This window comes from Streptomyces sp. NPDC002868, from assembly GCF_055563295.1.
Genome location: NZ_JBVHDR010000007.1, coordinates 361268 through 417866, shown reverse-complemented (window position 1 = coordinate 417866; position 56599 = coordinate 361268). Strand labels below are relative to the sequence as shown.

The window sequence follows — 56599 nt, the reverse complement described above, 5'->3', positions numbered from 1 at the left end:
GCGGCGGCTGCGGGACCGGCGGGTGGCGCCGAGCGGCGAGGGCGCGGTCGGGTCCGGATGGCGGCAGTTGACGGCCACGCTGCGGGACATGCGCAGGCATCCGCTGACGCTGTCGTTCCTGCTGGCCTATCTGATCTACAACGACGGGGTCCAGACGGTGATCTCGCAGGCGTCGATCTACGGCTCCGAGGAGCTGGACCTCGACCAGGCGGCGTTGATCACCGCGGTGCTGCTGGTGCAGGTGCTCGCGGTGGCGGGTGCGCTGGGGATGGGACGGCTGGCCCGAACACATGGGGCCAAGCGCACGATCCTCGCCTCGCTCGCCGTATGGACGCTGATTCTGGCGGCGGGGTACTTCCTTCCGGCCGGGGAACCAGTCTGGTTCTTCGCTCTGGCGGGCGCGATCGGGCTGGTTCTGGGCGGCAGCCAGGCGCTGTCGAGGTCGTTGTTCTCACACTTGGTGCCGCGCGGCAAGGAGGCCGAATACTTCTCGGCGTACGAGATGAGCGACCGCGGCCTGAGCTGGCTGGGGCCGTTGGTGTTCGGCCTGGCGTACCAGCTGACCGGCAGTTATCGGGACGCGATCATCTCTCTGGTGGTCTTCTTCGCGCTCGGTTTCGTACTGCTGGCGCGGGTCCCGGTGCGGCGTGCGGTGGCCGCCGCGGGCAACCCCGTCCCGGAGCGGATTTAGACGTCGAAGTGAAAGGCCGGTAGTGTACGCCTTTGGCCTGCCAGGCGGACCGTTACTGCGCGCTGAAGAAGTGAATTCACTGGGTGACACTTTCTGTCAGATGTGACAAACCGGGCAATGGTGGGTACAACAAGGGGCGGCACGACGGGCGACGCATGACCCGGAACGGGAATCTTTACCGCCGACCGGACGTTGACCGGATGACGACGACAGCGACACCTGTCCTGTGGGCGACAAGCCCGGGAGGCACGATTCATGAGTGAGCGAGCTCTCCGCGGTACGCGCCTCGTGGTTACCAGCTACGAGACGGACCGCGGCATCGATCTGGCCCCGCGCCAGGCGGTGGAGTACGCATGCCAGAACGGACATCGTTTTGAGATGCCGTTCTCGGTAGAGGCGGAAATTCCGCCGGAGTGGGAGTGCAAGGCGTGCGGCGCCCAGGCACTCCTGGTGGACGGGGATGGCCCCGAGGAGAAGAAGGGCAAGCCGGCGCGAACGCACTGGGACATGCTCATGGAGCGGCGCACCCGCGAGGAACTGGAGGAGGTGCTGGCCGAGAGGCTGGCGGTCCTGCGTTCCGGCGCCATGAACATCGCTGTGCATCCGCGGGACAGCCGGAAGTCCGCCTGACCGCGTAACACCGCACCAACAGCGTCATAGAAACAAGAGCCGCGGGCCGTCTCACTTTCAGTGAGACGGCCCGCGGCTCTGTTCTGTGCGCGGATCCCGTCAGATCCCATCAGATCCCGTCAGGGGGTCAGCGGAGGTCGGGGGCCCTCGTCCTCGTAACTCCGCGGCGGCGTTCCGTCCTGCCGGATGACCTCACCCTGCACGACCTTGCCGTCCGGCCGGTGAATGCGGGCCTGCTGGAAGGCATCGCCGAGGCTGCCGGGCGCGGCAGCGCGCATACGGCGCTCCACGGACCGCTCCGCGTACCGCCCGAGCATCGAGCGGACGGGCGGCACCAGGAGCACCAGGCCCGCCGCGTCGGAGATCAGGCCGGGCAGCATGAGGAGCAGGCCGCCGAGCATCAGGAAGCCGTTGCCCTTGCTGCCGGTCCCGGGGCTGTCGACGCCCGCGGCCGGACCCTGGCCGGTCTGCTGTTGCTGCAGAGTCTCGGTGAGGCTGCGGAACGCGCGGCGGCCGGCCCGCTTGATCACCACGCCGCCGAGGACGGCGCCGCCGACGAGCAGGGCGAGCACCGTGAGTCCGCCGGCCGCGTCGGCGACGAGGGTCAGCAGCCAGATCTCGAGCACCAGCCAGGCGGCGATGCCGAGTGGGACGAAAGTGCGGGCGCGCGAGCGCCTGGGGGCCGTCGGGGGCGGTGCGCCGGTCGTCATGCCCCCAGTGTGCCTGGACGGCCGCCGGAGCGGCGTAAGCGGGTGATCAAGAAGATCGCGGAAGATCCCGGCGGCCGTCCGCGATCAGGACGACGTGCGGCCTCAGGAGGGCTTGCGGCCGAGGAGACTTTTCGCCCGGCCTCCGATTCCCCACGCGGTGACCCGCCACAGCGCTTCGACGACGATGTCCCGGCTCATCTTGGAGTCGCCCAGTTCGCGCTCGACGAAGGTGATGGGGACCTCCACGACGTGGTAACCGGCGGCGACGGCTCGCCGGGCCAGGTCGACCTGGAAGCAGTAGCCCTGGGAGGCCACCTTGGTCAGTCCGAGCCCTTCGAGGGTCTCGGCGCGGAAGGCGCGGTAGCCGCCGGTGACGTCCCGGATGGGGACGCCGAGGAGAAGGCGTGAGTAGGTGCTGCCGCCCCGCGAGAGAAACTCGCGGGACTTGGGCCAGTTGACCACGCGGCCGCCGGGGACCCAGCGCGAGCCGAGGACCAGGTCCGCGCCCTTGAGGGCGGTCAGCAGCCGGGGCAGTTCCTCGGGCTGGTGGGAGCCGTCGGCGTCCATCTCGACGAGTACGCCGTAGCCGTGCTCGATTCCCCAGGTGAAGCCCGCGAGATAGGCGGCGCCGAGCCCTTCCTTGCCCTTGCGGTGCAGAACATGCACCTGGTCGTCGCGGGCCGCGAGTTCATCGGCGAATTTGCCGGTGCCGTCGGGGCTGTTGTCGTCGGCGACAAGGACGTCCGCCCCGGGCACAGCCGCGCGCACCCGGGAGACGATCGGCTTGATGTTCTCGGCCTCGTTGTAGGTCGGGATGATCACCAAGACCCTGCCGAGCGGGCCGTACCGCCGCCCCTGGGCTTCGCCACGGGTAACCCCAGCGCCGTCGTTCACTGCTGCCCCTTAAAGTCCGTGCACACAGCCCCACCATAGCGAGCGCTCGGCGCGCGGCTACGGCGGCACGGAGCTGGGGTGTCGTACGTCCGACGGTGGCGCGGACAAGGAGCTGCGGATCGGGGCCCGGCGTCCTTCGGGCCGACCTGGGACCCGCTGGCTGCGGGTCGACCGAGAGCCGTTGTCTACTGAACGCCGGGCCCCACCCGGGTCGCACCCGCCGGCCGGCTGGAACCTTCCCTCGCCCCCGAGGCGCGGGCGCTGAACCTGGCTCCCAGTGGCAGTGCGCCGGTGCGGCACACTGCCCCATGACCCAGCGGCGTTCGACGACTGCGTGGAGGTTTGCCGGTCGGACGTCCTGTGGTGGACTCGGCCGAACCTACCCGCCGGTGGGCGCTCCATGTCAACAGTCGTCTGATCTGCGAGGTTTGCCCAAATCACCAGGTCAGCGCGGAAGATCCGCAGGTCGCGGCCGAGCGTGCTGAGTATCCGTCGGCGGCACGAAATGTCCGCACGTCACTCGTACGGCCGCTCAAAGACGGTTTGTCCGAAGACCACGGTCCGCAGGCAGACGGGGAGTTCGGCGCCGGGGCTCAGATCGGGCAGGCCCGGAGTGCCGGAACGGGGGTCGGTGGACCAGCGGGCGACGCGGTCGTCGGGGGCCTGGACGACAAGTTCCTCGGTGCGCCACAGGGCGTAGTCGGCGGGCGCGCCGGGCACCAGGACACCGGCGTCGTCGCGGCCGACGGCGCGCCAGCCGCCGCGGGTGTGGGCGGTGAAGGCGGCGCGGGCGGAGATGCGGTGCTCGGGGGTGCGGTGGAAGGCGGCGGCCCGGACGGCCCCCCAGGGGTCGAGCGGAGTCACGGGGCTGTCGGAGCCGAAGGCGAGGGGCACTCCGGCGCGCAGCAGTGCCGCGTAGGGGTTGAGGGTGCGGGCCCGTTCGACGCCGAGACGCTGCGCGTACATGCCGCTGTCGCCGCCCCAAGCCGCGTCGAAGGCGGGCTGTACGGAGGCGGTGAGGCCGAACTCGGCGAAGGCGGCGATGGTTTCGGGGGTCAGCATCTCGGCGTGTTCGACTCGGTGGCGGGCGGCGCGGACGCGGGCAAGGCCGATCGTGTCCGCCGCGGCCCTGACGCCGTCGACGACCGCGGTGAGGGCGGCGTCGCCGATGGCGTGGAAACCGGCCTGCAGTCCGGCCTCCGTGCAGGCGCTGACATGGGCGGCGACGGCCGCGGTGTCGAGGTGGGCGGCGCCGGTGTGCGGGGCGTCGTCGTAGGGGTCGTGCAGGCAGGCGGTGTGCGAGCCGAGGGAGCCGTCGACAAAGAGGTCGCCGGCCGCGCCGATCGCGCCGAGTTCGCGGATCCGCCGGGCGTCCTTCGCATCTGCGACCTGCTCGGCCCAGTAGCCGACGACCCGCGGGCCCGGCTCCGCCCCGGCCAGTGCCAGCAGAGACGTGAAGTCGTCCTCGTCGGAGATGTCGGGGCCGGCGCACTCATGGACGGTGCCGATGCCGAGAGAGGCGGCCCGCGCGAGTGCGGCGCGCTGGGCGGCCGCGCGCTGGGCGGGGGTGATCGCGCCGTGGGCGGCGGAGCGTACAGCGTGGTGGGCCGCTGCGGTCAGCGGCGCATCCGAGTGGTAGCCGGTGAGGCCGCTGACTCCGGGGACGAGGTCGAGCAGGGCGGTGGTCACCACGGCCGAATGGACGTCGATCCGCGGCAGATAGAGCGGGCGGCCTTCGGCGGCCTCGTCGAGTTCGGCCCGGGACGGCGGGCGCTGCTCGGGCCAGCGCGAGGCGTCCCAGCCGTGCCCGAGGAGGACCCTGTCGCCGGGGTGTGCGGCGCTGTGCTTGCGTACGAGACCGAGGGCCTCGGCGAGCGTGCGAGCGCCGGACAGGTCGAGGCCGGTGAGCGCGAGGCCGGTCGCCGTGGTGTGCACGTGTGCGTCCGTGAACGCCGGTGTGACCAGGGCCCCTTCGAGGTCGATCACTTCGTCGACGCCGCCCGCGAAGGCGTCGGCGGCGCCCTCGGAGCCCACCCAGGCGACATGTCCTCGTTCGACGACCATCGCGGTGGCGAAGGGGTCGGCGGGACTGTGGACTTCTCCACCGCGGAGCAGCACGGTGCGGTGTTCGCTCTGGGGGGCGGCGCTCTCGCTCATGGGACCAGCCTAGATACGCGGCGGGCGTGCCTCGTACGGGGTGGAGAGCACGACCGTCGTACGGGTGGAGACCCCGGACAGCGAGCGGATGCGGGTGAGCAGGTGCTCCAGCTCCAGCGGGGTCGAGACGCGCACCTTGAGGATGTAGTTCTCGTCGCCCGCGACGCTGTGGCAGGCCTCGATCTCGGGCACGTCGGCGAGACGCTCCGAAATGTCGTCCGGCGCGCTCGGGTCGAAGGGTTTGACCGAGATGAAGGCGGTGATCGGCAGCCCGACCGCCTCGGGATCGACGACCGCGGCATAGCCGCGGATGACGCCACGCTGTTCCAGACGGCGGACGCGCTGATGCACCGCCGAGGTGGACAGGCCAGTGGCCTTGCCCAGGTCGGTGTAGCTCATCCGCCCGTCCTTGACGAGCAATTCCACGATCTGACGATCCAGCTCCTCCATGCGGATCAACCTATTGCCCCAGGTCGCTTCCGGCACAGTCGGCTGCGGCGTGCGGGGGCACCTGCGGCGGGCATGTGACGAATGCCACAGGTTTGTGGCCCGGTCGGTCGTGACCCCACGGTTACCTGCCGGGTGCGTGGGGAATTGCTTGCTGTGGTCGAGGCCGCAAGTGCCTGGTCGGCCCACCCGAGGGGGAGATTCTCCATGCAGAGCGTCAAGAACACAGGACGTACCGAACCGGAGCCCGTCGATTCGGCCGAACCGGCTGAGATCGACGAGCTCGACGCGTACGACACCTTTGAAATGTTCCGGGTCATCTGCCCGGACTGCGCGCAGCCGATCGCGCTGCTGGCGGACGAGGACGTCCTGCCGGAGCACGCGCTGTGCCCCACCCCGTGGAATCCGTTCGGGCTCACCGTGTGCGCCGGTACGGGCCGCCCCGCCTCGCAGGCGCGTCCCGCTGACGAGACCCTCGAGGTCCAGGAGCAGGACACCGCGTTGCTGCTGACGCTCCCCCAGGGGCTCGACTGGCGGACGCAGCCCTTCTCGCACGTCGGCGGTCCGGGCTCGCGTCCGCTGCGGGTGCAGCAGATGCGGCGCCACGCGGCCTAGGCGTTCTCAAACCTGGGTCCAGTAGCTCCCCTGCACCATGGCGGCGAGACTGGCGTGGTGCAGGATCAGGGCGTCCGGGTCTTCGGGCACCTGCGCTTCACCGAAGTGGACCTGACGGTAGGCCACTCGGAGCATGACGATCGCGTGCCGCAGCGCGGCGTAGAGGGTGTGGAACTCCATGTCGCGCGGGCGGTGTCCGGTGAGCCGGGCACCGCGGTCCTCGATGCCGTCGCGGCGCAGGAAGTCGGGCAGCCCGCGCCGGCCGAAGCTGACCGTCAGGTCCTGGAAGAAGCGGTGCTAGACGGTCCAGCCGAGGTCGAGCTCGCGCGGGGCGTAGCCGGCCATCTCCCATCGACAGGGGCGCCTGATGGACGGGGTATTCGCCGAGGAGGATCGAACGGTCGTCGGACACGGCTGGCCTGGGCGGCAGGCGATTTGACGGTACGTCAGAAACTCTGCCGGAGACCGGGTCCGGGCGCCGTACTCGTGTCACCCGAGCACCCCGGATTCGCGAGCCGGGGAGCGTTGGTGGTTGCTGTCCGGTGGGCGACTTCGCGGCAAGCCCCCAGCGGCGGGTAGGTCGCGAACTTCCGCGCGATTTGCCCCGACGGTAACCCGCCACCGGCGCGGTGCGTTCCCCAGGCATGACCCTGCTGTACTCCACGACCAGTCACGGTCGGCGCCGGCTGGCGACACCGCCACCCGAAGAATCGGTTCCGCACCCGGCCGATCCGCCCATCTACCGGGAGCTGCTCCAGCTGTGGGCGAGCAAGGGCAAGACCCTGCCGGGGCGCCGCGACCCGGAGTGGAGCAGGCTCGCGGCGCCGCCGGCTTTCGGGGCGCCGCGGACTGTTTGGCGCTCGGCCGCGAAAACCACCCACCGGACGGCAACCACCAACACCCTCTGGCCCGCGGCACCCACGAACCCGGGTGACTAGGTTCAGCGGCGAAAACCACCCACCGAACAGCAACCGCCAACGCCCCCTGGCCCACGGCACCCACGAACCCGGGTGACCACGTTCAGCGGCGAAAACCACCCACCGAACAGCAACCGCCAACGCCCCCTGGCCCACGGCACCCACGAACCCGGGTGACCACGTTCAGCGTGTCTCGGGTCCGGCCAGGTGACGGGCGATGACCATGCGCTGGATCTGGTTGGTGCCCTCGACGATCTGGAGCACCTTGGCCTCGCGCATATAGCGCTCGACCGGGAAGTCCAGGGTGTAGCCGTAGCCGCCGAGCACCTGGACCGCGTCGGTGGTGACGCTCATCGCCGCGTCGGTGCAGAACAGCTTGGCCATGGCGGCCTGCCGGGAGAACGGCCGTCCCGCGTCGCGCAGCCTGGCGGCGGCGAGATAGAGCGCTCGCCCCGCCTCGATCCGGGTGGCCATGTCGGCGAGCATGAAGCGCAGCCCCTGGAAGTCGGCGATGGGCCGTCCGAACTGCCGGCGCCCGGTCGCGTACGAGACGGCCTCGTCCAGGGCCGCCTGCGCGACCCCGACCGCACAGGCGGCGATGCCGAGCCTGCCCGAGTCGAGCGCGGAGAGCGCGATCGCGAAGCCCTGCCCCTCCTCTCCGATCCGGCGGGAGTCAGGGACCCGTACGCCGTCGAAGTGAAGCTGGGCGGTGGGCGAGCCCTTCATCCCCATCTTCTTCTCGGGGGCGGCGGCGTTCAGGCCCTGTATGTCGCCCGGGACCAGGAAGGCGGTGATGCCGCGGGCACCTTCCTCGCCGGTCCGGGCCATCACGGTGTAGAAGTCGGCGATCCCGCCGTGCGTGATCCACGACTTGGTGCCGGTGATCACCCAGCTGTCTTGGTCACGCACGGCCTTGGTCCGCAGCGATGCGGCGTCCGAGCCGGAGCCGGGCTCGGACAGGCAGTAGGCGCCCAGCAGGCCGCCGCCGAGCATGGCGGGCAGATGCTCGGTCTGCTGCTCCTTGGTGCCGTAGCCGGCGAGTGCGTGGCAGGCGAGGGAGTGGACGCTGACGCCGAGGCCGACGGTGAGGCGGGCGGCGGCGAGCTCTTCGAGGACCTGGAGGTAGACCTCGTACGGCTGGTCTCCGCCGCCGTACTCGGAGTCGTACGGAAGGCCGAGCAGTCCGGACTCGGACAGAAGCGAGAAGACCTCACGCGGGAAGTGCCCGGAGTCCTCCTCCTCGGCCGCCCGGGGGGCGATCTCCCGCTGGATGATGTCGCGTACCAGGGCGATCAGGTCCCTGGATTCCTCGGTGGGCAGTTGGCGTTCCACCGGCTGCGGGGCGCGGTCGGGCATTACGGCGCTCTCCTCCCTGTCGGGCGCTGCGGCGTCGCGCGCGAAGGGTGTGGGCGCGCCGCCGGACTTACTGCCAGGCCGATGCTGCCCTTCCGGATCACGAAAGTGGCTCGACGGCGGCTGTGGCGCGTTGAGTATGCCCGATCAGCGGACTTCCGTCACGGGTGGGAATTGTCGGCTCCGCTTTCCCTTGCCTCGCGGTCGGAATTGGTCCGAACCATTGACGCACTGGTCTAGTCCTTCTAGCGTTCCCCCCAGCGCATGGCCGCGTTCATGCCAAAGAAGTCAGACGGTCGACAGCGCATGCCCCCACTCGCTCTCCCTCCCCCACGAGGAGACCTGATGCTCGGACCACACCGTCCCCGCGCCCGCCTGAGGGCGCTCATCGCCGCCGCATGTACCGCCGCACTCGGCGCGACCCTGCTCACCGGCGCCCACCTCGCGTCCGCCGGCGAGTCCGCCCCGGCCAAGAAGACCGCTGCCGCCCCGGCGGCAGCCGGGAACAAGGTGATCGGCTACTTCACCGAATGGGGCGTCTACGACCGCAATTACCACGTCAAGAACATCCAGACCTCCGGCTCCGCGAACAAGCTCACCCACATCAACTACGCCTTCGGAAACGTCACCGGCGGCAAGTGCGCGATCGGTGACGCCTTCGCCGACTACGAGAAGACGTACACCGCCGCCCAGAGCGTCGACGGTGTCGCCGACACCTGGGACCAGCCGCTGCGGGGCAGCTTCAACCAGCTGCGCAAGCTGAAGAAGCTCCACCCGAACCTCAAGATCCTCTGGTCCTTCGGCGGCTGGACCTGGTCCGGCGGCTTCGGCCAGGCCGCGGCCAACCCGGCCGCCTTCGCCCAGTCCTGCTACAACCTGGTCGAAGACCCGCGCTGGAAGGATGTCTTCGACGGCATCGACATCGACTGGGAGTACCCCAACGCCTGCGGCCTGACCTGCGACACCAGCGGGCGCGAGTCCTTCAAGAACCTGATGTCCGCGCTGCGCGCGAAGTTCGGCAGCTCCAACCTGGTGACCGCGGCGATCACCGCGGACGGCTCGTCCGGCGGCAAGATCGAGAAGGCGAACTACGCGGGCGCGGCCCAGTACGTCGACTGGTACAACCCGATGACGTACGACTTCTTCGGCGCCTGGGCGGCGCAGGGCCCCACGGCCCCGCACTCGCCGCTCACCTCCTACACCGGCATTCCGCAGCAGGGCTTCAACTCCGACGCCGCGATCAAGAAGCTGAAGGGCCTCGGCATCCCCTCGTCGAAGCTGCTGCTTGGGATCGGTTTCTACGGACGGGGCTGGACGGGCGTGACACAGAAGGCGCCCGGCGGGACGGCGACCGGGGCCGCGCCCGGCAAGTACGAGCAGGGCATCGACGACTACAAGGAGCTCAAGGGCAGGTGCCCGGCCAATGGGACCGTCGCAGGGACGGCGTACGCGCACTGCGGCACCCAGTGGTGGAGCTACGACACCCCCGCCACCATCGCGGGGAAGATGAACTACAAGAACCAGCAGGGCCTGGGCGGCACCTTCTTCTGGGAGCTCAGCGGTGACACCTCGAACGGAGAGCTGATCAAGGCCATCAACTAGCCTGCGGACACGATGAGGGCGGGCAGCCGGGTGCGGCTGCCCGCCCTCGCGTCATGCCTCGACCGGCTCGGGCACGGCCTCGGCGAGCGCGGCCGGCAGGGACTCGGCCGGCGGTTCGGGGCACTTGGGCTCGAACTCCGCGATCGTGTGGAGCGTGCCGCGCAGCATCCGTATCAGCAGCGCGCACACGGTCTCGCGCGCCGGCTCCTGGTGGCCCAGCCAGTCGAGGGTGATTCCCTCGACGCTGCTGAGCCAGCCGAGCAGCGCCAGCCGGGCCAGCATGGGGATGTCACGCGTACCGTAGGCGCCTTCGGCGATGGTCGCGATCAGCTCCTCGCGCACCGCGTCCCGTATCGACTGCACCTGGGTGTCGAAGCCGACGCCACCCGTGACGATCGTGCGGAACGCCGCCTGATGGTGCTGGGCAAAGCGCAGATAGCCGTCGACCGTGCGGTACACGCGCTCGACGCGCGGCAGCTCGGCGTCGCCCGCGGCGCGCGAGACGAGGTCGGCCATCGAGTCCTCGATGATGGCGAGGTAATAGCCGCGCTTGCTCTCGAAGTAGTAGTAGACCAGGCCCTTGGCGACTCCGGCGTGTCTGGCGATGTCGTCCATCGACAGCGCGTCGTAGGAAGTGTCGGCGAACAACTTCCGTCCGGTTGCGATGAGTTCACCGCGGCGTGCCTGGGATCGTCCGGTCGCGCCACGCTGTTGACTATTACTCAAATTGGACCCTGGTCTCCAACTGCCACAAGATCTGCGCAGTATGGCAGACCTCAGATCAGGCCGAGCTGGGTGACGAACATTGCGAGGACGACGACGAGCGTCCAGCCGAGGATGTGCTCGAGGACCTTGGAGCCGTCCTCGGGGCCGCCGGTGCGGGCGCGGGTCTCGGCGCGGTCGGCGGTGGCAGCGGTGGCAGCGGTGGCAGCGGTGGCAGCGGTGGCAGCGGTCGAAGTCATGGTGCGTCTCGTTCAGTCGGCTGGCAGGTGCGTCCCCCCGGGTGACCCACCCACAGTGCCAGCGATACCGGCCCCGGGGTAGAGACGTACGTCACTACCCCGGGGCCAGTCGGCGCGTCAGCGGATGCCGAATGCCGCCAGAGCCCGGCGCTGGGCGGCCGTCGGGCCGGCGGGCCAGTACAGGTAGCAGACGCCGCCTGTGCCGGAGACCACTTTGCCGCTCGCGTTATAGCGCTTGGTGCGGAGCCAGATCGTCTCCCACTCGGCGCGCTTGTAGACCCGGCGCACGGCCTCGTTGCTGGGCGATGCCGGATCGTTGGCGATCACATCGCCGCCCGCTGTGAAGCCGATCACCGTCATCAGATGCCCGGAGGTGCCGTAGCCCGCCCCGGTCAGCTCTCCCTTCAGGAAGGACTGGGACGTTATGGCCGGGATGCCGGCCCGGATCAAGGTCTCCAGGTCGCTGAGCGAGGACAGCCGGGTGACGACCGCGCTCATGTCCTTGTAGGTGGCCGCGTAGGCAGCGTTGAAGGGCCAGTTTCCGCAGCCTTCGTACTGGTAGTCGAAGGTGAAGCGGGCCGCGTGGCAGACCTGCGGATCGGCGAAGGCCGGGTTCACCCAGGACAGGTCGGCCGGGGTGGGCTTCCGGCCCCAGTATTCGATGATCATCTGCGATGAGGTGGGGCTGCACCACGCCTCACCGCCACTGTCGTACTCCGGGTACTGGCCGATGTGCGTGTTCTGCGAATAGCGCGGCACGGGCAGCTCGCGCACGAGCCCCGGCGTCGACGCGGGCACGGTGAAGCGGTCCGGGATGTCGGAGGCCATCGCACCGAGCCGCCAGACGGTGGGCGTCAGTTTCGTGCCGGGCTTGCGGTAGAGGGTCAGCCGCAGCTGGTACGAGTTCAGCCGCAGCCCGCTCGAAGCGTCATCGACGGAGAAGGTGTCGGTCCAGATGCTCGCCTTCCCGTCCGTCTGGTCGTCGAGGGAGGTACGCCGGATGTCGCTGTCGCCCGCCGCCCAGCGGCCCATCACGAACCAGGGTGTCCGGGTGGCGTCGGAGTAGCTGCCGCGCAGCTCGACCTGCAGCCAGGTGCCGGCCGGGGTGCGCGCGTTCCAGGAGGCGATGACCTCCGTCGCGGGCACCCGGGAGAGGTGGACGGGCGAGGTCCAGGTGCCGTACTCCCAGGTTGTGGTCGCTCCGGTGTGCGGGTCGGTGTAGTCGGTGCGGCCAGTGGGGCCCTCGAGGACCAGGCCGGGGCGGCTGCCCGCGACGGCCCGGGTCCCGGCCGAGGTGCCGAGGCGCCAGTCGGTGTACGAGGTCCAGAAGCGGTTGTCCACGGCCGGCGCGGGCGCGCGCCCCGCGGGCCCTGTGCCTCCCGCGTGCCCGGCGGACTCCGCGGGCCCGGCGGAGTCCGGCTCCGGGAGCGTCCCGCCCGGCGCGGCGGCGGCCGGCATCGCGGACGAGGACAGCGCACCCGCACCCGCCGCTGCCGCCATCGCGGCGCTCAGCACGGCTCGGCGCGAAGTAGATCTGGCCATGGGACCCCCAAGTCAGGGTGCGCGACAGTGGGGCAACTATTGCGGGTCCGGGCGGACTTCTGCCAGCGCCCGGAGACGCGTCGCGCCACCAATATTGGTCTCGTCCACTGGGCATCCCCCCGTAGGGGGAGTGACCTGCGGTGGGGCCCGCCGCCCTCATAGGCTTGCGGTATGGACGACCTCGACCGGCAGGCCCCGGCGCTGCGCACACTCCCGCCATCGTGCGGACCCGTGCGGCTGATCGGGATCGACGGCCACGCCGGATCGGGCAAGAGCAGCTTTGCCGCCCGGCTCGCGGCGGCCGTCGGCGACGATGTGCCGGTGCTCCATCTGGACGATCTCGCCACCCACGAGGAGCTCTTCGCGTGGACGGACCGGATGCTGACCCAGGTGATCGATCCCCTGGCGCACGGCCGGACGGCGCACTACGACCCGTACGACTGGAATCTGCGCCGCTTCGGTCCGCCGCGCGCGCTGGAGGCCGCTCCTGTCGTGCTGATCGAGGGCGTGGGAGCAGGGCGACGGGTGTTGCGCCCGTATCTGGCGTGGCTGCTGTGGATGGAGCGGGACGCCGAAGAGTCCTGGCAGCGGGGCCGCCGACGCGACGGAAGCGGACTTTCCGCCTTCTGGGACGGCTGGACAGTGGCGGAGACACGCCATTTCGCCGCGGACCCCTCACGCCTGTACGCCGATGCCCTGGTACGTGAGTGTCACGAGGGTTATGAGTGGCGCCCGGGACCTGCTGTGACAGCGCGTCCGAATCAAGCCATCACACAGGGTGACTGCTTTCCCCCGACATACTGAGCAGTCGGAATTCCGCCCCAAGAGTGCCTCAACTCTTCTTGACCGAGGAGGCGTACAGGTCTTACGTTCTCAATGTGCGGCTTTTCGGAGCCGCCGCAGACGCGAAGCCCCCGGTTGTTCCCCCGTGATCGGGGGCTTCGTTCTGCCCTCTCCCCCACATCACAGACGCGGCACCCCGCCCCCGCTTACCCAGGGTCACGGCCACCGGACAGCTTGCTGCGCCCTTCGTCGCAACCCCTTTGCGCAGGTACGATGCACCTCGGTGGGGTCAATTCCCGTCCACGGCAAGGTGGTTCAGTGCGTTGCCCGCCGGGCGTCCGCCCGGCACCGGGGGTCTGGCCCGCGGCGAAGCCGCTGTCGGGTGCAGTCCCCCCGGGAAACACACGACAGGTGCACTTTTGTGGGGGACCTGATGGACATCGGCACGCAGGGCGTACCGGCCCCGGCCGACCTCGCCTGGGTGCGCGGCGTGGACGCCTGCACGATGGGTGCGTATCCGCAGGCGGAGGAGGAGTTCCGGACCGCCGTGCGGCTCGATCCCGGGATGGCCGACGGCTGGCTCGGGCTCCATGCCCTGCGCGTCGACACCACGACCGCGCTGCTGCGCATGTACAGCACCCGCGAGCGCTTCGGCGACCAGCGCGCCCGCCACCGCCGCACCCTCAACTCCTGGTACTGGCTGGGCTGGTGGGTCCAGCCGGTGCTGGAGAGCCCGCGCGATCTGCTGCTCGCGCACGCCTCCCACTGGCTCGACGGCCGCCATGTGCCGGAGCTGGACCAGGCACTCGCCGGGCTGCCGCCGGTCGACGCGGACCCGCAGGTGCGCTTTCTGCACGCCTGCCGCGCGTATCTGGTCAAGGACTGGGAACAGCTCGTACGCCACACCGAGCCGCTGATCAACGATCCGTTACTGGGCATCGAGGCCGGACTGTTCGGCGGCATGGCACGCGTACGCCTGGAGATGTACGGGCAGGCCGAGCCGCTGCTCTCCGCCGCCCTGATGCGCTGTCGCAGCGAGCAGCCGCAGCGCAAGGAGCTGCGCTACTGGCTGGCGCGTGCGCACGAAGGCACCGGCCGCAGCGCCGCCGCCCTGCCGCTGTACCGGGCGGTGCACAGGATCGACCCGGCCTTCATGGACACCTCCGCACGACTCGCGGCGATCGCGGAGTACGACGGCATCGACGGGTACGACGAGTCGTCCGGGTTCGCGGCCGTGTCGCTTGCGGGCTTCGGCCAGGACGCGGTGGACGCGCAGGCCGACGGCGACGGGCCGGTCGCGGCCGAGGCACGGATCGGTGTCGATCCGCAGACCCAGCTCCCCGACTCCGTGCCGAGCGTCCCGCCCGAGGGCGTACGGCGCAAGGCGGTGGTGCCGGCCCCGCCGACGCCCCCGGCGTTTCCGGCGGGCCCCACCGATCCGGTGCTGCTCGGCGAGGCACTCGCCGAACTGGAGCGAATGGTCGGACTGGAGCCGGTCAAGCGGCAGGTCAAGGCCTTGTCCGCGCAGCTGAAGATGGCCAGGCTGCGCGCCGGCCAGGGCCTCCCCGTCCAGCCGCCGAAACGGCACTTTGTCTTCTCGGGCCCGTCCGGCACGGGCAAGACCACCGTCGCCCGCATTCTCGGCCGGGTCTTCTACGCGCTCGGGCTACTGGGTGGCGACCATCTGGTGGAGGCCCAACGGTCCGACCTGGTGGGAGAGTTCCTGGGCCAGACGGCGGTGAAGGCCAATGAACTGATCGACTCGGCGCTCGGCGGCGTGCTGTTCGTGGACGAGGCGTACAGCCTCTCCAACACCGGCTACTCCAAGGGCGACGCGTACGGCGACGAGGCGCTCCAGGTCCTCCTCAAGCGCGCCGAGGACAACCGCGACCACCTGGTGGTCATCCTGGCCGGCTACCCGGAGGGCATGGACCGGCTGCTCGCCGCCAACCCCGGGCTCTCCTCCCGCTTCACCACACGGGTCGACTTCCCCTCGTACCGCCCTCTCGAACTGACAGCGATCGGCGAAGTGCTGGCCGCCGAGAACGGCGATGTGTGGGACGACGAGGTCCGCGAGGAACTGCGCTCCATCAGCGGGCACGTGGTCGACCAGGGCTGGATCGACGAGCTCGGCAACGGCCGCTTTCTGCGCACCCTGTACGAGAAGAGCTGCGCCTACCGGGATCTGCGGCTGTCCGGATACCCGGGCACGCCCACCCGCGAGGACCTCTCCACACTGCGGCTGCCCGATCTGATGCAGGCGTACGGCGAGGTCCTGTCGGGCCGCGGTCCGGTCGACCGCGGCCCGCAGGATCCTCCTCCGCCGGGCTTCTTGACCTGACGCCGAGGCTCAGCCGGCCAGCGCGGTGTCCATTGCGGGCTGGGCCGCATGGGGCGGCCGGGGCACCGTCACCCGGTGGGACGGGTCACGGACCTCGCCGACCAGCATTTCCAGGACGTCCTCCAGTGCGACCAGTCCCAGCACCCGGCCGGACGCGTCGGCGACCTGGGCGAGGTGGGTGGCCGCGCGGCGCATCACGGTGAGAGTGTCGTCCAGCGGGAGTTCGGCCCGCAGGGTCGCCATGGGACGCCAGATGTGCTGAGGCACGGCCCGTTCGTCGTCCTCCAGATCGAGTACGTCTTTGACGTGGAGGTAGCCCATATAGGGACCCGTGCCCTCCGCGCAGACGGGAAAGCGGGAGTAGCCGGTGCGGACTGTCAGCTCCTCGATCTGTCGCGGGGTGACCGAGGGCGGGACCGTCACCAGAGTGGAGCGGGGGATCAGCACATCGATCACCGGGCGGCTGCCCAGCTCCAGCGCGTCCTCGAGCCGCTCCTGTTCGGCCGGCTCAAGGAGACCCGCCTGGCCCGAGTCCTCGACGAGGCGGTTCAGCTGTTCACTGGTGAAGACCGCCTCCACCTCGTCCTTCGGCTCGACGCGGAAGGCCCGCAGCACCAGCCGGGCACAGGCGCCGAGTCCGACCGTGACCGGGCGGCACAGCCGGGCGAAGCCCACGAGGCCGGGGCTCAGCCAGAGCGAGGTCTTCTCGGGGGCGGCCATGGCGAGATTCTTCGGGACCATCTCGCCGATGACGAGGTGCAGGAAGACGACCACGGCCAGGGCTATGACATAGCCCAGCGGATGGATCAGCCCTTCGGGCACATGGGCCGCGTGGAAGACCGGTTCCAGCAGATGCGCGACGGTCGGCTCGGCCACCGCGCCGAGTGTCAGCGAGCAGATGGTGATGCCGAACTGTGCGGCCGCCATCATCTGGGGCAGGTTCTCCAGGCCGTGCAGCACCTGCCGGGCCCGCGAGGAACCTGCCGCGGCGAGCGGTTCGATCTGGCTGCGGCGTACCGAGACGAGGGCGAACTCGGCGCCGACGAAGAATCCGTTCGCCAGCACCAGGAGCAGCGCGAACAGCAGTTGGAGGACGCTCATCGGGCGGCCTCCGTCACGGCCGGCACATCGGCGGTACGCACCAGGCGCACCCGTTCGGCGCGGTAGCGGTCCACCTGGCGCACCGAGAGCCGCCAGCCGGGCAGTTCGGCCCGGTCACCGGGGGCGGGGATGCGCCCCAGCAGATCGGCGACGAGACCGGCCACGGTCTCGTACGGGCCGTCGGGCACATCGAGGCCTATCCGGCGCAGCGTGAGGACCCGGCAGCTGCCGTCGGCCTCCCAGGCGGGGCTGCCTTCCTCAGCGGCCACGGGGGCGAGTTCGGGCCGCCCGTCGGCCTCGGCGTCGTGCTCGTCGCGGACCTCGCCGACGAGCTCCTCGATGATGTCCTCGAGGGTGACGACTCCGGCCGTGCCGCCGTACTCGTCGACCACCACCGCGATGGGCTGCTCGCTGCGCAGCCGCTCCAGGAGGTGCTGCACCGGCAGCGTCTCGGGCACCAGCAGCGGCGGTACGGCGACCCGGTCGACCCGGGTGCGCAGCCGCTCCTCGACCGGGACAGCGAGAGCGTCCTTGAGGTGCACCATCCCGACGATCTCGTCGATGCGCTCCCGGTAGACGGGGAAGCGCGAAAGGCCGGTGGCGCGGGTGAGGTTCAGGACGTCCGCCGCGGTGGCGTCGGACTGGAGGGCGCTCATCTTCACCCGTGGGGTCATCACATGCTGCGCGGTGAGGTGCCCGAGCGAGAGGGTCCGTACGAACAGATCCGCGGTGTCCTGCTCCAGCGCGCCGGCCCGCGCCGAGTGGCGGGCCAGCGAGACCAACTCGCCGGGGGTGCGGGCGGATGCCAGCTCCTCGGCCGGTTCGACGCCGAACAGACGTACGAGACGGTTGGCGACGGCGTTGAGCAGGGTGATGACGGGGCGGAAGACAGTCGAGAAAAGATGCTGCGGTCCTGCGACGAACCGCGCGACCTGCAACGGCCGGGAGACCGCCCAGTTCTTGGGAACGAGCTCGCCGATCACCATCTGGACGGCGGAGGCGAACAGCATCCCGATCACCACCGCGACCCCGGAGACGGCCCCTTCGGGCAGCCCGGTCGCGGTCAGCGGCCCGTCGAGCAGCTGGGCCAGGGCGGGTTCGGCGAGCATGCCGACGACGAGCGAGGTGATGGTGATGCCGAGCTGGGTGCCGGAGAGCTGGAAGGACAACTCCCGCAGTGCCTTGACGACACGGCGGGCGCGGCGGTCGCCCTCGGCGGCGGCGCGCTCGGCATCGGGCCGCTCCACCGTGACGAGGCCGAACTCGGCCGCCACGAAGAAGCCGTTGGCGAGGATCAGGAGGAACGCTGCGGCAAGCAGCAACAGGGGGATGATCATGCCGCCGCCTCCTGGGAGGGGGCGGCGCAGGTACTACCGGACGATCCGTCCATTGCTGGAGGGAGTCACTCCTCGGGTCGCAGGTGCCCCGCGGGCCGTTGGCGGCCGTGTGGTGCGGGGAGGGGCGAGCTTGTCGCCACCGGCCACCAGAGTAATCGTTTTCAGCCGGGGGGCTCGGGGGTGTCCCCCGGGGAAAAACAGCCGGCGAGCGGCCGGCGCGGCAGGGGTGTCGCCCCTCAGTCCTCGTCCGCGCGGATGCCCCGGCTCTCCACGAGCGCCCGCAGCGCGCGGGCGTCACTGATGGCCTGTGCCTTGGCGATGCCGGGCTGGATGCCGAGCACCGGCAGGCTGGTGCCGTCGCTGAGGTCGAGAAACACCCACGGATCACCGGGGCGCAGATTCACCCGCAGGATCTCCGCCCACTCCAGCCGCCGCGTACGGGTGAGGTTGACGACAGTGACGCCGTGCTCGTCGGCAACGACCTTGGGCCGGCTCAGCAGGGCCAGTACGCCGAAGAAGACCAGCGCGGTGAAGACGAAGCTGCTCCGCTCCCCCGCGCTCAGCTTCTCCAGCAGCAGGGCGACCCCGGTGATCACGGCGAACATCGCCGCGCCCACGGTCAGCAGGACGATCCGGGTACGGGTCGGCCTGAACGTGACGGGGAGAGCGGGGACTTGGGGCGCGGCGGCGGGCATGGTGGCGGGCATCCGTCAGAGCCTGCAGGCGTGGATGGCCGTGGTGAGGATCGCCCGCGCGCCGATGTCGTACAGATCGTCCATGATCCGCTGCGCCTCCTTGGCGGCGACCATGGAGCGGACGGCGACCCAGCCCTCGTGGTGCAGCGGGGAGATGGTCGGCGACTCGAGGCCCGGGGTGAGGGCGACGGCCTGCTCCAGGTGCTCGACCCGGCAGTCGTAGTCCATCATCACGTAGGTTCGGGCGACCAGGACGCCCTGGAGGCGGCGCAGGAACTGCTGCACCTTCGGGTCGTCGGCGGGCTCACCGGTACGCCGGATGACGACCGCCTCGGAGGTGAGGATCGGCTCGCCGATGACTTCCAGGCCGGCGTTGCGCAGGCTGGTGCCGGTCTCCACGACGTCGGCGATGACCTCGGCGACGCCGAGCTGGATCGCGGTCTCGACCGCGCCGTCGAGGTGCACGACGGAGGCGTCGATGCCGTTGTCGGCGAGGTGCTTGGCCACGATGCCCTCGTAGGAGGTGGCGATCGTCATTCCGCCGAAGCCGTCGACGCCGGTGGCCGTGCCGGGCTTGGTGGCGTAGCGGAAGGTGGAGCGGGCGAAGCCGAGCTGGAGGATCTCCTCGGCGTTGGCGCCGGAGTCCAGCAGCAGATCGCGGCCGGTGATGCCGATGTCGAGCCTGCCGGAGCTGACGTAGATCGCGATGTCGCGTGGCCGCAGATAGAAGAACTCGACGTCGTTCTCGGGGTCGACGAGGACGAGCTCCTTGGACTCCTTGCGCTGCTGGTAGCCGGCCTCATGGAGCATCGCCGACGCAGGTCCGGACAGTGAACCCTTGTTGGGGACGGCAATGCGCAGCATGAGACGGGCTTCCTTTGTTCGTACGTACGTAGTGGGGGCTGTGCTCAGAGGTGGGCGTAGACGTCGTCGAGGGAGATCCCGCGCGCGACCATCATCACCTGGACGTGGTACAGCAACTGCGAGATCTCCTCGGCGGCGGCTTCCTTGCCCTCGTACTCGGCGGCCATCCAGACCTCGGCGGCCTCCTCGACGACCTTCTTGCCGATGGCATGCACTCCCTTGTCCACCAGCTCGGCGGTGCGGGAGGTGGCAGGGTCGCCGTTCTTCGCCTTGAGCTGCAGCTCGGCGAAGAGCTCTTCGAAGGTTTTGTTCGCCATGATGGTCCCCAGGGTAAGGGGTGTGCCCGGGACACTCAGCGCCAGGGTTCGCTGACGGTGCGCAGTGTGGCGGCGGTGGCGAGTGCGGCGTTGACCGCCTCGTGTCCCTTGTCCTCGTTGGATCCGTCGAGACCGGCCCGGTCCAGTGCCTGCTCCTCGGTGTCGCAGGTCAGCACGCCGAAACCGACCGGGACGCCGGTGTCGATGGAGACCTGGGTCAGACCCTGGGTGACGCCCTGGCACACGTACTCGAAGTGCGGCGTACCGCCGCGGATGACGACGCCGAGCGCGACGATCGCGTCGTAACCGCGGCCCGCGAGCACCTTGGCGACCACCGGGAGCTCGAAGCTGCCGGGGACACGCAGCAGCGTCGGCTCGTCGATGCCCAGCTCGTGCAGTGCGCGCAGGGCGCCGCCGACGAGGCCGTCCATGACCTTCTCGTGCCACTGGGCCGCGATCACCGCCACCCGCAGGTCGCCGCAGTTGCGTACGGACAGTTCGGGTGCACCCTTGCCGCTCATGTTTCTCCCTTGCCGCTTTCTGACTTACTGGTTGCCGCAGGCCGACACGCCGGTGGCGTCGAGCCAGGGCAGGTCGTGTCCCATCCGGTCCCGCTTGGTGCGCAGATACCGGAGATTGTGCTCGCCCGCCTGGACGGGCATCGGCTCGCGGCCGTGGACCGTGAGGCCGTGCCGGACGAGCGCGGTGATCTTCTCGGGGTTGTTGGTCATCAGCCGCAGGCTGCGTACGCCGAGGTCCACGAGGATCTGCGCGCCCGCCGCGTAGTCGCGGGCGTCGGCGGGCAGGCCGAGTTCCAGGTTGGCGTCGAGGGTGTCGCGGCCGCGCTCCTGCAGTTCGTACGCGCGCAGCTTGGACAGCAGGCCGATGCCGCGGCCCTCGTGGCCGCGCAGATAGACCACCACGCCACGGCCGGCCTCGGTGATGTGCTCCATGGAGGCCTGCAACTGGGGGCCGCAGTCGCAGCGCAGCGAGTGGAAGATGTCGCCGGTCAGGCACTCGGAGTGGACGCGTACGAGGACGTCCTCGCCGTCGCCGATCTCGCCGTGGACGAGCGCGACATGCTCGATGCCGTCGACGGTGGAGCGGTAGCCGTAGGCGGTGAACTGCCCGAAGGCGGTGGGCAGATTGACCTCGGCCTCGCGCTTGACGGTCGGCTCGGAGGTGCGGCGGTAGGCGATCAGGTCCTCTATGGAGATGATCGTCAGGCCGTGCTTGCGGGCGAACGGGATCAGCTCGGGCAGCCGCAGCATCACCCCGTCCTCGCCCGCGATCTCGACGATGGCGCCGGCCGGGCGCAGGCCCGCGAGCCGGGCGAGGTCCACCGCGGCCTCGGTGTGGCCGTTGCGCACCAGCACCCCGCCGGGCTTGGCGCGGAGCGGGAAGACATGACCGGGGCGTACGAAGTCGGAGGCCACCGCTTCGCCGCCGGCCAGCAGCTGGAGGGTGGTGGCACGGTCGGCCGCGGAGATGCCGGTGGTGACGCCGAACGCGGGCCCCGCGTCGACGGAGACGGTGAAGGCCGTGCGCATCGACTCGGTGTTGCGCTCGACCATCTGCGGCAGGTCGAGCCGCTCCAGCTCCTCGCCCTCCATCGGAGCGCAGATCAGGCCGCGGCACTCGCTCATCATGAAGGCGATGATCTCGGGCGTGGCCTTCTCGGCGGCGATGACGAGGTCGCCCTCGTTCTCGCGGTCCTCGTCGTCGACGACCACGACGGGCCGTCCCGCGGCGATGTCGCGGATGGCCTGCTCGACCGGGTCGAGGGAGAAGTCCTCGACGTTGTCGGTGGAGTACCAGGTGGGCAGTGCAGTCATGCCGCTGCTCCTTCCAGGGAGGGCTTGGCGCTCGTTCGCGAGCGCAGCCACCAGTCGCGCATGCCCCACAGGACGAGCGCGCCGTAGATGACGTAGACAAAACCGGAGAAGGCGAAGTCGTTGGCGAAGTTGAGCGGCACGCCGACGAGGTCGACGAGCAGCCACGCGAACCAGAACTCGACCATGCCCCGAGCCTGTGCGTACATGGCGACCAGAGTGCCGACGAAGATGTACGCGTCGGGCCACGGGTCCCAGGACAGCGACGGGTACAGGGTGAACAGCCCGCCGACGGCCAGGGTGCCGACGGCCGCACCGGCGGCGAGGACGCCGCGCTCGCGCCAGGTGGCGAAGCGGACGGCGATCGAGCCGTCCTGGGCCTGCTGCCGGCCGCGGGTCCACTGCCACCAGCCCCACGACGCGACGGCCATGACCACCACCTGCTTGCCGGCGCTGCCGGTCAGATGCGCGGAGGCGAACGCGACGAGGAGGATGACGCCGGAGGCGAACTGGGCGGGCCAGGTCCATATCGAGCGCCGCCAGCCGAGCGCGAGGGCGATCAGGCCGACGATGTTGCCGATCATGTCGGACCACTTGATGTGCTGGTCGAACGCTGTGAAGGCCTCACTGTTCAGCCAGGCGACGGCGCTCACTTCGCGCTCTCCCTGGCGTCCGCGCCGAGGAGCCGCTCGACGTACTTGGCGATGACGTCGACCTCGAGGTTGACCGGGTCGCCGGGCTGCTTGATGCCGAGCGTGGTCAGGGTGAGGGTGGTGGGGATGAGGCTGATGGTGAAGTAGTCGGGGCCGGCGTCGACCACGGTGAGGCTGACGCCGTCGACGGTGATCGAGCCCTTCTCGACGACGTATCGGGTGAGGTCGGCGGGGAGGGAGATCTTCACGATCTCCCAGTTCTCCGACGGCTTGCGCTCGAGGACGGTACCGACGTTGTCGACATGTCCCTGCACGATGTGCCCGCCGAGCCGGTCCCCGACGGCCATCGGCCGCTCCAGGTTGACGCGGGAGCCTTCCTCGAGCGCCCCGAGGCTGGAGCGGTTCAGCGTCTCGGCCATCACATCGGCGGTGAACTCGCCGTCCCCGAAGTCGACGACGGTGAGGCAGACGCCGTTGACGGCAATGGAGTCGCCGTGCTTCGCACCTTCGGTGACGAGGGGGCCGCGCAGTCGGAAGCGGGAGGCGTCGCCGAGGTTTTCGACGGCGGTGACCTCACCCAGCTCTTCGACGATTCCGGTGAACACTCAGCGCTCCTTCGGGGCTGTGGCGGGGACGGCGGTGATACGCAGATCGGGGCCGATGCGCACGGTCTCGGTCATGTCGAGCCGCAACGCTTCGCTGATCGTGGAGATTCCGGCGTCGGCGAGGGCGGCGGGGCCCGCGCCGAGGAGTACGGGGGCGAGATAGCCGACGACCTTGTCGACGGCGCCCGCGGCGACGAAGGCTCCGGCGAGAGTCGGGCCGCCTTCGAGGAGTACGGAGCGGATGCCGCGCCGGTGCAGGGCGTCCAGCAGGGCCGGCACGGACAGGCCGCGGCCGGCCCTCGGCAGCCGTACGACATCGGGCAGTTGGGTCTCGGCGTCCTCGGCGACCGCGATGACAGTGGGCGCGGCGTCGTCGAGGACGCGGGCGCCGGGCTGCACGGCGGTGCCTTCGGTGTCCACAACGACCCGCAGCGGCTGTACGGCGTCGTCGATGCCGCGTACCGCGAGGTGCGGGTCGTCGGCACGCATCGTGCCCGAGCCGACGATCACCGCGTCGGCCTCGGCGCGCAGCCGGTGAACGTCGGCGCGGGACTCGGGCGAGGTGATCCAGCGGCTGGTGCGGTCCCGCGCGGCGATGCGGCCGTCGAGGGTGGCGGCGTACTTCCACAGGACGTAGGGGCGGCCGAGGCGTACGGAGGTGAGCCAGGCGATGTTGCCCGCTTCGGCCTGGTCGGCGAGCAGGCCCTGCTCGACCTGGACCCCGGCCGCGCGCAGGGTGTCGGCACCGCCGGTGGCCTGCGGGTTCGGGTCGCCGACCGCGTACACGAGCCGGCTGATTCCGGCCTCGATCAGCGCCTGGGCGCAGGGGCCGGTGAGGCCCGTGTGGTTGCAGGGTTCGAGGGTGACGTACGCGGTGCCGCCGCGGGCCCGGTCACCGGCGTCGCGCAGGGCATGGATCTCGGCGTGGGGACCGCCGGCGCGCTGGTGGAAGCCGGCGCCGGCGAGCTGTCCGGAGGCATCGAGGATGACGCACCCGACGACCGGGTTGGGGCTGGTGGAGCCGAGTCCGCGGGCGGCGAGCCGGATGGCTCGGCGCATGGCGTCTTCGTCGGCTGCGGTGGCCACCGGGTCCTCCTGCCTTTTCGGGCACGGACTCCGGGGCCTGTCGATGACGACAGAGAGCGGGACAACGATTCACGAGGACGCCGGGACCGAGCACACCGATCGCCGACGGACGGCGATCAGCCACTACGGCCGGCGTGCCGGAAAAGGCCGCCCGCCGCGCACTGCCTCCCATCCGGACTTTCACCGTCGGTCCAGGAATTTCACCTGGTCAACCGGCCGCTGGATGCGGACGGGTCGCGGACTGTAACCGCCGGTTCGGAATTACACCGACCCCGGAGTGCGCTGCTGCTGATACAGGGCAAGTGTGCCACGCCCGCTCGTGGGCCATGCGAGTGAACGGCTGTGGGCTGGCTCACAAGCCTGGTCACAACCTGGCTCACAAGCGCCTGGGCAGGCTTTCTCGATCAGACCTATTGACGCTCTGGTCTAGTCCTTTTAGTGTCTGCGACACCTCCGCGGAGCGTGGGGTGTGGACCGCCCGGCGGCGGAGACCGGCCCTTGCCGCCGTCGGGCTTCGCACGCTCTGGCACGCTGGTCCCATGACCTCGATCCTGGTGACGGGCGGTACGGGAACACTGGGCACTCTGGTGAGCGACCGGCTGCGCGAGCGTGGACACGAGGTGCGGGTGCTCAGCCGCCATGCGAAGCCGTACGCCGTCGATCTGCGGGACGGCTCGGGGCTGGACGCGGCGGTCGAGGGCGTGGATGCGATCGTCCACTGTGCGTCCAGTCCGCGCGGCGGTGACGACCGGGCGGCCGCACATCTGCTCGCCGCCGCGCGCAGGGCCTCGGTGCCCCATCTGGTGTACATCTCGATCGTCGGCGTGGACCGGCTGCCGCTCGGCTACTACAGAGTGAAGCGCAAGGTCGAGCGCATGATCGAGGAGGCCGGGGAGTCGGGTCAGGGCTGGACGGTGCTGCGGACGACCCAGTTCCACGATCTGGTGCTGCGCCTGCTGGCGGCCGCGGCACGGCTGCCGGTGCTGTCGCTGCCCTCGGGGGTGAGCCTGCAGCCGATCGACGCGGGTGAAGTCGCCGACCGGCTGGCCGAGTTGGCCGTCGGCGCGCCCGCGGGACGCGTTGACGACATGGGCGGCCCTCAGATCCGCCCGCTGGCGGACCTGGCGCGCGCTTATCTGCATGCCACCGGGCGGCGTCGCCCGATCGTGCCGGTGCGGCTGGCCGGGAAAGCGTACGCGGGCTACCGCAGCGGTGCGCAACTGACGCCAGAACGGGCCGTTGGGAAGGTCACCTTTGAGGACTTCCTGGCGCAGCGGCTGGGCTGACCGGGGAGGCATTGAGCCTTCCGCGTCCGGCGTTCGGCGCCCATCAGCGGGCGAAGAGGTCGTCCTGCGCCGCCTCGCGCGCGGCGATCAGGGCGCCGCTCAGGACCGCGGCGCCGCCCAGCTTTCCGGCGCGTACCTCCGTACGCAGCGGGGACAGTGCGGCCAGCCGGGACTCGACCCTGGCGGCCAATTCCGCGCCGCCCGCGTGGCCGACCTCGCCGCCGAGTACCACACAGCCCGGGTCGAGTACGGCGGCGACCGCGGCCACTCCGAGGGAGAGCCGGTGGGCGAGGTCGTCGAGGAAGCCGCCGTGCCCGGATGCCACGGCCTCGCGTACGAGCGCCGCGGCAGCGGGGTCCTCGGGCCCTTCAGCCTCGATGCCGTGCCGGGCGGCGAGCGCGCAGATCGCGGCGGACCCGGCGAGCGAGTGGAAGCCGCCCTCACAGTCGACCGCGGACGGTACGCCCTTTGTGCCGGGCACCGGCAGGAACCCGATCTCTCCCGCGCCACCCGAGGCGCCCCGGCGGAGCCTGCCGTCCAGGAAGAGGGCGGCACCCACGCCGTGACCGAGCCACAGGAAGACGAACGTGTCTCGGTCGGCGGCCGCACCGAGGCGCTTCTCCGCGACGGCCGCCAGATTGGTCTCGTTCTCGACGATGACGCGGGCCGGCAGCCGTTCCTGAAGGGCGGCGACGAGGCTGCGGTGCCAGGCCGGCAGACCGGTGGTGTCGCGCAGTTCGCCGCTGACCGGGTCGATCAGGCCGGGCGCGCCGACGCCGACGCTGTGCAGCCGGGCCGCGCCTGCCTCCCGGGCCGTGCGCTCCAGCAGCGCGGCCGCCTGCTCGACGGCGGGCTCGGTGCCGGTGTCGCCGTCGATGGGAAGCGAGGCCTCGGCGAGGGTGACGCCGAGCAGATCGGCAACGACGACGGTGACGCTCTGGGTACGTACGTCGAGGGCGGCGAGGTGCGCGCGGTCGGCGACGATCCCGTACACCCGGGCATTGGGGCCGCGGCGCTGGGCGCCCGTCTCGCCGACGACCTGGATCAGGCCGGACCCCTGCAGCCGCTCCACCAGGTCGGCGACGGTGGGACGGGAGAGTCCGGTCATGGTCTTCAGCTGTCCTGCCGTCAACGGGCCTTCCTGCTGAAGCAGTTGAAGCGCGATCCGGTCGTTGATGGCCCGGGCGGTGCTCGGGGATGCAGGCATGCCGGAATCCTTCCAGATCGCTTCCGTCACTATTTATCAGGCAGGGTTCCTGATAGTTTACGCACAACGTCGACGGGAGGGGCATCGGCATGGTGAACGAAGTGGTCCTCGGGCAAGGGCAGTTGAAGCGGGCGCGGTACGCCGTCGCCGCGGTCTTCTGTGTGCACGGCGCGGTCACCGGCAGCTTCGCCACCCGTATCCCCTGGATTCAGGACCATGCGGCCGTCAGCGCCGGCCAGCTCGGTCTGGCGCTCGCCTTCCCCGCGCTCGGCGCATCCGTGGCGATGCCGCTGGCCGGGGCGGTCAGCCACCGCTTCGGCGCGCGAAACGCCCTGCGCGGGCTGCTCACCCTGTGGACCCTCTCGCTGATCCTGCCGTCCTTCGCCCCGAATCTCCTCACGCTGTGCGCGGCGCTCTTCATGTTCGGGGCATCGGCGGGGATGTCGGACGTGGCGATGAACGCCCTGGGCGTCGAGATCGAGAACCGCATGAACCGCTCGATCATGTCCGGGCTGCACGGCATGTGGAGCGCCGGCGCGCTGATCGGTTCGGCGGGCGGCACGCTCGCCGCGCATCTTGGCAGCGACGCGCGGCTGCACCACGCGCTCGCGGCCGGGACGCTGACCGCACTCGGGCTGATCGCGTGTCAGGGCGTACTGGATCTGCGCAGGGCGCCCGACGAGGAGCCGCCGCCGAGGTTCGCGCTGCCGCCCAGGTCGGCGCTGGTCATCGGGGCGATCGGGTTCTGCGCGGTGTTCGCGGAGGGCGCGAGTCTGGACTGGTCGGCGGTGTATCTGCGGGACGTGATGGACACGTCGGCCGGTCTCGCGGCGGCATCGACCACGGCTTTCGCGCTGACGATGGCGGTGGCGCGGTTCGCGGGCGACCGGATCGTGGACCGCTTCGGAGCGGTGCGGACGGTGCGGGTGGGCGGTGTGCTGGCGACCGCGGGCGGGCTGCTGGTGGTCGTGGCGCCGCATCCGGCCGTGGCGATGGCCGGCTTCGCCTTCATCGGGCTCGGTGTCGCCGTCGTCGTACCGCTGGCCTTCGCCGCGGCGGGGCGCAGCGGCCCCAACCCCAGCCAGGCGATCGCGGGTGTCGCGACCATCACCTACACCTCGGGACTGATCGCCCCCTCGGCGATCGGCGCGGTCGCCGACGCGACGAGCCTGGTGGTCTCCTTCGGCCTGGTGACGGCGCTTGCGTTCGGCCTGGTTCTGGGGGCGGGGGTGCTGCGGTCGGCGGGGCGGGAGAGCGCGAAGTCCGGTACGCCGAGCTCGGCCGTGCCGGAGCGGCGGGCCTGAGGTGCCGAAACCGGGGCTCCGCCCCGGACCCCCAGCTCCTCAAACGCCGGAGGGGCTTGATTGTCCGCCGGACGGGCTGAAAATTCAGCCCGTCCGGGGAGATTGAGGACATGCGGCCGAAGGTCGCATACGGGGGTCCGGGGGAAGCCCCTGGCGACGGGGTCCAGGGGCGGAGCCCCTGGTTTCGGGAAGGGGCGGGGTGGGGGACAAACCCCGGATCAGCCCGCGATCGAGTCCAGCTGTTCCGCCGCGGGCCGCAGCGCCCACAGGTCCCCGCCCGGCGGCGTCTCCAGCCGCGGCACCGCCGCCTTGGCCTTGCGGTCACCGGCGTCCGCGGCCGCGTGCACGACATCGCTCGCCGCGTACCGGTAGAACTCGAGCTCGGGGTGCGGCCAGCGGGCCGCCCCGGTCGCGGCGGGCAGCAGATAGTCGACCGCCTTGAACAAGCTCTGGCCGTCCGGGCCTTCGTACGACCACAGGTTGACGCCGACATGCCTGCCGATGTCGGCGAGCCGGGTGTAGGCGACCAGGTCAAAAGTCGAGTAGTGCCAGCTGCGGGTCCGGGCGAGCTCCTGGGGTTGGCTGCCGTCGGCCGCTATCTGCGGGTCGATCCGCAGCCCGCGGGCGTCGCGGACGACCTTGCGCGCGAGCTCCTTGTCGCCGGTGGCGAGCGCGAGCGCGGATACCTGCATGTCGTGGAAGGTGCCGTGGTTGTTCTTGGCCGCCGCTTCCTGCTTGCCGAAGGGCGAGTTCACCAGCCATTCCAGGAAGGACACGTTCCAGGCCCGCATACCGGCCCGGTCACTCCTGGACCAGCCGGGCGCCCCCATGTCGAGGATCGCGATGGCGTCCAGGACGCTGGTGTACTGCTGCGAGAAGTCGATGATGCCGATGGCCCGGCCGTCGTACTTGCAGGGGATGAACTGCCCGTGGTTCAGATGGGGGTTCATCCGGGTCGCGGGGTCCACGAACCAGGTGCGCAGGACCTTCGAGGCGTGCTCGGCGTACTGCTTCTTGCCCGTGTAGTACCAGGCCAGGCTCAGCGTGGTGACCGAGCCCACGACCTTGCCGATGTCGGGCCGGTCCGTGCCGGTGTCGACCTCGGGATTACGCTCGCCGTCGCGCTGGACGTACGGGCAACCCCAGGGATTCTCGGGCGTCTTGGGCTGCGAGGGCCACCAGTAGGGCGCCTGGCTCAGATAGTCGTGGGGGTCGCCGCTCGGCGCGGGCTTGGGCTTGTCCACGACCGTCCAGGGCCCCTGCCCCAGCCAGCCGTCCGCGCGGACGACCAGGTCCCTGGCCGCCCTGCGCAGCGCCGGATCGCCGTGGCCGAGCCGCGCCTTGGCCTGCAGGAGCCGCTTTCCGTCCATCACCACGGTCTTGGGCGCCCGGGGCGTGCCGGACGCCGCGGCCTGGGACGACGCGATCGGTACGAGGACGGTGACACAGGCGGCGACGGCGGTGAGTACAACTCCCAGGCGCCGTCGGGGACTTCCGGTCATCAAGCGCTCCCATCAGATATGTGAACGTGATTCATGAACGGGACCGTGTGAGCGTAGGGCCGCCGGGTACGGGTGACAATGCCGCGCGCACGATTCACGGATGGGACTGCGCGGCAGCTGGACTTGGGCACCTCGGCGTACGGCGCCGGGGCCGACACCCATTCGCAGGTCCCCCGTTCTGGGGAAGCCCCGGCCCGGCACCACGTCACCGCGCCCATGGCTGGGACGCTGCCTCCATGGCGCACACGGAACAGGTCCCGCTCGACACCGTGGTGGAGCGGATGCACTCCTTCCGCTCCAGCTGGCCGGCCACGGACGGGGTGGCCGTCTTCAACCGCGTCTATCTCGCCGTGACGGAGGAGATCGACCGGCGCATCGACGGCGGCGAGTTCCCCGACCGGCGCGCCGCCGTAACGCTGGACGTCCTTTTCGCCCGGCGCTATCTGACGGCCGTGGACGCGGCGGCCGCGGGCCACCGCCCGCCGGCCTGCTGGCGGCCGCTGTTCCAGTACCGGCGCCATCCCGGCGTACGACCGCTGCAGTTCGCCCTCGCCGGCATCAATGCGCACATCGGGCACGATCTGGCGCTCGCGGTGGTGGATGCCTGTCATGCCCTCGGCTGCGAACCTGCCGATCTGGAGGGCGAGTTCGACCGCGTGGGCGACATCCTCACCCTGCTGGAGGAGCGCATCCGCGAGGATCTGATGCCGGGCCCCGATCTGCTGGAGATCGCCGATCCGCTCACGCATCTGCTCGGCTCCTGGAGCCTGGACCGGGCCCGCGACGGCGCCTGGTCCGCGGCGCGGCTGCTGTGGGGCGTACGGGAACTCCCGGGCCTGGCCGAGGAGTTCACCGAGCGGCTGGACACCGGAGTCGGACTCGTCGGGCGCTGTTTGCTCACTCCCTGGTCCTGAGGCGCCTGATCGTTTGATGCCGTCCGGGGCCGGCCGGATCGCGGCCGGCCCCGGACGGAAGTTCAGTCCCGGAGTCAGTCCTCCGGCAGCTCGACCGGAGCGATCTCGTCGTAGAGGTCGCCCGGGCCCGGGTTGCTCGGGTCGGTCGTACCGCCGAAGTGGGTCATCACGCCCCACACCGCGTTCAGCGCGGTCTGTACGGCGCCCTCGGCCCAGCCCGCCGTCCAGGAGATGTCGTCGCCCGCCAGGAAGATGCCGCGCTTGTCCTCGGGCAGCCGGTTCTGCATGAAGTGGGTGAACAGCCGCCGCTGGTAGCGGTAGTGGCCAGGCAGGTTCGCCTTGAACGCGCCCATGAAGTACGGCTCGTTCTCCCAGGACACGGTCACCGGGTTGCCGATGATGTGGCTGCGGATGTCGACCTTCGGGTAGATCTCGCCGAGCGACTTGAGCATGACCTCCATCCGCTCGCTCGCGGACAGCGGCAGCCACTTGAGGCTGTCGTCGCACCAGGTGTACGAGAGGCAGATGACGGCCGGCTTGTCAGGCCCGTTGTCCAGCAGATACGTGCCGCGGGTCATCCGGTCGGTGAGCGTCATCGACATGACGTCGCGGCCGGTCGGATTCCCCCCGTCGTCGACGGCCTTGTCCAGCCAGAACGGCCGGTCGACCGGAACGAAGAGCTTGGACGACTCCATGTAGTGGGTCCGCTCCATCGCCGTCCAGTGGTCGATGGGGAAGAGCGAGTCGTCGCAGGCGATCTTGGACAGCAGCATCCAGGACTGCGCGGTGAAGATGGCGGCCTGGTACGTGCGGATGTCGCCGGAGGCGTCGGTCACGGTGATCCGGTTGCCCGCGGTGCGGTGCAGCCGGGTCACGGCCGGGCGCGGGTCGCCCTCGTGGAGGGACTTCAGGGACGTGCCCTGCGCCCAGTGCACGATCTTCTCGGGCTCGCGCTCCCAGAGCCGCACCGGCAGCTGCTGGCTGCCTTCGACGATGCCACGGTGGTGGTCGTCGGCCTCGGAGTAGACGACGCGCAGGATCTCCAGGATGGAGTTGGGGAAGTCGGTGTCCCAACCGCCCGTGCCGAAGCCGACCTGGCCGAAGATCTCGCGGTGCCGGAAGGACTTGAAGGCCTCGGACTCGCAGAGGAAGCCGTAGAAGGTCTGGTTGTCGAGCTTCTCCACCAGCTTCGCCCAGATCTCGCGGATGCGCGGCACATCGCGCTCGCGCATGGCGCGGTTCATGTCGGAGAAGTCGGCGCCCTCCTCCAGACAGGCGTTCCAGGCGTCCATCACATCGCGGTAGACCTGCGGCAGGTCGTCGATGGTCTCGGCGTAGTGCGACTCACCCTTGAGGTCGACGACGGTCGACGGGGTGCCGGGAGCGAGGGGGTTGGGGAAGGGCTGCGTGGTCAGGCCGACCAGGTCGATGTAGTGCTGCAGCGCGGTGGAGGAGGGCGGGAAACGCATCGCGCCCATCTCGGCGGACAGCTCGGGATCGCAGCCGTCGAAGCCGACGGTGCGCAGCCGGCCGCCGATCCGGTCCGCCTCATAGACGACCGGCTTGAGGCCCATCTTCATCAGCTCGTACGCGGCGACCAGGCCCGAGAGCCCGCCGCCGATCACCGCGACCTCGGCGCCGTGCTCGGTCGCCGGTATCTGGCCGAGGCCGGCCGGGTGAGCGAGGAAATCGTCGTACGCGTACGGAAAGTCCGGACCGAACATGGTGATCGGCGGCTGCGCGTCGGTGTGCTGGACAGCGGTGGGCACCGTGGACGTCATGAGGGGCGGACTCCTTGCACGGAAAAGGTAAGCGTTGAGCGGGGCGGGGACGAGGTCAGACCAGGGAGGCGTACAGGCCGGGGCGGCGATCACGCAGATACGGATTGGCCTCGCGCGAGGCGCTCAGGAAGGCTGGGTCCACTTCGCCGACGACCAGTTCCTCACCGCGTCCGGCGCGGGCGCGGGCCGCGCCGTCGGGGCCCGCGAGGCAGCTGAGTCCGACGAACTCGAACTCGCCCTCCGGTCCCGTCCTGTTCACGTACGCGATGTACATCTGGCTCTCGAAGGCCCGCACCGGGACGAGGGACTCTGCGACGAACTGGAAGGGGTGCATCTGGGCGGTGGGCACCACCAGCAGATCGGTGCCGGCGAGCGCGTGCGCCCTGACGTTCTCCGGGAACTCCACGTCGTAGCAGATCAGCATGCCGATCCGGATCCCGCCGAGCTCCGCCTGGACGACGGGTTCCTCGCCCGGGGTGAACCACTTCTGCTCGAAGCAGCCGAAGAGATGGGTCTTGCGGTAGTTCGCGAGGCGCTCGCCGTCGGGCCCGATCAGCTGCGCGGAGTTGAAGATCCTCCCCCTGGGGGCACCTCCCAGCGGTGTCTGGGGGACTTCGGCCGAGGGGACCCCCATCTCGCTTCGCTCGTCCTCGCGCTCCGGGTATCCGTAGACGACGGCGATGCCGTGCCGTCCGGCGATCTCCGAGACGGACCGCGCACCGGCGCCGTCGGCGGGCTCGGCCAGCAGCGGCACGTCGTCGCCGATCGCATACCCGGTCAGGAACATCTCGGGGCAGACCAGCAGCCCGGCGCCGGCGGCAGCGGCGCGGCCCGCGGCCTCGTCCAGCACCTTGAGATTCTCGGCGACCGAGCCCGGTCGGCCGGAACTCTGGAGCAGGGCGGTGCGCAGCGGCGGCATGGCTGACCTCAGGCTGTGTGCAGGGGTGAGGAAGACATCTAAAACGGTACGGTCCGGCCATCCACCCGGACAAGGCGAGAGCGTTGCGCGTGGATGGTCGATCCATTGCGCAATCGGCGGCCGCGGCGGTGATTCATTGCGCGGGCCGGAACTTCCCGGTTCTGCGGCTCAGCCGGGCGCGCCCGAAGAGAACCGCCGCATGAGCGGGGAGAGCACCAGCACCGACTTGGTGCGCTCCACGAACGGCTCGCCCGCGATCCTCTCCAGCACACGCTCGAAGTGGCGCATGTCGGAGGCGAAGACCTGGACGATCGCGTCCGCCTCACCGGTGACGGTGGAGGCGGACACGACCTCCGGGTAGCGCTCCAGGCCGCGGCGGATGTCGTTCGGCGAGGTGTTGTGGCGACAGTAGATCTCGACGAAACCCTCGGTCTCCCAGCCGAGCGCCGCCGGGTCCACCCGTACGGTGAAGCCGGTGATGGCGCCTTCGGCGCGCAGCCGGTCGACCCGCCGCTTGACGGCGGGGGCAGAGAGGCCCACCTCGGCGCCGATGTCCGCGTAGGAGCGGCGGGCGTCCTCGGCGAGGGCGTGGACGATGCGTTCGTCGAGATCGTTCAGTCGCACTGCGGGTGGATCACTTCTCTGCCGTGGCCAGTCGGGAGCGGCGCATGCCGTATCCGAAGTAGAACACGAGGCCTGCGATCATCCAGGCTCCGAAGACCGCCCAGGTGGAGCCCGGAAGGCTGAACATCATGTAGAGGCAGAACAGGAGGCCCAGGATCGGGGTCACCGGGAACAGCGCCACGCGGAAGGTGCGCGACATGTCGGGCCGGGTGTAGCGGAGGATCACGACGGCCACATTGACCAGAGCGAACGCGAAGAGCGTGCCGATGCTGGTGGCATTGGCCAGCTCGCCGAGCGGGATGGTCGCAGCGAGTACACCGCAGAAGAGCGAGACGATCAGCGTGTTGGCGCGCGGGCTCCCGGTGCGGGCGTCGACCTTGGCGAAGACCTTGGGGACCAGCCCGTCGCGGGCCATGGCGAACAGGATGCGGGTCTGTCCGTAGAGGACGGCGAAGACGACGCTGGCGATGGCCACGACCGCACCGGCGGCGAGGACGACGCCCCAGAAGCTGTGGCCGGTGACGTCCTTCATGATCTGCGCCAGGGCGGCCTCGGTGCCCTCGAAGTCCTGCCACGGCATGGCGCCGACGGCGACCAGGGCGACGAGGCAGTACAGCACGGTGACGATGAGCAGCGAGAGCATGATCGCGCGCGGCAGGTCACGCTTGGGGTTCGTTGCCTCCTCGCCGGCCGTGGAGGCGGCGTCGAAGCCGATGTACGAGAAGAACAGGGTGGCCGCGGCGGCGCTGATGCCGGTCACGCCGAGCGGGGCGAGCGGGGTGTAGTTGCCGGCCTTGATGCCCATGAAGCCGATCGCGCAGAAGATCACCAGGGTGACGATCTTGACGACCACCATGATCGTGTTGACCCGGGCGCTCTCCTTGGCGCCGCGTATCAGGAACACCATGGCGAGCAGGATGACGACCAGGGCCGGGAGGTTGATGAAGCCGCCCTCGCCCAGCGGCGCGGACACCGACTCGGGGATGGTGATGCCGAGCGTGCCGTCGAGCAGCTCGTTGAGGTATTCGCCCCAGCCGACGGCCACGGCCGCCACCGAGACTCCGTACTCCAGGATCAGACACCAGCCGCAGATCCAGGCCACGATCTCGCCCATGGTGGCGTACGAGTACGAGTACGAAGAGCCGGAGACCGGGATGGAGCCGGCCAGCTCGGCGTAGGAGAGCGCCGAGAACAGCGCGGTCAGACCGGCGATGACGAACGAGATCGCGACGGCCGGGCCGGCCAGCGGCGTGGCCTCACCGAGCACGACGAAGATGCCGGTGCCGAGCGTGGCACCGATGCTGATCATGGTCAGCTGCCACATGGAGAGCGAACGGCGGAGCGTGCCGCCCTCGCCCTGGCCGCCCTCGGCGACCAGGCGCTCGACGGGCTTGCGCCGCATCAGCCGGGTGCCGAGACCGGGGTTCTCGGCGCGCGATGGATCGGTCGTGGGTGGGGCTTCGCCGTGGTCCAGCACTGCGGGGCTCCTTCGTGGCTGCGGGTCGGCGACGTGTGATCGGCGGCGGTCCGCGGGGCATGACGGATGAGCCCGCGCATGAGGGAAAGGGACCGCCGAGCAGGCGATCACCGCCACTCCTGGTACGGGGCCTGAGCCTACGAGCCCGCAGCTCACGCCCGTAATGCAGCGTTGTTGCGCATCAGCGGACGTTCATTGCGCGATGACGGGCATCACGGGGAAACATTGCGCCCGAGTGAATGACAACGTCACAGCTCCCGCAGGCGCTCCACGATTTCGCGCAGCAGCGCGGGGTCGTTCATGCCCTCGTGGGTGACCGGTTGGGAGACGCGGACGAGTCCGGCTTCGACCAGATCGACGAGCAGGACGCGTACGACGGTCAGCGGCAGGTTCGCGTCGGCGGCGATCTCCGCGACCGGGCGCGGCTCGCGGCGTACCAGGTCGAGCAGCGAGCTGCGGGCATGGTCGAGCCGCGGCTCGGGACCCACCGGGTCGATGGCCGTGACCTGTGACATCAGGTCGATGGTGTGCTCGGAGGCGGGACGGGTCCGGCCCCGGGTGACGGTGTACGGCCGTACCAGGGGACCGGTCTCGTCCTCGTACCAGTGGTCGCTCACGGGTTAGACGTCGGTGGCCTCGGCGGCCGAGCGGGTGGGGACGGCCATGTGCCGGCCCACTCGCCTGACCAGCAGCGCCATTTCATGGGCCAGTTGTCCGACGTCGGTCTCGATGTCGGACAGCACCGCGAGCCTGCTGCCGTCGCCGGCCGGGGTGATGAAGAGGAACGCGTTGTCGAGCATGACCATGGTCTGCCGTACCTTCCCGGCCTCGAAGCGGTCGCCCGCTTCCTTGGCGAGGCTGTGGAAGCCCGCGCAGACCGCGGAGAGATGCTCGATGTCCCTCCTGACCATGCCCTGGGACGCGCTGCTGACCAGGCCGTCGGCCGTCAGCAACACCGCCTGGCGGACGTGGTCGGTCCTGGCCAGCAGATCGTCCAGCAGCCAGCCGAGGCCCGACTGATCGCCGACGCTCTGATCACCGACGCTCTGGTCAGCGGTGTTTTCGTCAGCCATCGTCGTCCGTCCCTTCATCTGTCGTGCGGGGGCGCGGCGCGGCGCTCGGGGACGCAGGGCCGACGGTATCGCCCTTGCGGCCGCGGTCGAGGCCTTGCTGGAAAGCTCCGAAGATCGAGCGCATCTCTTCCGGGGAGACGTCGCGCTCGGGGCCCTCGGCCGTGGTGGGGCGCGCCTCGCGGAGGGGGGCGGCGAGTGAGGCCTGGCGTACGCGAGTAGGCAGGGCGTAGGCCGGAGGCGTGTCCTCGGCGGGAGGCGCGTCCTGGGCCGGAGGCGGGTCTGCCTCGGCGGGGTCCTCCGGGGCGCGGTCGTGCACCCGAGGGACGGACTCCAGCACCCGGCGCGAGGGCAGCGCCCGCACCGGCGCGGGCTTCTCCCCCGCTTCCGTACCGCTCGGCCGGTCGGCCGGCTCGACGGGGGCGAGGATCGTGTGCGGCACAAGCACCACAGCCGTGGTGCCGCCGTACGGCGACCTGGTGAGGGTCACCCCGATGCCGTGCCGCTCGGCGAGCCGGCCGACGACATACAGGCCGAGGCGCTCGTCCTGCGCCGGGTCGAAGTCCCGCGGGTGCGCCAGCGTCCGGTGCGCCAGCACCAGTTCGTCCGCGTCCATGCCCAGCCCGCGGTCGTCGATCTCCAGCACGAAACCGTTGCGGGCATGCCCGGTCCGCATGGTGACCTGGGTGTGCGGCGGGGAGAACACGGCCGCGTTCTCGACCAGTTCGGCGACCAGGTGCACCACGTCGGCCACCGCCTCCGCGCTGATGCCCACCGCGGGCATCGGCGGCACCACGACCCGGGTGTAGTCCTCGATCTCGCCGACCGCCGCGGACACGATGTCGGCCACGGGCACCGGCTTGCGCCAACGGCGGCCGGGCGTGGCACCGGAGAGGATGATGAGCCCTTCCGCGTGACGCCGCATCCGGGTCGTCAGATGGTCGATCCGGAACAGGTCCTCCAGCGTGTCCGGATCGCTCGTACGCCGTTCCAGGGTGTCGACCAGCTTTGACTGACGGTGGACCAGCGCCTGGTTGCGCCGGGCGATGTTGAGCAGGACGGCGAAGACGCCCCGGCGCAGGGTCGCCTGTTTGACGGCGGCCTCGACCGCCGCCAGACGGGCGGTGTTGAGCGCCTGGCCGACCTGGCCGATCTCGTCGAGCCCTCTGGCCTCGTCGCCGAAGTCGAGCGGCGGGGCCGCCGCGGCCGCGTCGACCTCCTCGCCCGCGCCGAGCCGTTCCATCACCTCGGGCAGCTGACGGGTGGCCAGCACATCGGCGGCGTCGCGCAGTTCCTCCAGCCGGCGCGAGATGCGCTGGCCACTGGCCACCGAGAACCAGATCGACAGGCCGACCGCGATCAGCCCGAGCACTCCGACGACCGCGGCCTTGATCATCTCGCGGTAGGCGAAGGCCCGGCCGCGGTCTGCGGTGTTGAGCGCCGCATCGGTGCACAGCAGCATGTACCGCTTGACCGCGCGGTCCGTCGTGGTCCGCCAGGAGTCGGCCGCCATGGCCTCGCCCGCGTCCGCCGCACCCGCCCGCAGCAGCGCGTCCTCCCCGGCGGTCAGCGCCCGGTACTCCTCGCTCCGCTCGAAGCCGGTGAACAGCTGCCGGGAGTCGTCCGGGAGGTCGGGGACGTACGTACGGTGGAAGACCCGCCGGTCCTCGATGGTGGCGGTCAGCGTGTCGTACTGGCTGTCGGTGAGATTCCCGGCGGCGCGCGCCCCGGCGACCAGCGCGTCCTCCCGCGAGACGAACTCCCTTACGCGCACCAGCTCGACGACGACCTGCGCCTCACGGGCCAGCTGACCGGCCTGCAGGGCGGTGAGCGTGGACTGTACGTCGAAGGTCGGCTCGACCATGGCGGTGTACGCGTCGACCGCGCCGTCCCAGGAGATCGTCCGGGCCAGCACCCTCTCGCGCAGTTTCTCGAGCCCGTCGACGGCGCCGTTCATCGCGTCGAGGGACTGCCGCTGCCTGGCGGAGAGATCCTCGCGCCGCTCCTGGTTCGCGATCGCGTCCCGCATGGCGCGCACGGCCCGGTCGGTCGAACGCTGCTGCTGGGTGAGCGCGGCGACGGCGGCCGGGGTGTACTGCCGTCCCGCTCCCAGATACTCGGCGGAGATCCGGCGCTCGATCTGGATCTGGCCGACGGCGGTGTCGACCGGCGTGCCGAAACTCTCGTACACACCCTGCACGCGGATCAGGGCCCGTAGGTCTCCGGTCACCGACACCATGGCGAAAGTCCACAGCACCATCAGAGCGATGACGGGTATGACCGTCAGGGTCACGATCCGGCCACGGATCGTGGGGCGGCGCAGTCGCCGACGCATGGTCTCCCCAGAGCAATAGGACAACTGACTACCGGTGGTTACCCACCGGTAGGGGCAGTCAAGCTACGCGACGTGGCATGGACAACGCAATGTTCCTGCAGGTAACTGAGCAGCGGTGACTGAACAGCACCCCGACCCGCGGAGGTTCGCGTGACCTGGCTCGATCCCAGCCCCTTTCTGCGCGGGGTGGCATGGCTGGACGACGGGCGGGCGGTGCGCGCCGACCCGGCGGATCTGGCCAGGCTGCCGTGGGACGCCGGCGAGCGCGCGACGCTGCCCATCGGCGTACGGCTGGAGTTCACGGCCGAGGGCGCTCAGGCGGTCGAGATCCGCTACCGCGCCTCAGTGCCGGGGCCGACCGACGCGCTGCGGGAGATCGCCCACTGCTTCGCCCTGTGGCATGGAGGCAGCTGTGTCTCCGAGACGATCGTCGAACCCGCCGAGGAGGCGGTTGTCACCCTCCGCCTCCCGGCAGGCGCCGAGGGGCCGTTCACCATCCATCCGCCCGAAGCCCAGTGCCCCGTGATCCTGGGGCTGCGGGCCGTCGGCGGGTCCGTAGCGCCCGCCCCGCGGCAGCCGCGCTGGGTCGTCCACGGCGACTCCATCACCGAGGGCTGGTGGTCCACCCGCCCGGCCCACTCCTGGCCCGCCGTCGCCGGGCGGGCCCTCGGCCTGGACACGGTCAACCTCGGCTACGCCGGAGCTGCCCGCGGCGAACTGGCCACCGCGGAACAGCTCGCGGCACTCCCGGCCGACGCGATCACGCTCGCCTTCGGCACCAACTGCTGGACGGGGATCCCCTTTTCGGGTCCGCTGCTGTACGAGACGACGCGCGCATTCATCGCGCTCGTACGCCAGGGGCACCCGCACACCCCGCTGCTGCTGGTCTCCCCCGTGCTGCGCCCCGACGCCGAGCAGACCCCCAACCGCCTCGGCGCCACGCTCGCCGAGCTGCGTACGGCGATGGAGGAGGCCGTCGTCGACCTCATGGGCGGCGGCTCCGGCTCCGGCTCCGGCGACAAGCGGCTCGCGCTTCTGTCGGGACGCGATCTGATCGGACCCGGACAGCTGGCCGACGGCGTGCACCCCGACGACGAGGGCCATGCGGCACTGGCGGCCGCGGTCGCCGATGCGCTGCGTACGACACTCTCGTCATCCCGGTCGGGCGAGACGTAATGTGCACGGGCTGATAGAAGGGCGACAAGTGGGGTATGCGAGCCGTGATGAACGCAGAGCCGCACGTGGTGATTGACCAGTCGCCGCACAGAGACAGCGCGGGGGCCCGCCGGGCCGCCGCGGAATTCCTGCTGCAGCACTGCCCCTGGGCCGACCTCGACGCGGTGCTGCTGGTCGTCTCCGAGCTGGTCGCCAACGCGGCCCGGCACACCGCGGGCTGGTGGCAGCTGCATCTGACGGCAGGGCAGGACACGCTGGTGGTGAAGATGGACGACTCCAGCCCGCTGCCTCCCGTGCCGCGCGAACCCGACTTCACCGGCGGCGGCGGATTCGGCTGGCACATGGTGCTGAAGCTCGCGGGACGGGTGGAGGTCCGCCCGCTGCCGTACGGCAAGCGGGTCCAGGCGACCTGGATGCGGCCGGTGGCAGCGCCGTCCCCCTGCTGACCCGGACACACCCACAAGCCCGGACACACCCACAAGCGGCGTCCCGGCCGACCGGGACGCCGCTTCTCCCGTGGGGGGATTGGGCTGGTGCTCCGTGTCAGGTCACTCCACGGCGAGCAGTCCCGCACGCAGCCGCGACGTGATGCGCGTCAGCAGCCGGGACACATGCATCTGCGAGACGCCCAGCTCCGCGCCGATCTCCGACTGGGTCATCTCCTCGCCGAAGCGCATCCGCAGGATGCGCCTGTCCCGGTCGTCGAGCTCCTCGATGAGCGGCTTGAGCGCCTGGACGTTCTCCGCGGTCTCCAGGTCGGCGTCGGGCGCGCCCAGCCGGTCGGACAGCGGCACCGGAGCGTGGTCGGAGGCGTCGTCCATCGGCATGTCGATCGAGCCTGCCGTATAGCCGTTGCTGGCGACCACGCCCTCGATGATCTCTTCCTCGTCGCGCCCGAGGTGCTGGGCGAGTTCGGCCGTGCTCGGCGCGCGGTCCAGTTCCTGGGAGAGCTCGTCGGTCGCCTTCGCCAGATCGATCCGCAACTCCTGCAGCCTGCGCGGCACATGCACGGCCCAGCTGGTGTCACGGAAGAACCGCTTGATCTCACCGATGATGTACGGAACGGCGAACGTCGCGAACTCCACCTCGCGGCTCAGCTCGAACCGGTCGATCGCCTTGATCAGGCCGATGGTGCCGACCTGGACGATGTCCTCCATCTGCTCGGCCCGGTTGCGGAACCGGCCTGCCGCGTACCTGACCAGCGCCAGGTTCAGCTCAATGAGCGTGTTGCGTACGTACTGGTGCGCGTGCGTTCCCTCTTCCAGCGAAGCGAGCCGTACGAAGAAGACCTTCGAGATCTCGCGTGCGTCGCTGGGAGCCACCTCCCCAGGATTGGGCACGTGCGGAAGATCCAGTTCCGCCATGTTCGGGCACCGTGTTCCAGGCTGTGTGAGTTCGGTCGTAACCGTGCTCGCCGTGGACACTTTGTCCTCCCCTGCTCGTGGTCAGTGCAGGGCGCGTATACCCCGGTTGTCGCCACACATGCCTGGCCCGGCGGGGAGTTGATGGGAAAAGCCGCGTCCGGCCGCCGCGGATCGCGGGGCCGGACGCTGATGGCTCGTACTAGTTCCAGCTGGCGTGCAGCGGCTTGCCCTCGGCGTAACCGGCGGCGCTCTGGACGCCGACGATCGCCTTCTCGGCGAACTCCTCGAGGGAGCCCGCGCCCGCGTAGGTGCAGGAGGAGCGGACGCCCGCGATGATCGAGTCGATCAGGTCCTCGACGCCCGGACGGGTCGGGTCGAGGAACATCCGCGAGGTGGAGATGCCCTCTTCGAACAGCGCCTTGCGGGCCCGGTCGTACGCCGACTCCTCGCTCGTACGGTTACGGACGGCACGCGCGGAAGCCATGCCGAAGGACTCCTTGTACAGACGCCCGTCGGCGGTCTGCTGGAGGTCGCCCGGGGACTCGTAGGTCCCGGCGAACCAGGAGCCGACCATGACGTTCGAGGCGCCGGCGGCGAGTGCCATGGCGACGTCGCGCGGGTGGCGGATACCGCCGTCGGCCCAGACGTGCTTGCCGAACTTCTTCGCCTCGGCGGCGCACTCCAGCACGGCCGAGAACTGCGGCCTGCCCACGCCGGTCATCATGCGGGTGGTGCACATGGCGCCGGGGCCCACACCGACCTTGATGATGTCCGCGCCGGCTTCGACGAGATCGCGCACGCCCTCGGCGGCCACGATGTTGCCCGCGACGATCGGCACCTGCGGGTCGAGCCCGCGGACCGCCTTGATCGCGCTGATCATCGACTCCTGGTGACCGTGCGCGGTGTCGACGACCAGGGTGTCGACGCCCGCGTCGAGGAGCTGCTTGGCCTTGCTCGCCACATTGCCGTTGATGCCGACGGCGGCGGCGATGCGCAGCCGGCCATCGGCGTCGACGGCGGGGGTGTAGAGGGTCGCGCGCAGGGCGCCCTTGCGGGTGAGGATGCCGGCGAGCCGGCCGTCCTTGTCCACGGCGGGGGCGTACCGGCGGTTGGCGTGGTCGAGCTTGTTGAAGGCGTCGCGCGGGTCGATGTCCGCGTCGAGCAGCAGCAGGTCCCTGGACATGACCTCGGACAGCTGGGTGAAGCGGTCGACCCCGGACAGGTCGGCGTCGGTGACGACACCGACGGGCCGGTGGTCCGCGTCGACGACGACACCGGCGTCGTGCGCCCGCTTCGGCAACAGGGACAGCGCGTCGGCGACGGTCTGACCGGGGGCGAGCACGATCGGGGTGTCGAGGACGAGGTGGCGCGTCTTGACCCAGGAGATGACGTCGGTGACGACCTCGATCGGGATGTCCTGGGGGATGACGACGAGGCCACCGCGGCGGGCGAGCGTCTCGGCCATCCGGCGTCCCGCGATGGCGGTCATGTTCGCGACGACCAGCGGGATGGTGGTGCCGGAGCCGTCGCGCGAGGAGAGGTCCACGCCCTGACGGGAGCCGACGGCCGAGCGGCTCGGCACCATGAATACGTCGTCGTACGTCAGGTCGTACGGCGGCTTCAGGTCATTGAGGAAACGCACGTGCAGAACATCCCAGTCGATCGGAGTTGGCCCCCGGGCATTTCAGCCGGGGAAATCGCACGTACTTCATTGTCCCATGGCGACGAGAATGCGATGCCGGGAGAAAACTCCAGCTCACGGGGGTGCCGTCGAGCAGATCCTCCAAAATGATCCGCCCGGCGCCCCCGCCCACAACGTCTGCTGATGGCCCGCGCCGACTCGGCCGCCCGCGTCCTCGCTCAGTCGTCCGGGTCTGCCCGGTCCAGCGCCGGTCGCTGTCCCGGCGGGGCCTTCAGCAGCTGGTCCGCCGCCGCCGTGTCCGTCACCAGGCTGGTCACAAGCCCGGAGCGCAGTACGGCCCCGATCGCCTCCGCCTTGCGCTGGCCGCCCGCGATCGCCACCACCTCGGGGATACGGCGCAGCCTGTCCGCCTCGACCGTGATGCACCGCTCGCCCAGGTCACGGCCGACCCGTCGGCCCTCCGCGTCGAAGAGATGCGCCGACATCTCGGCGGCGACGCCGAGCGAGGCGTAGTGCGCGCGCTCCTCGTCGGTGAGCATGTCGTGCACGGTCGAGATGCCCGGCTCCCAGGAGCCGATGGAGACGGCCGCGACGGTGACCTTGTCGAAGTACTCGAAGGCGCGGGCGATGCCGGTCTGGCTGCGCAGCGCCGCGGCGGTCGCCGGGTCGGGCAGCAGCATCGGGGCGTAGATGGGGTGGGCCTCGCCGCCGGAGACCTGGGCGGCGCGCCGTACCGCCTCGACCGAGCCGCGCTCGGCGGTCCCCGCGTCGTACACGCCGGTGAGCTGCACGACCGTGCACGGCGGCAGCCGGTCGAGCGCGGCGGCCATGTGGATGGTGGACCGGCCCCAGGCCAGCCCCAGCACATCGCCCTCGTTCACAAGCTCGCCGAGCAGATCGGCGGCCACTTCGCCGAGGTTCTCCGGGTCGGGCGACTCGTCGGCACCCTCCGCGGGGGATTCGACAACGACCGCGTGCCGCAGTCCGTAGCGTGCGCGGAGCGCGTCGGAGCGCTCGGCGTCCAGTTCCGCGGGTACGCGGATCTCGATCCGTACGAGATCACGCTCGAGCGCCGTCTCCAGGACCCGCGCGACTTTGAAGCGGCTGACGCCGAACTCCTCCGCGATCTGGATCTTGGATTTGCCCTCGAGGTAGAAGCGGCGGGCCATGGCCGCCGCCTGCACCAGCTCCGCGGGTCCCATCCGCATGGCTGACCGGCCCGTCGACACCGCGATCTCCTCACTGCTGTACACACTCCGGATCCGTCATCCTGTCAGATCCGGCGGTTCTTGATCAGCCCTGATGGGCTGAGTTCACTTGCTTGTGGCTCAGTGGTCGCACGCCCAGGGCGCCGAGGCCAGGGTCTGCTGCGCCTTCGTACGCAACGCACGCACCGCCTGTGCCGGGTCCTGGGCGCCGTAGACCGCCGAGCCGGCGACGAACACATCCGCGCCGGCCTCGGCGCACCGCTCAATCGTGGAATCCGAGACGCCGCCGTCGACCTGCAGCCACAGCTCCAGACCGTGCTTGGCGATGAGCTCCCGGGTACGGCGGATCTTCGGCAGCATGATGTCGAGAAAGGCCTGGCCGCCGAAGCCCGGCTCCACGGTCATGATCAGCAGCATGTCGAGCTCGGGGAGCAGGTCCTCGTAAGGCTCGATCGGGGTGGCGGGCTTGAGTGCCATCGAGGCACGGGCGCCCTTGGACCGGATCTCGCGCGCCAGCCGTACGGGCGCGGCCGCGGCCTCGACATGGAAGGTGACGGATCCGGCCCCCGCTTCGACGTACTGCGGGGCCCAGCGATCGGGGTCATCGATCATCAGATGGCAGTCCAGCGGGGTGTCCGTCGCGCGGCTGAGGGATTCCACGACCGGCACACCCAGGGTGAGGTTGGGCACGAAGTGGTTGTCCATCACGTCGACATGGAGCCAGTCGGCGCCCTCGACTGCCCTGGCCTCCTCCGCCAGGCGGGAGAAGTCGGCGGAAAGAATGCTTGGATTGATCTGAACGGCCATGTGCCAAGCCTGCCACGTTCCGGGGCTCTTCCTCTCCCCGGTCTGTCTCTCGGTACGGACCAAGGGCTCCCGGGATCAGTACAGTCCGTGCAATCCTGGCGATTCGGCCCGTCGCGAGGGGCTATTGGGGGCGTCATGCCGGGCGCACAGGAGCTTCAGCCACCACCAAGACAACGCGTCGCCCATCTGGTCTGCGGGCGGCGCAGCAAGTGGGTTGTGGTGGTGCTGTGGCTGGCGGTGATGGTGCTCGCCTTCCCCCTGGCACAGAAGCTCACCGACGCCCAGGACAACGACGCCTCGTCCTGGCTGCCCGGCAGCGCGGAATCCACTCAAGTCCTGCAGGAATCCGAGGGGTTCAGGCCCGAGGTCGTCCCGGCGATCGTCGTGTACGTACGCGAGAGCGGCCTGACCGCGGCCGATCAACAGCTCATCGCCGACGACGTCGCGGCCATCAAGGAGCTGCGGGAGCACGGGGTGCGCGGCGATGAAGTCCGCGGTCCGGTGCTGGACCGTCCCGACAACCCGCGGGGCGCCCAGGTCTTCGTACCGATCACGATGGACGAGAAGGGCTGGGAGCGGATCGCGCCCGCCGTCGACTCCATCCGCGACGAGACCGGCACCGGCAAGGCAGACCTCGCGGTGCACATCACCGGGCCCGGCGGCACCTCGGCCGACGTCTCCAAGGCCTTCGAAGGCATCGACTCCACGCTGCTGCTCTCGGCGCTCGGTGTCGTGATCGTGATGCTGCTGTTCACCTACCGCAGTCCCACTCTGCTGCTGGTCCCGGTGATCTCGGTGGTCGGCGCGCTTGCCGCCGCGCAGGCGCTGATCTATCTGCTGGCCGAGCACGCCGATCTCACGGTCAACGGGCAGAGCGCGGGCATCTTGACGGTCCTCGTCTTCGGCGCGGGGACGGACTATGCCCTGTTGCTGGTCGCCCGCTACCGCGAGGAGCTGCGCCGCCACGAGGACCGGCACGAGGCGATGGCCCTGGCGCTGCACCGCGCGGGCCCCGCAGTGCTGGCCAGCGGCGCCACGGTGGTGCTGGGCATGCTGGTCCTGCTGGCCGCGGAGATGAACTCCACCAGCGGACTCGGACCCGTCGCCGCTATCGGCGTCGCGGTCGCCCTGCTGGCCATGCTGACGCTGTTCCCCGCGCTGCTGGTGATCTTCGGGCGCTGGATCTTCTGGCCCGCCGTCCCGCACTTCGGCTCGCCCGAGCCGACCGTGCGCGGCTTCTGGGCCCGTACGGGAGGGCGCATCGCCCGCCGCCCGCGCGCGATCTGGGCCGCCACCGCGATCGTCCTCGCCGCCGTCTCCCTGGGCCTGATGCAGCTGCGGGCCGAGGGCATCAGCAACGCCGACTCCTTCACCGAGAAGCCCGATTCGATCGTCGGGCAGGAGGTCCAGAGCCGGTACTTCCCGGCGGGCAGCGGCGATCCGCTGGTGATCGTCAGCAATGCGGAGCAGGCCCGGCAGGTCGGTGAGACCGTCGCGGCGACCCGCGGTGTGGTGCCGCGGTCCATCGCAGTTCCGCCCGGCACCAAACCCGTGCACGACGGCCGGGTGCTGATCGAGGCGACCATGACGGATCCCGCGGACAGCGCGGCCGCCAAGGAGACGGTCGAGCGTGTACGGGATGCGGTGCACGCGGTTCCGGACGCCGACGCGCGAGTGGGCGGCGGCACGGCCGCTCTGCTCGACATGGACGCCGCGACCACCCACGACAACTACCTGATCATCCCGCTGGTACTGGCGATGGTGCTGCTGGTGCTCACAGTGCTGCTGCGGTCCGTGATCGCCCCGCTGCTGCTGATCGGCACCGTCGTGCTGTCCTTCGCGGCGGCCCTTGGCCTGAGCGCGCTCGCGTTCCGGTACCTCTTCGACTACGCGGGCGAGACGACGGACTTCCCGCTCTTCGTCTTCGTCTTCCTGGTGGCGCTGGGCATCGACTACAACATCTTCCTGTCCACCCGGATCCGCGAGGAGGCCGGCCGCCAGGGCACCAGAGCGGGCGTGCTGACCGGCCTGGCGGCGACCGGCGCGGTCATCACCTCGGCGGGCCTGGTCCTCGCGGGCACGTTCGCGGCACTCGGCACACTGCCCATGGTCGCCTTCGCGGAGATCGGCTTCGCGGTGGCGCTCGGCGTGCTGCTCGACACCTTTGTCGTACGGTCCGTGCTGGTCACGGCGCTGTTCCTGGACGTGGGACCGAAGGTGTGGTGGCCGACCAGACCGGCCCGCGAGGACGGGCCGCAGCAGCAGGGCGCGCCGCCGGAGCGGGCGCCTGCGGCGGGCGACACGGTGGGCGGCGCGCCGGCGGACGGCTGAGCCGCGCGCCTCAAGATGTACGCGGAGTGAGCCGCGCACCTCACACCGCGCGCCTCACATGTAGGTTCGCGTTTCCGCTGTCCCGTCCCAAGGCTGACCGGGCAGCCCGTGCCCGCCCGGCGTCCACTGACACGCTCCACCGCCGCATGGTGACCGCGGAAGGGGCCTGATGAAGGGAAGTCCTCCGCCTGAGCAGCGCCATAACAAGAGAATCACATCGGCTCGTCCCCTCTGCTCGCTTCGGTGGACGCCATCTAGAGTCACGCCAGCCGCCGCGCCAGCGGACCGATCTTCGGCCCTGACGACGCGGTCGGCGCCTCGAAGGGGAAAGGACCGATCGTGCGCAACCGTTCTCTCATAGCTGTCACCGCCGCGCTCGCCGCCGGAGCACTCTCGCTCACGGCGTGCGGCTCCCGTGACGCAGGCAAGGCCGACGACGCCTCCGGCGGCGGCTCCACCGTCGTCACCATCGGTTTCGACGCGCCGTTGACCGGGGAGCTCTCCGCTCTCGGCCTCGGCATGAAGAACTCGGTCGACCTCGCCATCAACCAGGCCAACAAGAACAAGGAGGTGCCGGGCGTCACCTTCAAGATCGAGGCTCTCGACGACCAGGCACAGCCCTCCTCCGGCCAGCAGAACGCCACCAAGCTCGTCGCCGACAAGAGCGTCCTCGGAGTCGTCGGCCCGCTGAACTCCTCCGTGGCCCAGTCCATGCAGAAGGTCTTCGACGCCGCCCAGGTTCCCGAGGTCTCGGTGAACACCAACCCCGCCCTCACCCAGGGCGACAAGTGGAACACGGGCGAGAAGGCCCGGCCGTTCAAGACGTACTTCCGGACCGCGACCACGGACGCCATCCAGGGCCCGTTCGCCGCCGAGTACCTGTACAACACGGCCAAGAAGAAGAAGGTCTTCGTCGTCGACGACAAGAAGACCTACGGCGCCGGCCTGGCCGCGACCTTCTCCGCCCACTTCAAGAAGCTCGGCGGCGCGGTCGTCGGCACCGAGCACGTCAACCCGGAGACCAAGGACTTCGGCTCCGTGGCCACCAAGATCAAGAGCTCGGGGGCGGACGTCGTCTACTACGGCGGTGAGTACCCGGTGGCCGGCCCGCTCAGCGCGCAGGTCAAGAAGTCGGGCGCCGCGATCCCGCTCATCGGCGGCGACGCGATCTACAGCGACGAGTACCTCAAGCTCACCGGCGCCCGCGGCGACGGCGACATGGCCACGTCCGTCGGCGCGCCGGTCGAGGACCTGCCCTCCGCCAAGAAGTTCATCGCGGACTACAAGGCGGCCGGGTACAAGGAGGCGTACGGAGCCTACGGTGGCTTCTCCTACGACTCGGCCTGGGCGATCATCCAGGCGGTGAAGGCGGTGGCAAAGGACGGCAAGCTGCCCTCCGACGCCCGCGCCAAGGTCACCGAGGCCGTGCAGAAGGTCTCCTTCGACGGCGTCATGGGCAAGGTCGCCTTCGACGAATACGGCGACGCCACCAACAAGCAGCTCACCGTCTACAAGGTCACGGGCGGTGCCTGGAAGGCGGAGACCACCGGCACGTTCGGAGGCTGACCGACCGCGCGGTCGCACGTACGAGGCCAGGCTGCTCCCTGCTGTACGGATGGAGCAGCCCGGCCCCGCCGCTGCTCCGCCCTTGCCACCGGGCGTGTCCGAGCCTCGAGGCGCTAGCGGCCGGGGGCGGTCCGGGCGCGGACGGCGTCGACCAGCCCGCCGCCGGTGGCCATGCCGCCGCGTGGCTTGGCGGCAGCGAACGGGGGGCGCAGCCCCGACGTACAGCGTCTTGTCGGGGCCGCCGCGGGGGCCGCCTCGCCGCTCAGGCCGTACGACGCAGCAATGCCAGATACATCGCGTCCGTGCCGTGCAGATGCGGCCACAGCTGTATATCGGGACCGTCGCCCAGCGCAGGCACGCCCGGCATCAGGGGCCTCGCGTCCACCCACTCGGCCTCGGCGGCCGGGCCGCCGCGTCCCTTCAGCACGTCCTCGACGACCACCCGGGTCTCCGCGAGATGCGGCGAGCAGGTCGCGTAGCCGACCACTCCCCCGATCCGTACGGCCGTCAACGCCTCGCGCAGCAACGCGCGTTGGAGCGGCGCGAAGCCTTCCAGGTCCTCGGGACGCCGCCGCCAGCGGGCCTCCGGACGTCGTCGCAGCGCGCCGAGGCCCGAGCACGGGACATCGACGAGCACACGGTCGAAGGAACCCGGCCGCCACGGCGGACGCGTGCCGTCCGCGGCGATGACCTGATACGGGCCGGGGTTGCCCGCCAGCGCCCGTTCGACCAGCCGGGCGCGGTGCGGCTGCTTCTCGGAGGCAAGCAGGGACGCGCCTCGGCCCGCGGCCAGCGCGGCCAGCAGCGCGGCCTTGCCGCCGGGACCTGCGCAGCCGTCGAGCCACCGCTCGTCGGGGCCGTCCAGCGGCGCGTTGGCCAGCGCGATCGCGACGAGCTGACTGCCCTCGTCCTGGACGCCGGCCCGCCCCTCCCGTACGGCTTCGATGGCGCCGGGCTCGCCGCCCTCGGCCAGCCGCACGGCATACGGCGACCAGCGCCCGGGCAGCCCGGACTCCTCGCCCACCGCATCGAGCAGTTCAGCGGCCGTGGAGCGGCCCGGCCGGGCGACGAGCGTCACCTCTGGCCGCTCGTTGTCGGCCTCCAGCAGGTCCTCGATCCCGGCGCGCCCGCCGCCCAGCGAGTCCCACAGCGCGGAGACAACCCACCGCGGATGCGAGTGCACCACGGCCAGATGGTCCTCGGCGTCCTTGTCGTACGGCGGAGCAACCCGCTCCAGCCAGGCGTCCAGGTCGTCCTGCGCGATCTTGCGCAGGACGGCGTTGACGAACTTCGCCCGCCCGTCGCCGAGCACCACCCGCGCCAGCTCCACGCTCGCCGACACGGCGGCGTGGGTGGGGATCCGCGTCCCGAGCAACTGGTGCGCACCGAGCGCCAGCACATCGAGCACCGGCGGGTCGACCTCGCGCAGCGGCCGGTCGATGCACGTCGCGATGATCGCGTCGTACGTGCCCTGGCGGCGCAGCGTCCCGTACACCAGCTCGGTGGCGAGCGCCGCGTCGCGGCCGTCGAAGTCGTCCTTCTCGCGGGCTTTCTTCAGCAGCGGCGGCAGTACGAGATTGGCGTACGCGTCCCTCTCGTCGACGGCCCGCAGCGCCTCGAAGGCCAGGATCCGCACGGGATCCTTCTTGGGGCGGCGGTACGGCTTGGGGGGACGGCGACGTGCCTGCTCGTTCAAAGGTGCTCCGCTGTTGCTGTGTCTTCCCGGGGGACACCCCCGGACCCCGGCCGGAGGGCAGGCCCGCAGGGCCGACCGGCCCGGGTATCGCGAGGTGAACCTCAGTGAAAGGTCGAACCCTCTCAGCCTACGTCCGTGCCGCCCACCCTCTCGCCCGGGGCGATGCGCACCCCGCGCGCCCAGTCGGCGGCGCGCATCGGCTTCTTGCCCTGCGGCTGGACCCAGAGCAGCTCGACGGCGTGCGATCCGGTTCCGACGTAGACGTTGTTCTTGCCGACGGAGAGCTCCCCGGGCGCGAGGTCCGTACGGTCGGGCACCAGCGCCGCCTGGATCAGCTTGAGCCGTTCCCCGCGGAAGACCGTCCACGCGCCCGGCGCGGGGGTGCAGCCGCGGACGACGCGGTCGACGCGGAGCGCCGGAGCCTTCCAGTCCACATGCGCGTCCTCGACCGTGATCTTCGGCGCGAGCCAGACGCCCTCGGCCGGCTGCGGCACGGCCTTCAGGGTGCCGTCCTCGATACCGTCCATGGTCGCGACGAGTAGTCCGGAGCCGGCGAAGGCAAGCCGGGTGAGCAGGTCACCGCTGGTGTCGGTGGGCCGTACATGCTCGGTGATCACGCCGTACACCGGACCTGAGTCGAGGCCTTCCTCGATCTGGAAGGTCGCGGCGCCCGTCATCTCGTCCCCGGCGAGGATGGCGTGCTGGACCGGTGCGGCGCCGCGCCAGGCGGGCAGCAGCGAGAAGTGCAGATTGACCCAGCCGTGCCGGGGCACGTCCAGGGCCACCTTGGGCAGCAGCGCGCCGTAGGCGACGACCGGGCAGCAGTCGGGCGCGATCTCGCGCAGCCGCGCCAGGAAGTCCTCGTCCCGCGGCTTGGCCGGCTTGAGCACCTCGATCCCGGCTTCCTCGGCACGCTGGGCGACCGGGCTGGCCACCAGGTGGCGGCCGCGTCCGGCGGGTGCGTCGGGCCGGGTGACGACGGCGGCGACTTCATGCCGGTCGGAGGCGATCAGTGCATCCAGGGAGGGTACGGCGACCTCGGGGGTGCCTGCGAAGACGAGCTTCATCGGTGGCTGACTGCCTCTCAGGCTGGTATGTGCAGATAGCTGGTGGTGCGTACGGTGACGAGCAGCGCACCAGTCTATGGGCCCGGGGTCAGGGGGCGTACGGAGGACCGTGCGCCCCGCGCATATGTGCATACGCCCCCGAAGCGTGACCACATCGCCAGGTAGAGCGTTGGTCAAGAGAGATTGACCGAAACGGGCCGCCCCGGATGCGGCCCGACCCCTTTTCAACGCCGGTTCGAGAGGCTTGTCAATGGCCGACCACGCAACCCACGACGCTCAAGCCCGAGCAAGCCTGCACCTGTTGGTGCGGGACATCGAGCGGGTCCGCCGGCAGGTGGACGCATTGCGCACGCTCACCGCCCAGCTGGGAAATGTCTACCGCCCGCGCCGATCCGGCCCGTCCACAGGCTTCGTCGTCTACGGCAGGGCCCCGGCCCCGACCGTCCGTCTTGCGCAGGAGCTGCGGGACAGCGTCGAGACACTGGTGACCGCGGCGGTGGACTTCGACCGTTCGCTGGGCTTCTCGTGGGACGCGGTGGGCTCGGCGCTCGGGGTGACCAAGCAGGCGGTCCACCGCCGTTACGGCGCGCGACGGGCCACGCAGCAGACGGGCCCGGCGGACATGGACCATGCCGCGGACCCGGCACCGACCCGCACGGTGCCGATGGGCTCGGGCCTGCCGGCCGTCCCCGCCGCCCGCGCGATGCCGCCGCAGCCGGCGGTCAGCGCCCATTCCCTCCGCGAGGAGGCCCGCCCGAGCGCCTTCCCCGGCCCGCGCAACGGCTGACCTACCCCCGGCTGCCCCTGCCCTTGACGGGTGGGGGCAGTCGTCCGCTGTACGTGGGGGCGGGGCGACAGCGCAACGTGCGGCCCGGCCTTGTCCCCATCCCTTAAGCGTCCCTCAGCATCCCGTCAGCCGATGTCCGGCGGGTCGATCCTGATCCGTACCGGCTCGGTGCCCCCGCGGGCCAGCCGGGCCGCCTGTGCCGACTTCAGCGCGGCCGCCAGCGCCGCCCCGCTGCCCGGCGGCACCCTCAGCAGCGCCCGCTCCCACACCTCGCCCACTGGGGGGTCACCCGGCCGCCGTGGTCTGCCCGGATCGGTGACCCGCAGCGGTACCGGGCCCAACAGCTCCGCGTCGCCGGGCAGTTCGGCCGACGCCACAAACGCGGCTATCGCCTCCGCACGGCCCGTCACCGACGCCATCCGGGAGACCGGCGGGAACCCCAGCTGCGCCCGCTCACCCAACTCGCGCTGCGCATGCCCGACCGGGTCCCAGCGCACCAGCGCCTGGACCGGCCGCAGTGTCGGCTCGGCGACGATCACCACCGTGCCGCCCTCGCTCTGCCCGCGCACCAGCGATGCGGCGTCCATCCAGCGCCGCAGCGCGTCCTCGCCCGCCCGCAGGTCGGGCCGCCCCACCATCGCCCAGCCGTCGAGCAGCAGCGCCGCCGCGTATCCACCGTCGGCGACGGGCTCCGCGCCCGGCGTGCTCACCACCAGCGCGGGCCGCCCCGGGACGGTGTCCAGCACATGGTCGCGGCCCGATGTGCGCACCTGGACCGCGGGGAAGGCCCGGCCGAGCTCCTCCGCCGTACGCCGCGCGCCCACGATCTGGGCGCGCAGTCTCGTACTCCCGCACGCGACGCAGTGCCAGTCCACCGCACCGCGTCCGCACCACCCACAGGTCAGATCCCTTTCGTCGGGCGCCTCCAGCGGCCCGGAACAGTGCCGGCACCGCGCGGGCGTGCGGCACCGCTCGCACGCGAGCCTGGGCACATAGCCCCGCCTGGGCACCTGGACCAGCACCGGTCCGCTCTGCAGCCCGTCGCGGACGGTCTGCCAGGCCAGACTCGGCAGCCGCGCCGCCCGCGCCGCCTCGTCTCGCGCCAGCTCCCCGTCCCCGACCGTACGCACCAGGGGCGCGGCGCTGCGTACCTGCTCACGGTCGGCGATCAGCGGCAGGGCCCAGCCGCTCTCCACCAGCTGGGCCGCCTCCACCGTGCAGCTCGTACTCCCCAGCAGGAAGCCGCACTTGTCGTGCGTGGCCCGCAGCTCGAGGACCTCGCGCACATGCGGGAACGGTGCGTTCTCATCGCTGTGGCTGGAGTCGCCGTCGTCCCAGACGGCGACCAGCCCGAGATCCTGTACGGGAGCGAACATCGCGGCCCTCGTCCCGACGACGGCCCGCACCGACCCGCGCCGCACGGCGAGCCACTGCCGGTACCGCTTCTCGGGCCCGGACTCGGCGGTCAGCACCGCATGGCGGCCCTCCCCCAGCAGCGCGGTGAGCGCGGCATCGACCCGCGCCGCACGCCGCCCGTCCGGGACAACGACCAGCGCGCCCCGCCCGGAGGCGAGCGTCGCCACGACGGCCCGCGCCAGCTCGTCCGGCCACTGCGGTCCGGGCAGCGCGGTCCACACGGCCCGCGGCGCACCCCCGGTCGCGAGCGCCTCCACAAACGCCGCCCCGCGGCCGTACCGAACCCAGCTCCCGGCGTCCGGCGCGGCGGGCGGCGGCAGCGGCTCCGGCGAGGGCTTCGACTCGGCACGGCCGTTCCTGGGCGGGATGGCGAGCTGCAGCACATCTGCCAGGCTCCCCGCATACCGATCGGCGACCGCGCGCGCGAGGGCCAGCATCTCCGGGCTGAGCACCGGCTCGGGCGAGACGACATAGGCGAGCGCGGCGAGCGCTCCTCCGTAGTCCGTCTCGGCACGCCGCTCGATGAGAAACCCGTCGATCAGGCCGCCCCCTTCCCGCCGCCCTTCCCGCACCCGGTGCCCCCCGGCCCCGAACCGCACCCGCACCCGAACCCCGGGCTGCGCGTCCGCGTCCAGCTCCTCGGGCACGGCATAGTCGAAATACTGGTCGAGATGGAGCACGCCCTTGTTGACCATCACCCGCGCAACGGGCAGCTCCTTGGCCAGCGCGGCCCCTCGCCAGGTCCGTGGCTTGGCCTTCGGGACCTTGGCCTTGCGGACGGTCTCGCGGATGAGAGCAAGCTGCTCCGGCCCACCGGCGGCGGGCTCTTCGGGCTGCTTGTCGTCGCTGCTCACAGCCAAATTCCTACCAGACGCCACTGACAGCACGGCGGCCCCGGACCTTGTCGGTCCGGGGCCGCCGTGCGCGTGCAGTGTTTACAGACCCACAGCCCTGCGCAGCGCGTCCACGCGGTCCGTGCGCTCCCACGTGAAGTCCGGCAGCTCGCGGCCGAAGTGCCCGTACGCCGCCGTCTGCGCGTAGATCGGGCGCAGCAGATCCAGGTCGCGGATGATGGCCGCCGGGCGCAGGTCGAAGACCTCTCCGATCGCCTGCTCGATCTTGTCCACGTCGATCGTGGCGGTGCCGAAGGTCTCGACGAAGAGGCCGACCGGCTCGGCCTTGCCGATCGCGTACGCGACCTGCACCTCGCAGCGCGCCGCGAGGCCGGCGGCCACGACGTTCTTGGCGACCCAGCGCATCGCGTACGCCGCCGAGCGGTCCACCTTGGACGGGTCCTTGCCGGAGAACGCGCCGCCGCCGTGACGGGCCATGCCGCCGTAGGTGTCGATGATGATCTTGCGGCCGGTGAGGCCGGCGTCGCCCATCGGGCCGCCGATCTCGAACCGTCCGGTCGGGTTGACCAGCAGACGGTAGCCGTCGGTGTCCAGCTTGATGCCGTCGTCCACCAGCTGCTTCAGCACGTGCTCGACGACGAACTCGCGGATGTCGGGAGCGAGCAGCGAGTCCAGGTCGATGTCCGAGGCGTGCTGCGAGGAGACCACGACGGTGTCGAGGCGGACGGCCTTGTCGCCGTCGTACTCGATGGTGACCTGGGTCTTGCCGTCGGGGCGCAGGTAGGGGATGGTCCCGTTCTTGCGGACCTCGGAGAGGCGGCGGGAGAGCCGGTGCGCCAGGTGGATCGGCAGCGGCATCAGCTCGGGCGTCTCGTCGGTGGCGTAGCCGAACATCAGGCCCTGGTCGCCGGCGCCCTGCTTGTCGAGCTCGTCCTCGTCGCCCTCGACGCGCTTCTCGTACGCGGTGTCGACGCCCTGCGCGATGTCCGGCGACTGCGCGCCGATGGAGACCGAGACGCCGCAGGAAGCGCCGTCGAAGCCCTTCTTCGAGGAGTCGTAGCCGATCTCGAGGACCTTGTTGCGAACGAGCGTGGGGATGTCCGCGTACGCCTTGGTGGTCACCTCGCCGGCGACGTGCACCAGACCGGTGGTGATCAAGGTCTCCACGGCGACCCGGGAGGTCGGGTCCTCCCGCAGAAGGGCGTCGAGGATCGTGTCGCTGATCTGGTCAGCGATCTTGTCGGGGTGACCCTCGGTCACAGACTCCGAGGTGAACAGACGACGGGACACAATGCTCCCTGGGGTTGCAGCGGCTGCTGGCTGATCATTGGCGGACCGCCCGGAGGGCTGCGCCTCGCGACGGTCCATGAGCAGTTTATCCGTCACCCTCCGCCGCCGGTCCACCCGTCTCGCTCCGTGGGAGCTCTACGACCAGGACTCCGGTCCGGTACGGCAGGGCGATAGACCCCGATCCTAGGGTGATACGTCGGATTTCACGTGATTTCGACCACTCGTCGCGGCGAAACCAAGAATTCACCCAAGCCGTGGGACTACCAGGTCCCAGACGATGTCGGCGAGGGACTCCTTGGGCCCGTACGGCACCGGAGTCTCACCGCCGTCCGCGGCGAGCACCACCGCTTCGTTCTCCTCGGAGCCGAACGTCTTGCGCTCCCCCACCTCATTGACGACGAGAAGGTCACAGCCCTTGCGGCGCAGCTTTTCGCGGCCGTTGGCGAGTACGTCGTCCGTCTCGGCGGCGAAGCCGACGATCACCTGGGCGGGGCGGGCCCGCTCGGCGGAGATCTCGGCGAGGATGTCGGGATTGCGGACCAGCGCGATGGGCGCGGGCTCCTGACCGTCCTTCTTCTTGATCTTTCCTGCGGCGTACGCGGCGGGGCGGAAGTCCGCGACGGCCGCGGCCATCACCACCGTGTCGGCTTCCGCCGCGGCCTTGAGCACGGCCTCGCGCAGCTGGACCGCCGTGCCGACGTGGACGACGTCGACGCCCGCCGGGTCCGGCAGCCCGGTGTTGGCCTCGATGAGCGTGACGCGGGCGCCACGGGCCGCGGCGGTGCGGGCCAGGGCGTATCCCTGCTTGCCGGAGGAGCGGTTCCCCAGGTAGCGCACCGGGT

51 protein-coding genes, 1 pseudogene and 1 riboswitch (2 of these 53 cut by a window edge) are annotated in these 56599 nt (G+C 70.6%); of the genes and pseudogenes, 15 read left to right on the top strand and 37 right to left on the bottom strand.

What is annotated here, in order from left to right; all coding sequences use genetic code 11:
* Together ACZ3H8_RS23350 and ACZ3H8_RS23345 are read left to right on the top strand one after the other, a co-directional pair.
* On the top strand, positions 1-691 hold the 3' portion of the coding sequence (locus ACZ3H8_RS23350) for an MFS transporter (protein ID WP_467404742.1). The gene continues 656 nt to the left of window position 1, outside the view; 691 of the gene's 1347 nt are visible here — the last part of the coding sequence; its start codon lies beyond the left edge, outside the window; the stop codon is at positions 689-691.
* A gap of 255 nt (positions 692-946) precedes the next feature.
* Positions 947-1321: an RNA polymerase-binding protein RbpA gene (locus ACZ3H8_RS23345; RefSeq protein ID WP_003959706.1), complete on the top strand. Its 375-nt coding sequence runs from the start codon at positions 947-949 to the stop codon at positions 1319-1321.
* Positions 1322-1440: 119 nt separating this feature from the next.
* On the opposite strand, the gene fxsA is transcribed toward ACZ3H8_RS23345, so the two are convergent.
* The 4 genes from fxsA to ACZ3H8_RS23325 all read right to left on the bottom strand — a co-directional run bounded on the left by fxsA (position 1441) and on the right by ACZ3H8_RS23325 (position 5532).
* Positions 1441-2031 (bottom strand): FxsA family membrane protein, encoded by a 591-nt coding sequence (gene fxsA, locus ACZ3H8_RS23340; RefSeq protein WP_467404741.1) that lies wholly within the window; start codon positions 2029-2031, stop codon positions 1441-1443.
* A gap of 102 nt (positions 2032-2133) precedes the next feature.
* Positions 2134-2925: a polyprenol monophosphomannose synthase gene (locus ACZ3H8_RS23335; protein WP_467404738.1), complete on the bottom strand. Its 792-nt coding sequence runs from the start codon at positions 2923-2925 to the stop codon at positions 2134-2136.
* Between the two features lie 516 nt (positions 2926-3441).
* Positions 3442-5082 (bottom strand): amidohydrolase, encoded by a 1641-nt coding sequence (locus ACZ3H8_RS23330; protein WP_467404737.1) that lies wholly within the window; start codon positions 5080-5082, stop codon positions 3442-3444.
* Between the two features lie 9 nt (positions 5083-5091).
* Positions 5092-5532 carry an Lrp/AsnC family transcriptional regulator gene (locus tag ACZ3H8_RS23325; protein WP_307664705.1) on the bottom strand — a complete coding sequence of 147 codons (441 nt, stop codon included), beginning with the start codon at positions 5530-5532 and terminating at the stop codon, positions 5092-5094.
* 204 nt (positions 5533-5736) lie between these two features.
* Here ACZ3H8_RS23325 and ACZ3H8_RS23320 point away from each other — a divergent pair, with 204 nt between their 5' ends.
* Positions 5737-6144 (top strand): hypothetical protein, encoded by a 408-nt coding sequence (locus ACZ3H8_RS23320; protein ID WP_398991589.1) that lies wholly within the window; start codon positions 5737-5739, stop codon positions 6142-6144.
* A 6-nt stretch (positions 6145-6150) separates the two neighbouring features.
* Here the strand turns inward: ACZ3H8_RS23320 and ACZ3H8_RS23315 are convergent.
* A pseudogene (locus tag ACZ3H8_RS23315) lies at positions 6151-6495 on the bottom strand (phosphotransferase family protein); the annotation flags it as partial.
* A 293-nt stretch (positions 6496-6788) separates the two neighbouring features.
* Between ACZ3H8_RS23315 and ACZ3H8_RS23310 the strand changes: the two are divergent.
* On the top strand, positions 6789-7082 hold the full coding sequence (locus ACZ3H8_RS23310; protein WP_467404734.1) for a hypothetical protein: 294 nt from the start codon (positions 6789-6791) through the stop codon (positions 7080-7082).
* Positions 7083-7244: 162 nt separating this feature from the next.
* On the opposite strand, the gene ACZ3H8_RS23305 is transcribed toward ACZ3H8_RS23310, so the two are convergent.
* The gene (locus ACZ3H8_RS23305) at positions 7245-8417 is read right to left on the bottom strand and encodes an acyl-CoA dehydrogenase family protein (protein ID WP_467404733.1); all 1173 of its coding nucleotides are present in this window, start codon (positions 8415-8417) and stop codon (positions 7245-7247) included.
* 342 nt (positions 8418-8759) lie between these two features.
* Here ACZ3H8_RS23305 and ACZ3H8_RS23300 point away from each other — a divergent pair, with 342 nt between their 5' ends.
* Positions 8760-10016, top strand: coding sequence for a glycoside hydrolase family 18 protein (locus ACZ3H8_RS23300; RefSeq protein ID WP_467404730.1), 1257 nt, complete (start codon positions 8760-8762; stop codon positions 10014-10016).
* Positions 10017-10067: 51 nt separating this feature from the next.
* Here the strand turns inward: ACZ3H8_RS23300 and ACZ3H8_RS23295 are convergent, their stop codons facing one another.
* From ACZ3H8_RS23295 to ACZ3H8_RS23285, 3 genes are all read right to left on the bottom strand, one after another.
* Positions 10068-10742: a TetR/AcrR family transcriptional regulator gene (locus tag ACZ3H8_RS23295; RefSeq protein ID WP_467404729.1), complete on the bottom strand. Its 675-nt coding sequence runs from the start codon at positions 10740-10742 to the stop codon at positions 10068-10070.
* A gap of 50 nt (positions 10743-10792) precedes the next feature.
* Entirely contained in the window at positions 10793-10978 is a 186-nt protein-coding gene (locus tag ACZ3H8_RS23290) for an SCO1431 family membrane protein (RefSeq protein ID WP_467404726.1), read from the bottom strand.
* A gap of 117 nt (positions 10979-11095) precedes the next feature.
* Entirely contained in the window at positions 11096-12520 is a 1425-nt protein-coding gene (locus ACZ3H8_RS23285) for a peptidase C39 family protein (RefSeq protein ID WP_467404725.1), read from the bottom strand.
* Positions 12521-12691: 171 nt separating this feature from the next.
* Here ACZ3H8_RS23285 and ACZ3H8_RS23280 point away from each other — a divergent pair, with 171 nt between their 5' ends.
* Both ACZ3H8_RS23280 and ACZ3H8_RS23275 read left to right on the top strand, forming a co-directional pair.
* On the top strand, positions 12692-13324 hold the full coding sequence (locus ACZ3H8_RS23280) for a uridine kinase family protein (RefSeq protein WP_467404722.1): 633 nt from the start codon (positions 12692-12694) through the stop codon (positions 13322-13324).
* 412 nt (positions 13325-13736) lie between these two features.
* Positions 13737-15644 (top strand): AAA family ATPase, encoded by a 1908-nt coding sequence (locus tag ACZ3H8_RS23275; RefSeq protein WP_467404810.1) that lies wholly within the window; start codon positions 13737-13739, stop codon positions 15642-15644.
* Positions 15645-15653: 9 nt separating this feature from the next.
* Here the strand turns inward: ACZ3H8_RS23275 and ACZ3H8_RS23270 are convergent, their stop codons facing one another.
* The 10 genes from ACZ3H8_RS23270 to ribD form a co-directional block, all read right to left on the bottom strand.
* Entirely contained in the window at positions 15654-16745 is a 1092-nt protein-coding gene (locus ACZ3H8_RS23270) for a hemolysin family protein (RefSeq protein ID WP_467404720.1), read from the bottom strand.
* Positions 16742-18082, bottom strand: a complete 1341-nt coding sequence (locus tag ACZ3H8_RS23265) for a hemolysin family protein (RefSeq protein WP_467404718.1) — start codon at positions 18080-18082, stop codon at positions 16742-16744. The genes ACZ3H8_RS23270 and ACZ3H8_RS23265 overlap by 4 nt, the downstream gene beginning before the upstream one ends.
* A gap of 236 nt (positions 18083-18318) precedes the next feature.
* Complete coding sequence (locus ACZ3H8_RS23260) at positions 18319-18789, bottom strand: PH domain-containing protein (RefSeq protein ID WP_467404717.1); 471 nt, start codon at positions 18787-18789, stop codon at positions 18319-18321.
* Positions 18790-18792: 3 nt separating this feature from the next.
* Positions 18793-19641, bottom strand: coding sequence for an ATP phosphoribosyltransferase (gene hisG / locus ACZ3H8_RS23255; RefSeq protein ID WP_398991567.1), 849 nt, complete (start codon positions 19639-19641; stop codon positions 18793-18795).
* Between the two features lie 44 nt (positions 19642-19685).
* A complete protein-coding gene (locus tag ACZ3H8_RS23250) occupies positions 19686-19958 on the bottom strand; it encodes a phosphoribosyl-ATP diphosphatase (protein WP_142215995.1) in 273 nt (90 codons plus the stop codon).
* Positions 19959-19993: 35 nt separating this feature from the next.
* Entirely contained in the window at positions 19994-20479 is a 486-nt protein-coding gene (gene ribH, locus ACZ3H8_RS23245) for a 6,7-dimethyl-8-ribityllumazine synthase (RefSeq protein ID WP_467404713.1), read from the bottom strand.
* 24 nt (positions 20480-20503) lie between these two features.
* Entirely contained in the window at positions 20504-21793 is a 1290-nt protein-coding gene (locus ACZ3H8_RS23240) for a bifunctional 3,4-dihydroxy-2-butanone-4-phosphate synthase/GTP cyclohydrolase II (protein ID WP_467404712.1), read from the bottom strand.
* Positions 21790-22443, bottom strand: coding sequence for a nicotinamide mononucleotide transporter family protein (locus ACZ3H8_RS23235; RefSeq protein ID WP_467404709.1), 654 nt, complete (start codon positions 22441-22443; stop codon positions 21790-21792). The genes ACZ3H8_RS23240 and ACZ3H8_RS23235 overlap by 4 nt, the downstream gene beginning before the upstream one ends.
* Positions 22440-23048: a riboflavin synthase gene (locus ACZ3H8_RS23230; protein ID WP_467404707.1), complete on the bottom strand. Its 609-nt coding sequence runs from the start codon at positions 23046-23048 to the stop codon at positions 22440-22442. The genes ACZ3H8_RS23235 and ACZ3H8_RS23230 overlap by 4 nt, the downstream gene beginning before the upstream one ends.
* Positions 23049-24134 (bottom strand): bifunctional diaminohydroxyphosphoribosylaminopyrimidine deaminase/5-amino-6-(5-phosphoribosylamino)uracil reductase RibD, encoded by a 1086-nt coding sequence (ribD, locus tag ACZ3H8_RS23225; protein WP_467404704.1) that lies wholly within the window; start codon positions 24132-24134, stop codon positions 23049-23051. It lies immediately after the preceding gene.
* A 154-nt stretch (positions 24135-24288) separates the two neighbouring features.
* Positions 24289-24419, bottom strand: a riboswitch (FMN riboswitch).
* A 254-nt stretch (positions 24420-24673) separates the two neighbouring features.
* Between ribD and ACZ3H8_RS23220 the strand changes: the two genes are divergently transcribed.
* Positions 24674-25420, top strand: a complete 747-nt coding sequence (locus ACZ3H8_RS23220) for an SDR family oxidoreductase (RefSeq protein ID WP_467404703.1) — start codon at positions 24674-24676, stop codon at positions 25418-25420.
* Between the two features lie 43 nt (positions 25421-25463).
* Here ACZ3H8_RS23220 and ACZ3H8_RS23215 read toward each other — a convergent pair whose 3' ends face one another.
* On the bottom strand, positions 25464-26627 hold the full coding sequence (locus tag ACZ3H8_RS23215) for an ROK family transcriptional regulator (protein WP_467404700.1): 1164 nt from the start codon (positions 26625-26627) through the stop codon (positions 25464-25466).
* An 89-nt stretch (positions 26628-26716) separates the two neighbouring features.
* On the opposite strand from ACZ3H8_RS23215, the gene ACZ3H8_RS23210 reads away from it, so the two are divergent.
* Entirely contained in the window at positions 26717-27931 is a 1215-nt protein-coding gene (locus tag ACZ3H8_RS23210; protein ID WP_467404699.1) for an MFS transporter, read from the top strand.
* Positions 27932-28149: 218 nt separating this feature from the next.
* Here the strand turns inward: ACZ3H8_RS23210 and ACZ3H8_RS23205 are convergent, their stop codons facing one another.
* Positions 28150-29433, bottom strand: coding sequence for an alginate lyase family protein (locus ACZ3H8_RS23205; protein ID WP_467404697.1), 1284 nt, complete (start codon positions 29431-29433; stop codon positions 28150-28152).
* 236 nt (positions 29434-29669) lie between these two features.
* Here ACZ3H8_RS23205 and ACZ3H8_RS23200 point away from each other — a divergent pair, with 236 nt between their 5' ends.
* On the top strand, positions 29670-30347 hold the full coding sequence (locus ACZ3H8_RS23200; RefSeq protein WP_467404695.1) for a DUF5995 family protein: 678 nt from the start codon (positions 29670-29672) through the stop codon (positions 30345-30347).
* Positions 30348-30421: 74 nt separating this feature from the next.
* On the opposite strand, the gene ACZ3H8_RS23195 is transcribed toward ACZ3H8_RS23200, so the two are convergent.
* The 7 genes from ACZ3H8_RS23195 to ACZ3H8_RS23165 all read right to left on the bottom strand — a co-directional run bounded on the left by ACZ3H8_RS23195 (position 30422) and on the right by ACZ3H8_RS23165 (position 38553).
* Positions 30422-32128, bottom strand: coding sequence for a flavin monoamine oxidase family protein (locus ACZ3H8_RS23195; RefSeq protein WP_467404693.1), 1707 nt, complete (start codon positions 32126-32128; stop codon positions 30422-30424).
* 55 nt (positions 32129-32183) lie between these two features.
* Positions 32184-33047 (bottom strand): carbon-nitrogen hydrolase family protein, encoded by an 864-nt coding sequence (locus ACZ3H8_RS23190; protein ID WP_467404691.1) that lies wholly within the window; start codon positions 33045-33047, stop codon positions 32184-32186.
* A 168-nt stretch (positions 33048-33215) separates the two neighbouring features.
* Positions 33216-33671, bottom strand: coding sequence for an Lrp/AsnC family transcriptional regulator (locus tag ACZ3H8_RS23185; RefSeq protein WP_398991545.1), 456 nt, complete (start codon positions 33669-33671; stop codon positions 33216-33218).
* Positions 33672-33681: 10 nt separating this feature from the next.
* Positions 33682-35148, bottom strand: a complete 1467-nt coding sequence (locus ACZ3H8_RS23180; RefSeq protein WP_467404689.1) for an amino acid permease — start codon at positions 35146-35148, stop codon at positions 33682-33684.
* Positions 35149-35396: 248 nt separating this feature from the next.
* The gene (locus ACZ3H8_RS23175; protein ID WP_467404686.1) at positions 35397-35765 is read right to left on the bottom strand and encodes a DUF742 domain-containing protein; all 369 of its coding nucleotides are present in this window, start codon (positions 35763-35765) and stop codon (positions 35397-35399) included.
* 3 nt (positions 35766-35768) lie between these two features.
* A complete protein-coding gene (locus ACZ3H8_RS23170) occupies positions 35769-36221 on the bottom strand; it encodes a roadblock/LC7 domain-containing protein (RefSeq protein ID WP_467404684.1) in 453 nt (150 codons plus the stop codon).
* Positions 36214-38553, bottom strand: coding sequence for a sensor histidine kinase (locus ACZ3H8_RS23165; RefSeq protein ID WP_467404683.1), 2340 nt, complete (start codon positions 38551-38553; stop codon positions 36214-36216). The genes ACZ3H8_RS23170 and ACZ3H8_RS23165 overlap by 8 nt, the downstream gene beginning before the upstream one ends.
* 150 nt (positions 38554-38703) lie before the next feature.
* Between ACZ3H8_RS23165 and ACZ3H8_RS23160 the strand changes: the two genes are divergently transcribed.
* Both ACZ3H8_RS23160 and ACZ3H8_RS23155 read left to right on the top strand, forming a co-directional pair.
* Entirely contained in the window at positions 38704-39729 is a 1026-nt protein-coding gene (locus ACZ3H8_RS23160) for a GDSL-type esterase/lipase family protein (protein ID WP_467404680.1), read from the top strand.
* 47 nt (positions 39730-39776) lie between these two features.
* Positions 39777-40175 (top strand): ATP-binding protein, encoded by a 399-nt coding sequence (locus ACZ3H8_RS23155; RefSeq protein ID WP_467404679.1) that lies wholly within the window; start codon positions 39777-39779, stop codon positions 40173-40175.
* Positions 40176-40277: 102 nt separating this feature from the next.
* Here ACZ3H8_RS23155 and ACZ3H8_RS23150 read toward each other — a convergent pair whose 3' ends face one another.
* The 4 genes from ACZ3H8_RS23150 to rpe all read right to left on the bottom strand — a co-directional run bounded on the left by ACZ3H8_RS23150 (position 40278) and on the right by rpe (position 44750).
* Positions 40278-41153, bottom strand: coding sequence for an RNA polymerase sigma factor SigF (locus tag ACZ3H8_RS23150; RefSeq protein ID WP_467404676.1), 876 nt, complete (start codon positions 41151-41153; stop codon positions 40278-40280).
* 139 nt (positions 41154-41292) lie between these two features.
* A complete protein-coding gene (locus ACZ3H8_RS23145; protein WP_467404673.1) occupies positions 41293-42735 on the bottom strand; it encodes a GuaB1 family IMP dehydrogenase-related protein in 1443 nt (480 codons plus the stop codon).
* 218 nt (positions 42736-42953) lie between these two features.
* Positions 42954-43988 carry a sugar-binding transcriptional regulator gene (locus ACZ3H8_RS23140; RefSeq protein ID WP_307664672.1) on the bottom strand — a complete coding sequence of 345 codons (1035 nt, stop codon included), beginning with the start codon at positions 43986-43988 and terminating at the stop codon, positions 42954-42956.
* A gap of 75 nt (positions 43989-44063) precedes the next feature.
* On the bottom strand, positions 44064-44750 hold the full coding sequence (gene rpe / locus ACZ3H8_RS23135; RefSeq protein ID WP_467404670.1) for a ribulose-phosphate 3-epimerase: 687 nt from the start codon (positions 44748-44750) through the stop codon (positions 44064-44066).
* 135 nt (positions 44751-44885) lie between these two features.
* On the opposite strand from rpe, the gene ACZ3H8_RS23130 reads away from it, so the two are divergent.
* Both ACZ3H8_RS23130 and ACZ3H8_RS23125 read left to right on the top strand, forming a co-directional pair.
* On the top strand, positions 44886-47081 hold the full coding sequence (locus tag ACZ3H8_RS23130; RefSeq protein ID WP_467404667.1) for an MMPL family transporter: 2196 nt from the start codon (positions 44886-44888) through the stop codon (positions 47079-47081).
* A gap of 339 nt (positions 47082-47420) precedes the next feature.
* Positions 47421-48647 (top strand): branched-chain amino acid ABC transporter substrate-binding protein, encoded by a 1227-nt coding sequence (locus ACZ3H8_RS23125; RefSeq protein ID WP_467404665.1) that lies wholly within the window; start codon positions 47421-47423, stop codon positions 48645-48647.
* 262 nt (positions 48648-48909) lie between these two features.
* Here ACZ3H8_RS23125 and ACZ3H8_RS23120 read toward each other — a convergent pair whose 3' ends face one another.
* Both ACZ3H8_RS23120 and fmt read right to left on the bottom strand, forming a co-directional pair.
* Entirely contained in the window at positions 48910-50343 is a 1434-nt protein-coding gene (locus ACZ3H8_RS23120; protein ID WP_467404663.1) for an RsmB/NOP family class I SAM-dependent RNA methyltransferase, read from the bottom strand.
* 122 nt (positions 50344-50465) lie between these two features.
* On the bottom strand, positions 50466-51410 hold the full coding sequence (gene fmt, locus ACZ3H8_RS23115) for a methionyl-tRNA formyltransferase (RefSeq protein ID WP_467404661.1): 945 nt from the start codon (positions 51408-51410) through the stop codon (positions 50466-50468).
* A 250-nt stretch (positions 51411-51660) separates the two neighbouring features.
* Here fmt and ACZ3H8_RS23110 point away from each other — a divergent pair, with 250 nt between their 5' ends.
* The gene (locus ACZ3H8_RS23110; protein ID WP_467404660.1) at positions 51661-52197 is read left to right on the top strand and encodes a hypothetical protein; all 537 of its coding nucleotides are present in this window, start codon (positions 51661-51663) and stop codon (positions 52195-52197) included.
* A gap of 125 nt (positions 52198-52322) precedes the next feature.
* Here the strand turns inward: ACZ3H8_RS23110 and ACZ3H8_RS23105 are convergent, their stop codons facing one another.
* From ACZ3H8_RS23105 to coaBC, 3 genes are all read right to left on the bottom strand, one after another.
* Positions 52323-54467: a primosomal protein N' gene (locus tag ACZ3H8_RS23105; RefSeq protein ID WP_467404658.1), complete on the bottom strand. Its 2145-nt coding sequence runs from the start codon at positions 54465-54467 to the stop codon at positions 52323-52325.
* A gap of 81 nt (positions 54468-54548) precedes the next feature.
* Entirely contained in the window at positions 54549-55757 is a 1209-nt protein-coding gene (gene metK, locus ACZ3H8_RS23100; protein ID WP_467404656.1) for a methionine adenosyltransferase, read from the bottom strand.
* A gap of 243 nt (positions 55758-56000) precedes the next feature.
* On the bottom strand, positions 56001-56599 hold the 3' end of the coding sequence (gene coaBC, locus ACZ3H8_RS23095; protein ID WP_467404653.1) for a bifunctional phosphopantothenoylcysteine decarboxylase/phosphopantothenate--cysteine ligase CoaBC. The gene runs 604 nt beyond the window's last position; only the last 599 of its 1203 coding nucleotides appear in the window; its start codon lies beyond the right edge, outside the window; it ends in the stop codon at positions 56001-56003.

What these genes read in the sequence shown, in the direction of transcription:
- ACZ3H8_RS23345 (WP_003959706.1), top strand. Translation starts at nt 947, where the DNA reads ATGAGTGAGCGAGCTCTCCGCGGTACGCGCCTCGTGGTTACCAGCTAC.
- fxsA (WP_467404741.1), bottom strand. Translation starts at nt 2,031, where the DNA reads ATGACGACCGGCGCACCGCCCCCGACGGCCCCCAGGCGCTCGCGCGCC.
- ACZ3H8_RS23330 (WP_467404737.1), bottom strand. Translation starts at nt 5,082, where the DNA reads ATGAGCGAGAGCGCCGCCCCCCAGAGCGAACACCGCACCGTGCTGCTC.
- ACZ3H8_RS23325 (WP_307664705.1), bottom strand. Translation starts at nt 5,532, where the DNA reads ATGGAGGAGCTGGATCGTCAGATCGTGGAATTGCTCGTCAAGGACGGG.
- ACZ3H8_RS23320 (WP_398991589.1), top strand. Translation starts at nt 5,737, where the DNA reads ATGCAGAGCGTCAAGAACACAGGACGTACCGAACCGGAGCCCGTCGAT.
- ACZ3H8_RS23310 (WP_467404734.1), top strand. Translation starts at nt 6,789, where the DNA reads ATGACCCTGCTGTACTCCACGACCAGTCACGGTCGGCGCCGGCTGGCG.
- ACZ3H8_RS23305 (WP_467404733.1), bottom strand. Translation starts at nt 8,417, where the DNA reads ATGCCCGACCGCGCCCCGCAGCCGGTGGAACGCCAACTGCCCACCGAG.
- ACZ3H8_RS23300 (WP_467404730.1), top strand. Translation starts at nt 8,760, where the DNA reads ATGCTCGGACCACACCGTCCCCGCGCCCGCCTGAGGGCGCTCATCGCC.
- ACZ3H8_RS23290 (WP_467404726.1), bottom strand. Translation starts at nt 10,978, where the DNA reads ATGACTTCGACCGCTGCCACCGCTGCCACCGCTGCCACCGCTGCCACC.
- ACZ3H8_RS23285 (WP_467404725.1), bottom strand. Translation starts at nt 12,520, where the DNA reads ATGGCCAGATCTACTTCGCGCCGAGCCGTGCTGAGCGCCGCGATGGCG.
- ACZ3H8_RS23280 (WP_467404722.1), top strand. Translation starts at nt 12,692, where the DNA reads ATGGACGACCTCGACCGGCAGGCCCCGGCGCTGCGCACACTCCCGCCA.
- ACZ3H8_RS23275 (WP_467404810.1), top strand. Translation starts at nt 13,737, where the DNA reads ATGGACATCGGCACGCAGGGCGTACCGGCCCCGGCCGACCTCGCCTGG.
- ACZ3H8_RS23270 (WP_467404720.1), bottom strand. Translation starts at nt 16,745, where the DNA reads ATGAGCGTCCTCCAACTGCTGTTCGCGCTGCTCCTGGTGCTGGCGAAC.
- ACZ3H8_RS23265 (WP_467404718.1), bottom strand. Translation starts at nt 18,082, where the DNA reads ATGATCATCCCCCTGTTGCTGCTTGCCGCAGCGTTCCTCCTGATCCTC.
- ACZ3H8_RS23260 (WP_467404717.1), bottom strand. Translation starts at nt 18,789, where the DNA reads ATGCCCGCCACCATGCCCGCCGCCGCGCCCCAAGTCCCCGCTCTCCCC.
- hisG (WP_398991567.1), bottom strand. Translation starts at nt 19,641, where the DNA reads ATGCTGCGCATTGCCGTCCCCAACAAGGGTTCACTGTCCGGACCTGCG.
- ACZ3H8_RS23250 (WP_142215995.1), bottom strand. Translation starts at nt 19,958, where the DNA reads ATGGCGAACAAAACCTTCGAAGAGCTCTTCGCCGAGCTGCAGCTCAAG.
- ribH (WP_467404713.1), bottom strand. Translation starts at nt 20,479, where the DNA reads ATGAGCGGCAAGGGTGCACCCGAACTGTCCGTACGCAACTGCGGCGAC.
- ACZ3H8_RS23240 (WP_467404712.1), bottom strand. Translation starts at nt 21,793, where the DNA reads ATGACTGCACTGCCCACCTGGTACTCCACCGACAACGTCGAGGACTTC.
- ACZ3H8_RS23220 (WP_467404703.1), top strand. Translation starts at nt 24,674, where the DNA reads ATGACCTCGATCCTGGTGACGGGCGGTACGGGAACACTGGGCACTCTG.
- ACZ3H8_RS23215 (WP_467404700.1), bottom strand. Translation starts at nt 26,627, where the DNA reads ATGCCTGCATCCCCGAGCACCGCCCGGGCCATCAACGACCGGATCGCG.
- ACZ3H8_RS23210 (WP_467404699.1), top strand. Translation starts at nt 26,717, where the DNA reads ATGGTGAACGAAGTGGTCCTCGGGCAAGGGCAGTTGAAGCGGGCGCGG.
- ACZ3H8_RS23205 (WP_467404697.1), bottom strand. Translation starts at nt 29,433, where the DNA reads ATGACCGGAAGTCCCCGACGGCGCCTGGGAGTTGTACTCACCGCCGTC.
- ACZ3H8_RS23200 (WP_467404695.1), top strand. Translation starts at nt 29,670, where the DNA reads ATGGCGCACACGGAACAGGTCCCGCTCGACACCGTGGTGGAGCGGATG.
- ACZ3H8_RS23195 (WP_467404693.1), bottom strand. Translation starts at nt 32,128, where the DNA reads ATGACGTCCACGGTGCCCACCGCTGTCCAGCACACCGACGCGCAGCCG.
- ACZ3H8_RS23190 (WP_467404691.1), bottom strand. Translation starts at nt 33,047, where the DNA reads ATGCCGCCGCTGCGCACCGCCCTGCTCCAGAGTTCCGGCCGACCGGGC.
- ACZ3H8_RS23170 (WP_467404684.1), bottom strand. Translation starts at nt 36,221, where the DNA reads ATGGCTGACGAAAACACCGCTGACCAGAGCGTCGGTGATCAGAGCGTC.
- ACZ3H8_RS23165 (WP_467404683.1), bottom strand. Translation starts at nt 38,553, where the DNA reads ATGCGTCGGCGACTGCGCCGCCCCACGATCCGTGGCCGGATCGTGACC.
- ACZ3H8_RS23155 (WP_467404679.1), top strand. Translation starts at nt 39,777, where the DNA reads ATGAACGCAGAGCCGCACGTGGTGATTGACCAGTCGCCGCACAGAGAC.
- rpe (WP_467404670.1), bottom strand. Translation starts at nt 44,750, where the DNA reads ATGGCCGTTCAGATCAATCCAAGCATTCTTTCCGCCGACTTCTCCCGC.
- ACZ3H8_RS23130 (WP_467404667.1), top strand. Translation starts at nt 44,886, where the DNA reads ATGCCGGGCGCACAGGAGCTTCAGCCACCACCAAGACAACGCGTCGCC.
- fmt (WP_467404661.1), bottom strand. Translation starts at nt 51,410, where the DNA reads ATGAAGCTCGTCTTCGCAGGCACCCCCGAGGTCGCCGTACCCTCCCTG.
- ACZ3H8_RS23110 (WP_467404660.1), top strand. Translation starts at nt 51,661, where the DNA reads ATGGCCGACCACGCAACCCACGACGCTCAAGCCCGAGCAAGCCTGCAC.